Source organism: Ramlibacter aurantiacus (assembly GCF_016722895.1).
Classification (GTDB): domain Bacteria; phylum Pseudomonadota; class Gammaproteobacteria; order Burkholderiales; family Burkholderiaceae_C; genus Ramlibacter; species Ramlibacter aurantiacus.
Genome location: NZ_JAEQNA010000002.1, coordinates 379865 through 433039, shown reverse-complemented (window position 1 = coordinate 433039; position 53175 = coordinate 379865). Strand labels below are relative to the sequence as shown.

Sequence of the window (53175 nt, the reverse complement as noted above, 5' to 3'; positions counted from 1 at the left end):
GTGGCGAGCCACTCACCGGGCACGAGATGGCCGCCGCCTTCAGGGCACTCGGCCAGGAGGTCCGCTACAACGCCCCGTGAAGGTCCGGGCGCGGCGGCCCCGTCCATCGGCTGCGCCGCGCGGATTTGCGAGGCCTTTTTCGAGCCCGCGCATGCCGTATCGACCGAAGCCCGGGCGAGCCTGCTCGTCTATCCTCGCCCGATGCCGAGTCTTTCCGTCCTCCACCAGGTGCTCTGGTTGCTCGGCCTCACCGTGGCCGTGATCCTGGTCTTCCAGCGCTTCCAGCTGCCCACCAGCCTGGGCTACCTGCTGGTCGGCGTGCTGCTGGCGCCGACGACCTTCGGTCCCACCATCCACGCCGACCAGGTGCGGCCTATCGCCGAGTTCGGCATCGTGTTCCTGCTCTTCACCATCGGCCTGAACTTCTCGCTGCCGCAGATCCTGGCCTTGCGGCACCTGGTCCTCGGCCTGGGCACGGCCCAGGTGGCGCTCACCACCGCCGGGGTGGGCCTGCTGGCCTGGCTGGCCGGCACGCCGCCGGCCGCCGCCTTCGTGGTGGGTGCGGTGTTCGCCCAGTCGTCCACCACCATCATCAGCAAGCAACTGGCCGATCAAGGCGAAGAGGACGAGCGGCATTCGCGGCTGGGCGTGGCCATGTCGGTGTTCCAGGACGTCACCGCCGTGCCCTTCGTGGTGGTCATCCCGGTGCTCGCCAGCGCCGCCGGCCTGTCCGCCCTGGGCACCGAACTGGGCTGGGCCCTGGCCAAGGCGGCGCTGGCACTGGGCCTGGTGTTCGGCCTCGGCCGCTGGGTCCTGCGCCCCCTGTTCGCCGCCGTCGGCAAACGCCGCTCGGCCGAACTCTTCACGCTGGCCGTGCTGTTCGTGTCGATCCTGGCGGGCTGGGTCACGAACTACCTGGGCCTGTCGATGGCTTTCGGCGCCTTCCTGGCCGGCATGGTGCTGGGCGAGACCGAGTTCCGGCACCAGGTCGAGGCCACCATCCGGCCCTTCCGCGATGTGCTGCTGGGGCTGTTCTTCGTGGGCATCGGCCTGCTGGTGGACCTGCGCGAACTGGCGCAGGTCTGGCAGTGGGGCCTGCTGGGCGCGGCCGTGCTGATGGCGGCCAAGACCTTGATCGTGGCCGGCATCGTGCGCGCGGCGGGCATCGACACCGAGACCAGCTGGCGCACCGGCCTGCTGCTGTCGGTCGGCGGCGAGTTCGGCTTCGCCCTGCTGGCCCTGGCGCTGCAGAACCAGCTGGCCAGCCCCTGGCTCGGCCAGGTGATGCTCGCATCCGTGCTGTTCTCGATGATCGCCGCGCCGCTGCTGATCCGGCACAACGGGCGCATCGCCCGCCTGCTCTCACCGAGCCAGCCGCGTCGCGATGATGCCGAGCTGCGCGCCCCGGGAGACGTCGCGCAGCAGTTGAAGGGGCATGTGCTGGTCTGCGGTTATGGCCGCATCGGACAGGGGCTGGGGCATTTCCTCCACGAGGAGAAGATTCCATTCGTCGCCCTCGACCTCGACCCCGAGCGGGTGCGCGATGCCCGGGCCGCCGGCGAGCCGGTGTATTTCGGCGATGCGGGCAGCCTCGATGTGCTCGATGGGCTGGGCCTGGGCAGCGCCCGGCTGGTGGTCATCAGCCACGACGACACCGGCGCGGCCTTGCGCACGCTGCAGCAGTTGCGCCAGCAACATCCCCAGGTGCCGGTGCTCGTGCGCACCCGCGACCTCTCGACCGTGGAGGAACTGCAGGCCGCCGGCGCCACCGCGGTGATTCCCGAGACGCTGGAGGCCGGCCTGATGATCGCGTCGCACGCGCTGATGCATACCGGCGTCCCCGTCACGCGCATCGAAGACCTGGTGCGGCTTCAGCGACAGCAGCACTACCTGCAGCAGCGCGCGCTGTTCGGGGGCCGCGAGCCGGGTGGTCTTGCAGAAGACGATGGCCAGGGCCTGCTGCGGCTCAAGCCCATGCGGGTGCCCGGCAGCAGCCCCGTCATCGGGCAGCGGGTCAGCGAGGTGGTGACCGGCGCGACTTTCAACGCGCTGGTTCGCCGCGGCGAGCGGCTGCGCACCCTGGAACCCGAGATGGCGCTGCAGGCCGACGACGTGGTGGTGGTGTCCGGCACCCGGGCCGAACTGCTGGCGGTGGAGGCGCGCCTGCAGGGGTGGCGTGCGCCGCCCTCCCCGCGCACCTCGCCAGGCTGAGGCGCTCGCCCGTCACTGCCTTTTGACCGTCGGGCGCTCGGTCGACACCAGCGTCCACAACCCGCCGGGCTGCACCGTGCCACCCAACCTGGACACGATGCGATGGACCGCCGCGTGGCTGGAGTCGCTCACCACGGCCCGGTACCCCATGGCACGCGCGGCCTCGATCTGCCCCTCTTTCAAGGCCGAGCCGACACCCTGGTTCTGCCAGTCGATGGCCACCACGGTGCGGGCCACGCACACCTCGGAACGCTCCACACCGCACCTTTCCAGAAAGCCCGCATCGATCGGCGCCTCCATCTCGTGCACATCGGGGTCGAGCTGGGCGACGCCCACCACCTTGGCGTCGACCATCGCGACCAGGGCATCGTGTCGGGCGGACTTGGCGTTCCAGACGTAGTCGTCGGCAGCAGCCTCCGCATGCCCGGGGCCGGCCATCGCGTCGAACATCGTGATCGGGCGGCGGGCAAACGCCACCAGCGCGGCCCGGTGGTCCTCGGTCGGCCGCAGGACCTCCACGGACCTGCCATTCTTCAGGGCACGAACGACAGACATCGGCGGCTTGGCGGACGTGGACAGTGCGCGCACCGAGGCGGTGCCGAAACGATGGACCGATTGCATGGCAGCTCCCCGGCTTGGTGCGAAGCGCCGCAGGTTAGTGCTTTAGCAGCACGCAGACATCGGGCGATCGCCTCTTGTGCGCCGCCTGAGTGCGCTGTAGGACAAGGCCTCGAGCGCCTGCGGGCGATCTGCTCACAGCTTCTGTGAATAACTCTGTGAGAAACCGCTGGGGCTGCCGGCGGCGAGGCCCGTTGCATAAGGGCGTCCGCCTTGCTGCTTATTCGGTGAGCAGTTCCCAGCGACCGACTTCCTCGTACGCGGCGCGCGGCACCAGCGGCGGCAGCCGCGACCCCACCAGCGAGAAGGCCGCAGCAGCGGTGCGGACTGGCGGGTTCCCAGTCCGTCCTGACCGCTGAATCCCTAGGAATTCTTTCCTTTCGGCTGGGTGTCGGTGGGCACGAGCGTCCATCCCCCGAACTCACCCGCCTGCATGGTGCCACCCACCCTGGGCGCGATCTGTTGGACCCCGCCGCAGGTGGCCACGGCGCGGTAGCCGAGGTTTCGGGCGGCCTCGGCCTGGCCCAGCTTCAGGACCGAGCCCACGCCCAGATTCCGCCACGTCGGGCTGACGAGGGTTTGGGCCACACACACCTCGGACGGTTGCATTCCACACGCCTGCAGGAAGCTCTCATCTTTGGGCGGTTCCATCTCGTGCACATCAGGGTCGATCTCCGTGACACCGACCACGTCGGACCCGACGACCGCCACCAGGGCATCGTGCTTCGGCGACCTGGCATTCCACAGGTAGTCGTCGGCAACGGCGTGGGCTTCCTCCGGCCGCTTCATCGTGTCGGCCATCGTGCCCGGCCGCTTGGCGAAGGACACCAGGGCCTGCCGGTGGGTCTCGTTCGGACGCACGACTTCGACCCTGGTGCCGTTCTTCAACATGCCGATCACCGCCACCGGCGGCTTGGTGAAGGTGGACATGGCACGCACGGCGACCGCGCCGAAACGATGGGCTGTTTGCATGGGGGCTCCCTTGTTGATAAAGCCGGCATGTTGATACTTTGGACCTCATATCGCCATCCGGCATTCGCCCCTTGCGCACTCCAGAGGTGTCGTGTAGGACAACGCCCCGTTCTGGTGCGGGGCATCAGTTCACTACTTCTGTGCATCACTCGATGCACAAGGGCCCCGCCTTGCTGCTTATCCGGTGAGCAGTTCCCAGCGACCGATTTCCTCGTACGCGGCGCGCGGCACCAGCGGCGGCAGCCGCGACCACACCAGCGAAAACGCCGACACCGGCCAGGACAAGGCCAGCGGCTCCACGGGCGGTTGTGCGCCAATGGCGCGCCGGGCCAGGGTGAGGTGCGGCTTCCAGGACTCGCCCGCGCCGGGATCCAGGCCGGCGCGCTCCACCGCCTGCCGCACCTGCCGGTGCAGCTCGTCCAGCCGGCGATCCGGATCGGGGCGCACCACGGCCAGCCCACGGGGCCAGACCTGCGGCCGCCCCAGCCGCAGCACAAAGGGTTCGCTCCGCACGCCGGCCAGCGCCTGCCGCAGGGAATCGACCGACGCCTCGGGCGTGTCGCCCAGGAAGGCAAGCGTGAGGTGCAGGTGCGCCGGCGCCGACAGCGATGGCCGCCGCGGCCACTGCCAGCGGCTGCGCCAGGCCAGCACGGGCTCGCGGACCACGGGGTCCGCCATCAGGCCAATGAACAGGCGACGGGTGGATTCGGTGGACATCGGCCGATCATGGCCGCTGACGCGGCCCGGCGAGCCCCGGTGAACCGCCAGGAACCCGGCGGCTCGAACCCCTGGACCCGACTCCAACCCCACCGGGCGCTCGGAAACTCGCTGACAGCTTGATTACGGGCCCGACGTACGTAAAATGAGCGGCGTTTCATTTCCGAAACCGCGTTTTGTATATGAAACGTGCTCGGAGAAGACCTCACGCCGCAAACGCAAGGAAAGACCATGAGTGTTCTGGGTATCGACGAGGTGACGTTCGGCGCCACCGACCTGCCGAAGTGCCGGCAGTTCTTCCTCGACTGGGGGCTGCAACTGGTGGACGAACAGTCGGACCAGCTGGTCTTCGAATCCCTCAACGGCTGCCGCGTGCTGGTGGCGGCGTCCGACAAGCCGGGCCTGCCCGCCGGGCTGGAGCCGGATCCCACGCTGCGCGAGGTGGTCTGGGGCGTGCAGGACGAATCGGACCTGCAGACCTATCGCAGCCGAATCGAGTCCGAACCGGGCTTCGTGCAGGCCGATGGCCGCATCGGCTGCACCGACCCCAATGGCCTGGCCGTGCGGCTGCAGGTCACCCGCAAGCGCGCCGTGGACCTGGAGTGCGCCGCCCTCAACACCTGGGGCAGCCGCAAGCGCGTGGACCAGCCCAGCCCCGCCTACGAGCGCGCCACGCCCATCGAAGTGGGCCACGTGGTGCTGTTCGTGACCGACCTGAAATCCACCACCGACTTCTACATCCAGAAACTGGGCTTCGTGCTGTCCGACCAGTACCCCGAGCGTGGCAGCTTCCTGCGCTGCTCGCCCGAGGGCGGCCACCACGACCTGTTCCTGCTGCAGCCGCCGCAGTCGCGCAAGGGCCTCAACCACGTGGCCTTCGCCGTGCGCGACATCCATGAAGTCTTCGGCGGCGGCATGAACATGTCGCGCCTGGGCTGGGAAACCGAACTCGGCCCGGGCCGCCACCCGATCTCCTCGGCCATCTTCTGGTACTTCGTCTCGCCCGCTGGTGGCCTGGTGGAGTACTACACCGACGAGGACGAACTCACCGCCAGCTGGAAGCCGCGCGACATCACCCCCGGTCCCACCGTGTTCGCCGAATGGGCGATCAAGGGCGGCATCGACGGCAACACCCGCCGCCAGAAGCAGGCCGAGGCGCCCACCGGCCAGTTCATGACCGACCGTCCCAAATCCTGAAACCATCCGTCCCCTCCACCGGCCCCAGGAGATACCGCCCATGCGCACCCCCGACCTCTACAACGACACCCACCAGACCCGCAGCGCCCCGCCCACGGCTTTCGAGAGCCTGCTGGGCGACGCCATCGAGCGCGCGTACGCGCAGGGCATCCATGACCTCGACGGCCTGGTCGCCTACCTGAACCGCTCGGGCCCCTCGGCGCCCAACGGGCAGGACTGGACGCCCGAGAACTACCAGGAACTCATGGCCCGCCTGGGCGCCTGAGCGCACGCTTTCCGGAGAACACCATGCAAAACACCAACGCCATGATCCAGGACCCCGTCGACGCGGTGCTCGAAGTCGGCCTGAAGGACCTGTGGTACCCCGTGTGCCCTTCCAGCTTCGTGAAGGAAAAGCCGATTTCCCTGCGCCGCCTGGGCTACAAGATGGTGCTCTGGCGCGATGCGGTCAGCGGCAAGGTCAACGCCCTCGAGGACCACTGCCCGCACCGCGGCGCGCCGCTGTCGCTGGGCGTGAACCTGGGTGACCGCATCGCCTGCCCGTACCACGGGGTCGAGGTGCGCCAGGACGGCACCGTCACCCGCGTGCCCGGCAGCCCCGGCTGCAAGCTCGAAGGCTCCAAGGCGGCGCGCAGCTTCCACGTGGCCGAAAGCAACGACGCGGTGTTCGTCTTCAACGCCACCGACCCGCACCTCGCGTCGCCGCCGCCGCTGCGCCTGCCCGAGCAGCTGACCTCGCCCGAATGGTCCTCGTTCCTCTGCTACACCGAGTGGGGCTGCGACTACCGCTATGTGGTCGACAACGTGATCGACCCCATGCACGGCGCCTTCCTGCACAAGCAGTCGCACTCCATGGCCGAAGGCGAGATCAGCGCCGACTTCCAGCTGCGCGAGACGCCGACCGGCTTCTTCTTCGAGAAGAAGGGCCAGCGCGACGTGAACTTCGACTGGACCGAGTGGATGGACCTGGGCATCCACCTGATGCGCCTGGAGATCCCCTACCCCAAGACCGGCGGCCCCGGCGGCAACTTCACCATCATCGGCAGCTACACGCCCATCACCAACCGCACGGCAGGGGTCTTCCACTGGCGCGCACGCAAGGTCAGCGGCTGGCAGCGCGACACCTGGCGCTTCCTCTACAAGAACCGACTGGAAGAGCGTCACTGGAACGTGCTGGAGCAGGACCGCCTGGCCATCGAGAACATGGAGCCCGACGCCAACAAGCGCGAACACCTGTACCAGCACGACATGGGCGTGGTGCGCCTGCGCCGGGTTCTCAAGACCTTGGCCAGCAAGCAGCTCGAATCCGCCAAGAAATGAGCTCCCTGCAAGCGCGGGTGCGCACGCTCCGATGGGAGGCCGACGGCGTCGTCGGCATCGAACTCGTGCCGCTGGCCGGCGCGCACTTCCCGGCCTTCGATGCGGGCTCGCACGTCGACCTGCACCTGGGCAACGGGATGGTGCGCAGCTACTCGCTGTGCAACGACCCAGCCGAGCGGGATCGCTACGTGCTGGGCGTGCTGAACGACCGCGCCAGCCGCGGCGGCTCGCGCTGGGTGCACGAGCAGTTGCGCGTGGGCGCCGTGATCGACATCGGTGCGCCGCGCAACAACTTCGTGCTCGACGAGACGGCGGCGCACTCGGTGCTGCTCGCCGGAGGCATCGGCATCACGCCCATCCTGTGCATGGCCCGCCGACTCAAGGCACTGGGCCGCTCGTACGAAGTGATCTGCCTGGCGCGATCACGCGCGCAAGCGGCCTTCCGCGAGGATCTGCAGGCCCTGGGTGCCGACGTCACCTGGCACTTCGACGACGAACGCGGCGGCCCGCCCGACCTGCACGCCCTGCTCGCGGCACGCCCCGCGGGCCACGCCACGCACTACTACGCCTGCGGTCCCGCGCCCATGCTCGATGCTTTCGAGCGCCAGTGCGCGGCGCTGGGCTACGCCAACGTGCACATCGAGCGCTTCGCCGCGGTCGAGGTCGCCGCAGCGGCCGACGCGCGCACCACCTACCTGCTGGAGCTGCGCCAATCGGGCAAGCGGATCGAGGTCACGTCCGGCATGAGCCTGCTGCAGGCCGTGCGCGCCGCCGGCGTGTCGCCGCTCACCAGCTGCGAAGACGGCATCTGCGGCGCCTGCGAGACGCGGGTGCTCGAAGGCTTGCCGGATCATCGAGACAGCGTGCTCAGCCCCGCCGAACACGAAACCGGTCACACCATGATGATTTGCGTGGGCGGCTGCCGCAGCGAACGCCTGGTGCTGGACCTGTAGCCGGCGCTGCTGGCACGCCCATTGCACTCCGCATCCGGTTCAACAAGAACTTGAACGAGCCCTTTTTCTTCCACCTTCCATTAGAGGTATCACCATGCGATTGACCCGTCGTCACCTCCTGTGCGCCGCGCTCGCCGCCGCACCCCTGGCCACCTTGAGCACGCCCGCGGCGGCGCAAGACAAGTGGCCCAGCAAGCAGATCAACATCGTGGTGGCCTACCCGGCCGGCGGCGACACCGACCTGGTCGGCCGCGCCATCGCCGAGAAGCTGTCCCAGCGCCTGAAGGTGCCGGTGATCGTCGACAACAAGCCCGGCGCCGCCGGCACCATCGGCAATTCCTTCGTCTCGCGCGCCGCGCCCGACGGCTACACCCTGCTGCTCACCCCCAAGACCTTCACCACCTCGCAGCAGGTGCTCAAGGTCGCCCCCAGCAGCAGCTACGACGTGCTCAACGGCTTCGAGCCCATCGTGCTCACCACCAACCAGCCGCTGATCCTGGTGGCGCACCCCAGCACCGGCTTCAAGTCGGTGGGCGACATGATCAAGGCCGCCAAGTCCGGCAAGCCCGTGACCTACGCCACGCCCGGCAGCGGCTCGCCCATGCACATCATCGGCGAGTGGCTGGCCAAGGAAGCGGGCGTGAAGCTCACGCACGTGCCCTACAAGGGCATCGCCCCCTCGGTCACCGACGTCGTCGCCGGCCACGTGAACACCGCCTGGCTCACCCCCGGCGTGGTGTCGCAGTACCTGGCCGAAGGCAAGCTGGTGCCGCTGGCCGTGGCCGACCCCAAGCGCTCGTCGCTGGTGCCCAACGTGCCCACGCTGGTGGAAGCCGGCTACAAGGACATCATCAACCCGTCGTGGATGGGCCTGTACGCACCCAAGGGCACGCCGGCCAACGTGATCCGCACGCTCAACACCCAGGTCAACGAGATCCTGAAGATGCCCGATGTGCTCGAGAAGGTCACCGGCGTCGGCTCCACCCCGGGCGGCGGCTCGCCCGACGTGCTGGCCAAGGCCACGGCCGAGGACTTCCACAAGATGGGCAAGATCATCAAGGACCTGGGGATCACGGCGGACTGAGTCACGCAAGCGGCTCGCGCGTCTGGCGCACGCAGGGCAGGCGGCCTCGGGGCCCCTGCCCTTTTTCGTTTACACACCGATACCGCGGCACGCTGCCGATGAGCGCGCCCCCGGAGCAGGTGAGCACAATCGACGCCCTGGACGTACGTTTGACGAGGAGGAAGCCATGAAGCTGCTCCCAACCAGCGCGCTCTGCCGGGCCGCACTCATGGTCGTCTGTACCGCCTCCGCGAGCGCGGCTTTCGCGGGTCCCGACCGCCCGTTCAAGGGCTCCCTGCAGGTCGAGGAACGCATCGGCCGCCTCGGGCGCTGCCCCGGGCCCCAGGGCCAACCGAGCCTTGGAGGAACGTTCACGGGGACCGGCCACGCGACCCACCTCGGCGCGGTGCAGATCTCCGGGTCACATTGCATCACCAGCGAACCGGGCACCCCGCCACCGGCCTTCAGCCTTGCCGAAGGCCACATGACGATGCACTCGGCCAGCGGCGACGAGGTGCTGGCCGACTATGCCGGCGTCTTCACGCTGGTCACCACCGGCACCTATACCTTCGCTGGCCAGTACGTCATCACCGGTGGCACCGGACGCTTTTCGGACGCCACCGGCGGGGGTGCCCTCACCGGCACCCTCACGGGCGACGTGCCGTCCTTCCAGCAATCCGTGTCCCTGGACGCGCTCGGCGATATCCGGTACTGAAGTCCACCGAGCGACCGGGGACACGCGAGGGCCGGTGCTGGCACCGGCCGGTCAGCCCTTGGCCGGCGCCTGGTAGTTCGTGCCCTGCGCCTTCTGCTGCGCCTGCAGGAACTCCTGCGGGGACAGCAGGCGCGTGGTCCTGTAGCTCCTGAGGTGTCCCGGGGCGTTGACGGCCAGCGCCAGGGCTGCGGCGGTCACGTCGTCGGGCGCCTGGAAGATCCCGACCACGTCGTACTCGCCGAGGCAGAAATCGAGGCTCTCGAACTTGCCCTCGAGCTTCTCCACCAGCGACTTGACCCCGGCGACCCTGTCCTGCGGCTTGGCGATGAACGCGGCGGCAGCGGAAGGTGCGTAGGACGCCTGGATGAGGTAGCGGGGCATGACGTGCTCCTTGAGGGCAAAGCAGCAGCGATGACGATCGGGCAGCGGCATGCACGTGAAGGTCGTACAAGGCGCGGCCGGGAGGGCGACCCGCTGAATGGCACGCCCCCGCAACGCATTAGGCGCGTTTGGCATCCGCTGGTAAACCACAGCCGTCGGTGACGACGCCAGCCCCCGCGCGCGGGCTACAGCGCCGTGCGGAACCCCGCGAACACGTCCTGCCGATGCGGCAGGAAGAAGTTGCGAAAGCACGGATCGTGCAGGCGGGGGTGGGTTGCAAACGCCCCCCCGCGCAGTTCGCGGTGGTCACCGAACCACGGCGCGGAGTAGTCGCGGTAAGGCCCGGTCTCGAAGCGCGGATACGGCTCGAAATCGCTGGCGGTCCATTCCCACACGCCGTCGCCCCACTCGAAACCAGGGAGCGTGCGCGCGGCATGCTCCCACTCGGCCGCGCTCGGCAGGCGGCGACCGGCCCAGAGCGCATAGGCCTGCGCCTCCCAGGCGCTCAGGTGGATGACCGGCTGCTGCACATCCAGCGGCAGCCAGCGGTCGAACCAACGCATCTCCCAACCAGCCGAAGCGCGACGCCAGCGGACCGGGTGGCTGCAGGCCTGCATCGCACGCCAGCGGCCCGCTTCGCCCGGCCACCAACTCGCCTGCTCGTAACCGCCCGCCTCCACGAAGGACTGGAAGGCTCCGGCGGACACGGGGGTGGCGTCGATCTCGTACGCGGCCAGCTCGGCCCGATGCGCCTGCAGCTCGTTGTCGAACGAGAAACCAGGCGCTTGCGCGGCGCGCCCGATACACGCCTGACCGGCCTCGACGGCCATGGGCGCACGCTCCGGCAGGCGACGCAATGTCAGCCCAGCCGGCACCGGATAGCCGAGCGTGGCGCGGGTCCAGGCAAAGGCCTCCGCATGCATGTCCTCGTGGAACAGCACCAGCCGGTGGGGGTACAACGCTTCATCGCTGCCGTCCGCCGACGCCAGGTCGGCCAGCATGGCCTCGAGTTGCGCGTCGAGTTGCCCGTCGAGTTCGGTTCGCGAGGGCAAGGCCGCCGACCAGCGTGCCGCGTGCGCCAGTCGCGCGGAGTCGCACAGCGTGTCCGGCCCGCTGATGCGCGGCGGCCGGCTCGCATGCACCAGGCCGCCCGCATCCACCGTGTGCGGCCCGCGCAAGACCCAGAACTCGCCGAACCAGACGATGTGCGCCAGCTCCCACGCCGGCAGGTTCACCCCCGGCTGCCGCGGCACCCGCCACTGCGCTTCGCTGAGGTCGAAGGTCCAGGCGCGGGTGCGGCCGCGCGCTTCGCGCAGGGCCTGGCCGATCGCGTCACCGGACAGGGTTCGCGCGTCGACTGCCGGCTTCATGTGGCTAGAACACGCCCGGAAAGGACCCGCCATCGAGCAACACGTTCTGCCCGTTGATGTACCCCGCGTGCACGCTGCACAGGAAGGCGCAGGTGTTGCCCAGTTCCTCGGGCCGGCCGAGGCGCCGGGCCGGGTGCTTGGCCACGCGGCGGGCTCGCACCTCTTCGACTGGAATGCCTTCGCGCGCGGCCTGCGCCGCGAAGTTGCCGGCCAGGCGGCTGGTGTCGAAGGTGCCGGGCAGCAGGTTGTTGATGGTCACCCCGCGCGCCACCACGCTGCGCGCCAGCCCGGCGACAAAGCCGGTGAGGCCGGAGCGCGCCCCATTGGACAGGCCCAGCATGTCCAGCGGCGACTTCACCGCGCTGGAGGTGATGTTGACGATGCGGCCGAAGCCCCGGTCCATCATGCCGTCCACCGTGGCCTTGATCAGCTCGATGGGCGCGAGCATGTTGGCGTCGAGCGCGGCGATCCAGTCCTCGCGCGACCAATTGCGAAAGTCCCCCGGGGGCGGACCGCCCGCGTTGGTGACCACGATGTCGAACTGCGGATGCGCCTGCAGGATGCGCGCGCGCCCTTCGGCGGTGGTGACGTCGGCCGCCACCCATTCCACCGGGGCCGTGCCCATCTTCTGCAGCTCCTGCGCCGCCTGGCGCAGGGGGCCCTCGGTGCGGGCCACGATCACCGTGTGCACGCCCTCGCGCACCAGCGCCTGCGCGCACGCGAAACCCAGGCCGGCGCTGGCCCCGCAGACCAGCGCCTTGCGGCCGGCAATTCCCAGATCCATGTCGCTTGCTCCGAAGATGAAAATCAGCCTGCGAGCACCGTGGCCTGGCGCAGGTCCACATCCAGCCGCACCCAGGCGTCGATCTCGACCCGCAGCTCGGGGAAGACCAGCCCGCTCACGGCCACCAGCGTGGAGCACGGATAGTGCCCGCCGAAGAACTCCTTGCGGGCGCGGCCCACTTCGTCCTTGTCGCCGATGTCGGTGACGTAGACCACCGTCTTGACGATGTTGTGCCGGTGCCCGCCAGCAGCCTTGACCAGCGCCTCCAGCTTGCCCAGCACGACCAGCGCCTGGTCGTAGGCGCCCAGGGGTTCGCCACGCGTGGCGGCCTCGCGCGTCGCCGGGTGGGCCGTGGCGCCCGAAACCACCACTTCATGGCCGATGCGCCAGGCGTTGGTCCACGACGAGGTGGGCAGGTCCGGCACGGCCGGGCACTGGATCTTTTCGACGGGGGTGCTCATCGCCTCTCCTTCAGTGGCCGCTCATTGGCCGCCATTTCGCACGCGTTCCTTGATGCGCTCGCGCACCGGAACGAAGTCGTAGGAGGGATACACCTCGGTCTTGAACACGCCCCAGGCCGAGCGCTCCAGCTCCACGTTCACCTGGCCCAGCAGGTGCGGCGGCACCTCCAGCGTCACCACCTGGCCCAGCCCCATGGCCACGGTCCACGAGACCACGCGGGTGCCGGCAATGGGAAAGCGGTCCCACCAGTCGCTGGCCTTCAGGCGCGACTGGATGTCGTCCAGCACGAGTCCGTCATGGTGCTTGAGGATGATGGTGAGCAGCACGTGGGGGTCGGGCGTGTCGGCCATGTGCTTACTCCGCCTTGATGTTGCGCGAGCGGATCACGCCCGCCCAGGTGGCGGTCTCGGCCTTGATGTGGGCGGCGTATTCGGCTGGTGTCATGCGCACGGTCTGCAAGCCCTGGGACTTGAGCTGCTCCTGCACCTGCGGCGGCGACAGGATTTCCTGCGCATCGCGGGCCAGGCGGGCCGCCAGCTCCGGCGGCGTGCCGGCGGGGGCCATGAGGCCGTACCACGAGGTAACCACCACGCCGGGCACGCCCTGCTCCATCAGGGTGGGGATCTCGGGCGCCACCGGGGTACGCACCTTGTCGGTGATGCCCAGCGCCAGCAGCTTTCCACTGCGGATGTGCCCCAGCGTGGCCGGCAGGTTGCTGAACATCAGGGGCACGTTGCCACCCAGCACGTCGTTGAGGGCCGGGCCCGTGCCCTTGTACGGAACGTGCAGCAGGTCCACGCCGGCCTGCTGCTTGAACAGCTCGCCCGCCAGGTGCAGGCCGCTGCCCACCCCGGGCGAGGCGAAGGAGAAGGCGCCTGGGCGGGCCTTGGCCTGGGCCAGCAGGTCCTTCAGGTCCTTCAGGTCCTTGACCTTGGCGCCCGGTCCCGCCACCAGCACGTTGGGCGCGGTGGCCAGCATGGTCACGGCGGTGAAGTCGCGCTCGATGTCGAACGGGAAGTTCGTCATCAGCGTGGGATTGATGGTGAGGTTGCCCGCGGGAATCACCAGCAGCGTCTGGCCATCGGGCCGCGCGCGCTTGACGCGCTCGATGCCGATGTTGCCGGCGCCACCGGGCACGTTCTCCACCAGGGCGGGCTTGTTCGCGCGCCTGGACAGGCCATCGGCCAGCAGGCGGGCCAGCGTGTCCACCGGACCGCCCGGGGGAAACGGGGCCACCACGGTGATGCGGTCCTGCGCCACCTGGGCCCAGGTGGCCGCGGGCACGCAGGCCAGGGCGCCTGCGCCGAGGACCAGGGCGCGGCGGGCGCCATCGATGCGATCAGTCAATCTCTTCTCCTTCTTCTTACGTCTGTGGTTCAGTTCGCAGCCCAGGGCAGCGGGGCATCGTTCAGGCCCCAGTAGAAGCTCTTCTGCGCGGTGTATTCCAGGATGCCCAGGCGGCCCTTCTCGCGCCCGGTGCCACTGAGCTTGACGCCGCCGAAGGGCGTGCTCACCGAGAAGATCTTGTAGGTGTTGACCCAGACGGTGCCGGTCTGCAGGGCCGAGCCGATGCGCCAGGCCGTGCGGTAGTCGCGCGTCCAGATCCCCGAGGCCAGGCCGAACATGTTGTCGTTGCACTGGGCCAGCAGGTCGGCTTCGTCGTGCCAGGGCAGCAGCGCCAGCACGGGGCCGAAGATTTCCTCCTGGCACATGCGGGCCTGGTTGGGCAGGCCTTCGATGACGGTGGGCAGGTAGTAGCTGCCGGCCTCGAAGCCCGCGCCCTGCGGCCGCTTGCCGCCGGCGAGCAGTCGGCCGCCCTCCTCCAGGCCCAGGCTCACGTAGCGCTCCACGGTATCGCGGTGGCCCTTGTTCACCAGCGGGCCCATCTGCGTCGCTTCGTCCGACGGATCGCCCACGCGCAGCCTGGCCACGCCGGCGAGCAGGCGGGACTTGAATTCCTCGTACACGCTGGCGTGCACGAAGGCCCGCGAGCCGGCGATGCACGATTCGCCCGAGGAGCTGAAGATGCCGTACAGCACGCCGGCCACCGCATGGTCGAGGTCGGCGTCGGCGCAGACGATGGTGGGCGACTTGCCGCCCAGCTCCAGCGAGGTGGGCATGAGCTTTTCGGCCGCCAGGCGCTGGATGCCCAGGCCGACGGTGGTGCCGCCGGTGAAGGCGATGCGCTTGATCAGCGGGTGCTTGACCAGCGCGTCGCCCACGATGGAACCCTTGCCCGGCAGCACGCTGATGATGCCGGGGGGCACGCCGGCTTCCTCGGCGATGCGGGCCAGCTCGATGGCCATGCGGGGGGTGATCTCGGCCGGCTTGAACACCACGGCGCAGCCGGCGGCCAGCGCGGGCGCGAGCTTCTGCGCCTCGCTGGCGATGGGCGAGTTCCAGGGCGTGATGGCGCCCACCACGCCCAGCGGCTCGTGCACGCTCATGGTCAGGTAGTCGCCGCGCGCGGGCGTGAGCTGGTCTTCCCAGGTCTCGCAGGCGGCCGCGAAGAACTGGAAGGTGCCGGCGGCGCTGGCGACCAGGGCCCGCGTTTCCTTGATGGGCTTGCCGTTGTCCAGTCGCTGCAGCTGCGCCAGCTCCTCGGCGCGCGAGCGGATGCGCGCGGCGATGCCGTGAAGGATGGTGGCGCGCTCATGGCGCTTGAGGCCGGCCCACGAAGGCTGCTGGCGCGCCTTCTCGGCGGCCTGCACGGCTTCATCCACGTCGGCGGCGGTGGCCGCGTGCAGGCTGGCCACGCGGCTGCCGTCATGCGGGTACTCGGTGGTGTATTCGGGGCCGGTGGCATCGCGCCAGCGACCGGCGATCAGGGTCTGCAGTTTTTCGGTCATGGCAGGTCCTTCATCAAAGCGTGACGTTGGCGCTGCGGTTGGCCAGGAAGCGCAGGGCCGACAGCACGGTGAGCGCCGAGGTCTTGGGGTTGTCGGCCAGCGGCTTGCCGCGCATGGTGATCTCCATCTCGCCGAAGGCGCCGCGCACCTTGATCTCGTGGATGTTCTCGGTGACATGAGGGTCCGCCAGCAGCCGCACGCGGGTGTTGTCCAGGCCCAGGCCCGACAGGGCGATGGTGGCCGCGACGTTGGCGTTCTTGGGGTACAGGCGAGCGGCCTCGCGGGCGCTGGCTTCCAGGATCACCGTGGGCTCGCGCAGGCTGTCCAGGTCGAAGGCCTGTTCGGCCGGCGTGCCGCGCCAGCTGCCCGGTGGCTTGCGGCCGGTGTAGGTGACCTCCTCCAGGCCGGCCAGGCGGGCCGCGGCGATCGCGTCCACGCCGCCGATCGCGCCGGAGAGCAGGTGCACCTGGGTGTCGCCCTCGGCGGCGGCCGCCTCCAGTTGTTCCAGCATGCCCGGCTCGGACACCGCGCCCACCGACAGCACGGCGCACTCGACGCCGCGCCTGAGGGCCGGCACCACGTGCTCGACCAAGGCCGCGTGGCCGGCGCACTCGAGCACCAGCCCGGCATCGGCCGGCACGCGCTCGCACACCTGCACCGATCCGGGTGCGGCGGCGCGGGCCTCCGCCAGGTGGGCCTCGGGCACCACCACGTGGGTGACGCACAGGCCCTCGAGCGCGGCGCTGCGCTGCAGGAGCGATCGGCCGATGGCGCCGAAGCCGATCAAAGTCACGCGTTGCTGCGGCATGGCGTCAGTCCTTCTTGAGGATGGGGCCGGCGAACTTCGCCTGGAACGGACCCCAGGCGTTCATGTCCACCTCGACGACGACCGGGCCGCGCAGGCCGGCGGCCTGCTGCAGCACCGCCGCGGTGTCGGCAGGCTTTTCCAGCAACAGGTGCTTCACGCCCAGGCTGGCGCAGAAGGCGGCGAAGTCCGGCGTGTGCAGGTCCACGTAGGCGTGGCGGCTGCCGTAGATGTCGTCCTGGATGTTGCGGATGACGCCGTAGCGGCGGTCGTTCATCAGGATCAGGGTGAAGTCGGCCTTCTCCTGCACCGCGCAGGCCAGCTCGCCCACGTTCAGCATGAAGCCGCCGTCGCCGCTCAGGACCACCGTGCGGCGGCCGAGTTCGTGCTCGGCGTTGGCCACGGCGGTGCCGATGCCCATGGCCAGGCCCTGGCCGATGCCGCCGCCCAGCGCGTGCACGCCGGCGCGCGGATGGTCGAGCACCGGGGCGCGGTTGCCCCACATGCTGTTGGACAAGGTGATGTCTCGCACCCACCAGATGGCCTTGCCCAGTTGCGCACCCACCTCGTTCTTGAGGGTGGCGTACGCGCCCAGCGCGTCCTCCAGGCTGGCCGCAGCCTGGGCCCGGGCCTTCTGCACGTCTTCCACCAAGGCGGTGTCCACGTTCATCCTGCCTTCCAGCAGGTCGGCCAGCGCGTTGAGCGTGGCCTCGGCGTCGCCCTGCACGAAGTAGTCGCTGGTGTAGCCGCGGTTGTGCGCCAGCGGGTTGGCGTCGATGCGGTACAGCGGCTGCGGCAGCTTGAGCTTGTAGCTCAGGGTTTCGTTGCTGCGCAGGCGCGAGCCCACCACCAGCATGGCGTCGCAGGTCTGGTACAGCTTTTCCGACGGCGGCTGCAGGTTGTACGAGCCCAGGCAGGCCGGATGGTCCTCGGGCACGATGCCCCGGCCCTGCACGGTGGTGACCACGCCCCAGCCCATCTTCACGAAGCGCTCCACCGCGCCGCGGGCGCCGCGCGCGCCGCCGCCCAGCCAGAGCATGGGGCGCTTGGCCTTGGCCAGCCGATCGGCCAGCGCCTGCACGCCACCCGGCTCGGGCTGCACGGGGCGCACCGGCAGCGGATGCAGGTCCTCGGGCAGGTCCATCAGCTGCTTCTGGATGTCGATGGGGATCTCGATGCTCACCGGGCCGCAAGGCGCGGTGAAGGCCAGGCGGTGCGCCTCGCGCAGGGTGGCCAGCGCGGTCTCGGCGTTGCGGATGCGAAAGGCCGCCTTGCCCACCGACTGCAGCATGGCCAGCTGCGCCGGGTGCTCGTGGATGTAGCCCAGGTCACGGTCGAGGAAGGGTGATTCGATCTGTCCCGTGAGATGCAGCAGCGGCGTGCCGGCGGTGAGTGCCTCCACCATCGCACCGGCCGCGTTGCCCGCGCCGGTGCCGGTGCTGGTGACGAAGGCGCCCAGCGTGCCGGTGACGCGGGCGTAGGCGTCGGCCATGTTGCAGGCGCCGGCCTCGCCGCGCGAGGAGACGAAGCGGATCTTCTGGCGCCGGTGGAAGGCGTCCAGGATCGGCATGTTGTGGATCGAGATCACGCCGAAGGCGGCGCGCACGCCGCAGCTTTCGAGGAAACGGGCGGCCAGTTCGCCCACGGTGATGCGGTTCTCGGCAGGGTTGGTCATACGTTCTCTTTCCGGGGAGCGGCCGAGCCGCTGACGTGGGGAATGTGGCTGAGCAGCTGGCTCAGGTTGGCGGCGGCCTGCATGACCTGGGGCACCAGGATGGCTGTCCGCTCGGCGGGGATCTGTTGCGCCGGCACGGTGATGCTGATGGCCGCGACGACCTCGTGGCGATCGTTGAACACGGGCGCTGCCACGGTGGTGATGCCGGTCTCGTAGCCGCCCTGGCTGATGGCGTATCCGCGCTCGCGGTCGGCATCGATCAAGGACTTGAGCTCGGCCAGCGTGGTCGGCGTGCGCGGCGTGTACTGGGCCAGGGGTTCTTCAGGGTACAGCGTGGCCAGCTCGGCCATGCTCAGGCCCGACAGCAGCAGCCGGCCCAGCACGGTGGCATGCGCCGGCAGGCGTGCGCCCACCTGGATCGAATGGAACTGCGCGTTGGCGCCCGCGGCCTTGGACACGAAGACCACGTGCTGGCCATCGCGCACCACCAGGTGCGCGGAGTAGCCGGTGTCGGTGCGCAGCTGCTCGATGATGGGCCGGCCCATCTCGGTCAGCTCCATCGAGGCCAGGTACTCGAAGCCCAGCCGCAGCACGCCGATGGCCAGCCGGTAGCTGGCGCTGTCGGGCACGCGCTCGACATAACCCGTCTGTTCAAGCGTCTGGAGCAGTCGGAACACCGAGGCGCGCGGCAGGTCGAGCCGGCGGGCCAGTTCCGCGCCGGTCAGCTGCGGCTCGTTGCGGCTGAAGCAGGTGAGCAACTGCAGCCCGCGCGCCAGGCCGGGCACGAGGTAGCGGTTCTCTTCGCTCATGAGTTTTCCCGGATCAGCGGCACCAGGGCGTCGGCCGCTTCCAGCGCGCAGGAATGCCCCACCTCGCCCAGCGGCACGTAGGGCACGCCGGCCCGCTCGGCCAGCGAGCGGCAGCCTGCCGCGGGGGTGATGCCGTCGGCGCTGCCGCTGGCCACCGTGATGGGCGCGCGCACCTGCGGCAGCAGTTCGGCCAGGTCGGATTCGGCCAGCATGTGCGTGGCCTGCCGGTAGCCCTCGGGATGCACCTGCGCCATGACGGATCGGACGTAGGCCACGGTCTCGGCCGGTGCCTGCGGCGAGAGCATGGCCGCGCCGCGCTTCTCGGCCATGCCGGCCGGGCCCAGTGTGTCGAGGTTGCGCAGGCGGTCGTCGCGCTTCTGCGCACGCACGGCCTCGTCGGCCTTGCCATAGCCCTGCGCGGGCGCCAGCAGCAGCAGGCGCTTGACGCGTTCGGGCTGCTGCACGGCGGCGGCCGAAGCCATCAGCGCGCCCAGCGAATGGCCCACCAGCGTCACCGGGGTGTCCAGCTCGAGCGCATCCAGCCACTGCCAGACGCGGCGGCCGTAGTCGTGCGGCGTGGGCCGCGGCATCGGCAGCGGCTCGCTGTCGCCATAGCCCGGCGCGTCCCAGGCCAGCACGCGGTGGCTGGCCCCCAGCGCGTCGAGCTGGCGCACCCAGGAGCCCGAGGCGGAGCCGATGCCGTGCAGCAGCACCAGCACGCCGGCCTCACCGGCGGCAGGGCGCGCCTCCCGCAAGGAGATGCGTCCGCCCGCGGTGGACACGCTGCGCGGTGGGAAACGCTGTGACAGTTGGGTCAGGTTCATGGCCGGGCGCCGTGCGGTTCAGCGCTTGTCGCGCTTGATCTTGGCCAGCGGCGAATCGGGCGGGTACACCGGCGTGACCGGCGTGGGCGAGCCCAGCATCACGCACATCAGCGCGTCTTCGTCGCCGACGTTGTGCTCTTCACGGTAGACGCCCGGGGGCACGGAGATCAGGTCGCGCTCGCCGATGACGGCTTCCCAGCGCTGGCCGTCCTTCTCGCAGACGACCTTCATGGTGCCGCGCATGACGAAGAAGATTTCTTCCACGTCCCAGTGGATATGCGACGGGCCGATGTTGCCGGCCGGGATCACCATGGTGGAGAAGGTGAAGTGGCCCGCGGGCACGGTGTTGCTGTCGGTGGAGACGCCGGTGCCGCCGGTGCCCACGTAGCGCATCTGCGCACGGCGGTACTTGGGGTCGTAGTCGGCCTGGAACTTCAGCGCGTCCCAGTCGTAGCGGCGGGTGGACTTGCGGGCCACGCGGCTTTCCATCCACTCGGCGAAGCTCTGGCCGGGCTGGGCCAGCATGCCGGCCTGGATTTGCGGCTCGGGCGGGATGCGCGGATCGAGCAGTCCTAGTTCGTTGAATTGCGGTTCGTTGGCGGCTTGGTTCATCGCGTTGGCCTCTCGGTTTGGCTAAGGGTGTGACAGGAAACGGATCACTTCACGACAGATGCATGAGCGCAGACCCTGCGTGGTCTTTCACTTCATGACGAAGCCGCCGTTGACCGGCAGCACTTGGCCGGTCACGTAACCGGCCGCATCGGACAACAGGAACAGCACCGGGCCGACCACGTCCTCGGGCACCTGGGCGCGGCTGATGGCGCGGCCACTGCGGTAGTACTCGTGGCGTGCCTGGGGCACGTATTCGGTGGCCTCCACCAGCGTGAGGCCGGGGGCGATGGCGTTGACGACGATGGCGTCCTCGCCCAGTTCGCGGGCCATCGCGTGCGTCATGGCCATCACCGCGCCCTTGCTGGCCACATAGGCCATGAGCCGGGGCGCGCCCCAGATGGCGGTGTCGGAGGCCAGGTTGACCACCCGGCCACGACCCGAGGCCTTGAGCCAGGGCCGCGCGGCCACGGTGGCCAGCCAGGTGCCGCGCACGTTGACGTCCATCACGCGGTCCCAGACGCCGACGTCGATCTCTTCCATGGGCTTGCCGCCCGAATTGGTGATGGCGCCGTTGTTCACCAGCCCGTCCAGCCCGCCCAAGGCGCCGGCCGCCTGCTTGACGCCCTGCGCCACCGAGTCGGGATCGGCCAGGTCCATGGGCAGGTAGAAGGCCGAATCCGCCCGGACGGCGTTGAGGTCTTGCGCCACCTGGGCGCCGGCCTCGTGCAGGATGTCCGTGAGCGCCACACGGGCGCCGGCCGCCACGCAGGCCTGCGCCATCGCGGCGCCGAGGCCGCGCGCACCACCGGTGATGAGGATGCGGCGACCCGACAGGTCGACTGGAACTGGATCTGCGTTCATGTTTTGTCTGTGAAACAGCGATTCATTACAGTAACGGCCTGAATTCTTGCACGATTTGTCGTCGGCACCTCGTTCCTGACTTGCAGAAGGGGGGATTCCACGCGCATCCGGGCTCCTCGGCAGCCCCGAGGGAAACGGATTCACACACCAGAATCCTTCGCATGGACCCCACCACCCTTGCCGCCTACGACCACCGCAGCGCCCACTACGCCACGCAGTGGCACGAGCAGCCGCCGCCTTGCGACCTGCACGACCTGCTTCGCACCCACTTCAGCCCCGGTCCCACGATCGACGTGGGTTGCGGCAGCGGCCGCGATGTCGCGTGGCTGCATGCGCAAGGCTTCACGCCCGTGCTGGGCATCGACGGCTCCGAAGGCCTGCTGGCGCAGGCTCGCGCGCGGCACCCCACCCTTGCATTTCGCCAGGCCTTGCTGCCGCAGCTCGACGGCCTCGAAGGTTCCAGCTTCCAGAACGTGCTGTGCGAGACCGTGCTGATGCACCTCCCGCTCGAATCCGTGGCGCCCGCGACGGCCGCCCTGATCGACCTGCTGCGCCCCGGGGGCACGCTGGTGCTGACCTGGCGGGTGTCCGGGCACAGCCTGCGGGACGACCACGGACGCCTGTACACCGCCTTCGACGCCGCCCTGGTGCGCGAGGCTGCCGCGCCGGCCGGCGACATCCTGCTGGACGACGAGGTGGTGAGCGCGTCCTCGGGCCGGCGCATCCACCGGCTGGTGCTGCGCCGCGGCTGATCCGCCAGCCGCCCTGTTCCAGCGGATGCCGCGGCGGCTTGCCACAATCGCCGGTCGCCGCCGTTCACCATGTCCTTCTACCGACTCATCGGGCGCTTCGTCCTGCGCCATCGATCCGCCTACGCCTGGTCCGCGTTGATGCTCGTCGGCATCGCCGCGCTGATGGTGTGGATCCCGCGCCAGATCGGGCACGTGGTCGACGGCCTGGTCGCCAGCCGGCTCACCCAGGCCGACCTGATGCGCGAACTCGGCTGGCTCATCGGCGCCGGCGCCGGTGTCTACCTGTTGCGCGTGGGTTGGCGACTGAAGCTCTACACGGCCGCGTATCGCCTGGGCGTGGAGTTGCGCGGCCATCTCTACACGCGGCTGTCACTGCAGGGCGCGTCCTTCTTCCAGGACCGGCGCACCGGCAACCTGATGGCGCTGGCCACCAACGACGTCGACGCGGTCGAGATGGCCGCCGGCGAGGCCATGCTCGCCGGCTTCGACGGCTCGCTCACGCTGGTGCTGGTGCTGGCGATGATGGCGCTCGGGGTCGATTGGCGGCTGGCGGCCTTCGCGGTGCTGCCCTTCCCGCTGATGGGCCTGGCTTTCTGGCGGATTTCACGCCAGGTGCACCAGGCCTCACGACGGTCGCTGGAGCGCTTCGGCGCGCTCAACGACCATGTGCAGGAAACACTCTCGGGCGTGCGCACCGTCCGCGCGCTGGGGCTGCAGGCCCGCAGCGAAGCGCAGTTCAACGCCCTGGCCGGCGGCGCGGCGGCCGCGAGCTTCGACGCCCAGAAGTGGGAGGCCGCCTACGAGCCGGCGGTCGGCATCAGCTTCGCCACCGCCACCGCGCTGGTGCTGGGGGTCGGCGGCTGGCTGGTCTGGCACGGCGAGCTCACCGTGGGCCAGCTCACCAGTTTCACGCTCTACCTGGGCCAGCTGATCTGGCCGATGTTTGCCGCGGGCTGGGTGCTGTCGCTGATCGAGCGCGGCAAGGCGGCCTGGAGCCGCCTGGAGCCGGTGCTGGACGTGCCGCTGAGCGTCGAGGACCGCGGACGGGTGGCGACGGTGACGCCCGGCGCCGTCGAGGTCGAGAACGTGCGCTTCGCCTACGGCGCCGAGGCCCGGCCGGCGCTCGATGGCGTCTCGCTGCGGCTGGAGCCCGGGCGCACGCTGGGCCTGGTCGGCCCCACCGGCGCGGGCAAGTCCACCCTGCTGCGACTGCTGTTGCGCCAGCAGGCCCCCGACCGGGGCCAGGTGCGCTGGAACGGGATCGACCTGCGCGAGTACACGCTGGAGGCGCTGCGCGGGGGGATCGCCTGGGTGCCGCAGGAGGCCTTCCTGTTCTCGGCCACGGTAGCCGAGAACATCGCGCTGGCCCGGCCCGACGCGCCGCGCGAGGCCATCGAGCGCGCGGCCCGGCTGGCGGCCGTGCACGAGGACATCCAGCGCTTGCCGCAGGGCTACGACACCCCCGTGGGCGAGCGCGGCGTCACCTTGTCGGGCGGCCAGCGCCAGCGGGTGGCGATCGCCCGCGCGCTGCTGGCCGATGCCCCGCTGCTGCTGCTGGACGACGCGCTGTCGGCCGTGGACACCGACACCGAATCGCGCATCCTGGCCCACCTGCGCGAGGCCCGCGTGGGCCGCACGGTGATCATCGTGAGCCACCGGCTCAGCGCGGTGGCGGATGCCGACCACACGATCGTCCTGCGCGAGGGCCGGATCACCGAACAAGGCCGCCATGCCGAGCTGCTGCAGGCTGGTGGCTGGTATGCGCGCCAGTGGCGCTATCAACAACTGCAGGCCAGCCTCGATGCCAGCTGAATCCGCCCCCGCCCGCCCCCTGGCGCCCCCGACCGTCGAGCGGCATCGGCCGCCCGGACGGGATGCGGCCGCGCTGCTGCTGCGTGCCGCGCGACCCGAGCGGCGCCAGGTGCTGCGGGGCATTGCCTGGCTCATGCTGGCGGCCGGCCTGGAGGCGCTGGGACCCATCGCCGGCAAGCTGTTCATCGACAACTACCTGCTGCCGCGCCAGGCCGAGCTGCCGCAGATCGCGGGCCTGCTGCTGGGAGCATTGATCGCCGGCACGGTGGCGAGCTGGCTGCGCTACCGGCAGCTGGTGCGCCTGTCGGGCGTGGCCATGCGATCGGTGCAGCGCATCCGCGAGACGGTGTACCGGCACGTGCTGCGGCTGCCCATGGCCTTCTTCGACCGCGCCATCACCGGCCAGCTGGTCAGCCGCGTCACCAACGACACCGAGGCCGTGAAGATGCTCTACGTGCAGGTGCTGTTCGTGATGCTGGACAGCCTGATCATCCTCGGCGGCGCCATGGTGGCCATGCTCTGGCTCGACTGGCGGCTGATGCTGATCGTGCTGGCGCTGGTGCCGGCGGTGGCCCTGATCGTGTTCCTGTACCAGCGCTTGTCGGGGCCGGCGGTCACCCGCACGCGCGAGCTGCGCAGCGAGCTGAATGCGCAGGTGGCCGAGTCGATCGCCGGCATGCCGGTGCTGCAGGCGGCCAATGCCACCACGCGCTTCCGCCAGCGCTTCGCGGGTTTGAGCGAAGCGCACTATGGCTCGAGGCTTCGGGAGCTGCGGGCCAACGCCTGGCTGCTGCGGCCCGTGCTCGATTTCCTCAACGTGCTGCTGCTGGCCACCGTGCTGTGGGTCTTCGGCCTGCGCGCGGTGGGCGGCGCGCTCAGCGCGCTCGAGGTGGGCATCCTCTATGCGTTCATCAGCTACATCTCGCGGGTGGTGGAGCCGCTGATCCAGATCACCATGCAGTTCTCGCAACTGCAGCAGGCACTGGTGGGCGCGTCCCGGGTGCAGGCCCTGCTGGTCGAGGCCGAGGCGCCGGTGGCGGCCGATCGCGGCCGCATCACGGCCGGCGAGATCGCCATCGAGGGGCTCAGCTTCGGCTACCAGCCGGGCCGGCCGGTGCTGCACGAGCTGAGCCTGCGCATTCCCGCGGGCGGCTTCTACGGCATCGTCGGGCACACGGGCAGCGGCAAGACCACCGTGCTGTCGCTGCTGCTGCGCTTCTACGCGGCCGATCCCGGCCGCATCCGCATCGATGGCGTGCCGCTGGAGGCGATCGCCGAGGAGGCGTTCCGCGCCAGCGTGGGCCTGGTGCCGCAAGAGCCTTTCCTGCTGGCCGCGACGGTGCGGGAGAACATCGCCATGGGGCGGCCGCTCACCGATGCGCAGGTGGAGGCGGCGGCGCGGGCCGCGCATGCGCACGAGTTCGTCATGCAACTGGAGCGCGGCTACGACACGCCCTTGGGCGAAGGCGGGGCCCGGCTGTCGGTGGGCCAGAAACAGCTGCTGGCGATCGCCCGCGCCCTGGCCGGCGAGCCGAGCATCCTGTTCCTGGACGAGGCCACGGCCCACATCGACTCCGAGACCGAGCAGCTCGTGCAGCACGCACTGACCCGCTTGCGCGGCCGGGTGACCGTGGTGGCCATTGCCCACCGCTTGTCGACCGTGCGCGAGGCCGACCGCATCGTGGTCCTGAATCATGGTCGCCTGGCCGAACTGGGAACGCATGCCGAGTTGATGGGCATCGACGGCGGGCTGTACCAGCGGCTTTATCAATTGCAGCAGCTCGAGGACAACGGCGCGTCCACGGATGACTCATCGGACATCGTCGGCGAATTGCGGCGCGAGCCCCCCTCGAGATGAAAACCGACGCAATTCACGTCAATCGAGAATCGTTCCGGCTTTCGTAGCGCAATTGACCCCGGACCGGAGAATTGGCCGTTGCCATGCCTGAACCAGCGTGTTACACCGTTGGCTCCGCAATTAACGAAGCGGCAGAGATGGCAGTCCTCACCAAGGTGTCGTGTCCCATGTGCGGCGAGCCCGAGGGCATTCGCCTGCTGTGGGGTTTCCCCAGTCTCGATGAACTGGAAGCCTATGGTCGCGCCGGTGGCGTGGTCATCGGCGGCTACGAGAGCCCCACGGACGCCGCCGATGGTCCGCCCGCCGACACCGAATGCCGGCATTGCGGCCATCGCTGGTTCTCGGGAGAGTGGCCCAGTTGAACCACGCGCCGGCTTGCATCCGTGGCCGTTGCACCACAAGACGCATCTGAATAGGCGTCGTCCTACGTCTCTCCTTTGCACGCAAGACCATATTGGACCAGCTGAGCTTGCAATCTCAGCAGGAGTCAACCGATGGGTCCATTGCCAATTGACCAGGAAAGCATGTTCGGCAGCCCGCTCGAACGCGCCGAAGGCCTGTTGACCGCATTCCGCTGGGCCGACACGCCGCAGGGGCACGACTTCTGGGAACAGCGCTTCTTCCAATTGATGAAAGCCAAGCTGCGCAAGCGGCAGGCGGACGAACGCGCAGGCCCCGAGTCGACACCGCCGGACAAGCCGCTCGCCTGACCCGTCCCCGCCGTGCGGGCCAGTTGACGCGGGGCGCACGCCGGACCAGATTCCGCTCCATGGTCCACTCGTTCCGTGTCTGGCTGATCGGGGCCTCGCTGCTGTTGTCTGCCTGCGGTGGCGGCTTCGTCTACTACAGCGACTTCGATTTCGACGACCCTGGCGAGGCCCACGCGTTTTTCGTTTTCCGGCTGCGCGGGCACGGGCCCGAACAGGAGTTCCGCGTACTGGCCCGCTCGGCGGAGTTCGTCCGGGGCGCGCGCGCCGAGCTGCGCCTGCCGCCGTCGGAACGGCGCTCCACGGTCGAAGGCCAGGTGGTTCCCGGCAGCGCCGGATTCAACGCCCCGTGGAGCTGGCACCTCGAGGACGTACGCCTCATCCATCCCCTGCCGCAGGCCTTCTGCGACGGGCTACCCACCGAGGTCCAGGCGCGGCTGACCGAGTGGGTCGAGCGCATCCAGCGCTTCTGCCCGTCGGCCGCGTTCGTCTGGTCCGAGGGGTGAACTGCCGCCGGGGCGGGAAAGCGCGAGCCCATGTCGCGCGTTCGTTGATCTACGCTTGCCGCCCGACCTTCCACTAGGAGACTTCGATGCGCCGTGCCCTTCCCTGGTTGATCGCAGCCGGCGGTGCCGCCGTGCTCACCGCCTGCGCCACCGGCTCGTCGCCGCCCGCCAACCCGATGAGCTACTTCATCACCAGCGCCAACCCGGGCAAGGGCGGCGACCTGGGCGGGCTTGCCGGGGCCGACCAGCACTGCCAGAAGCTGGCCACGGCGGCCGGCGCCGGCGGCAAGACCTGGCGCGCCTACCTGAGTGCGCCGGGCACCGGCGGCAGCCCGGCCGTGAACGCGCGCGACCGCATCGGCAAGGGTCCCTGGACCAACGCCCGGGGCGTGGTCGTCGCCCGCAATGTCGATGAGCTGCACGGCAACAACAACATCAATCGCGAGACGGCGCTGGATGAAAAAGGCGTGCGCATCCGCATGCGGCCCGACACACCCAACCAGCACGACATCCTCACCGGCTCGAACGCCGACGGCACGCTCTCGACGCAGGCGGCCGACACCACCTGCCGCGGCTGGACCAGCGGCACCGAGGGTTCTGCGATCGTCGGCCATGTGGACCGCACGGGCACCAACCCGGACCCGGTCCGCAACGTGTCGTGGAACTCCTCCCACGGCACGCCGGGCTGCAGCCCCGAGGCGCTGGCGCGGGTGGGCGGCGGCGGCCTGTTCTATTGCTTCGCGGCCAACTGACGGTTCAGCCCTGCACCTCGATGTGATAGAGCCCCCACGGACACAGCGCGAAGCGCTGGTCCACCGGCTTGGCCGCGTAGTCGGGAAACCGGTCCGCATCGAACACGGCCCATAGCGGGCCCAGCCCGCCCAGCGCCATGGGCTTGCCGTCGAGGTGCGTGGCGACGATGAAGCGGTACCTGTCGGCGTCGGCCAGGCTCAGCGATGGCGAGTAGCCGTCGATCGCGCGCAGCGTCAGTTGCTTGCCGGTGGCGCCGGCCGCCTGCAGCACGCGGGTCAACAGCGGCCCCTTGAGCGCGTGCCGCTTGCGGTCGTACTCCAGCGTGGGGCGGATGGTGATCGCCGGCAGCGTCATCAGGCTGCCGAAGTCGAAGGCCCGGGCCTTCTCGAAACTCAACTTCTGCTTGCCCATCATCTGGCCCAGCACCGGATCGAAGGGGCCACGGTTGGTGCGGGTGATGCCTCCCGTCACCGTCAGCAGCACGGGTCCCGCGCTGGAGGTGGCGGCCTGGGCCGACGCGGGCCAGGGCACGGCGGCGGCGGTGGCGAGCGCACCCAGAAAATGTCGTTTCTTCACGAAGGACTCCTGCTGCTGCGGATCGAGCGCCCATCATAGGCAGCAGGTCCTGCGTCCTCCATCGCCAACGTGGCCGGTCGCGGGCTGGGCGACCTCCAGGATGGCACCATCACGGGTCCGCCATCGACCCGGAGAGACCATGCCCACCACCCTCGACTCTTTGGCCCGTGACTGCCGCCAGGCCCTGGGTCGCGACGCCACGCCCACCGGTCGCCAGCAGGTCGTCGCCCACTTGCGAGCCGCCCTGCGCGATCCCGCTTTCGTGGCCGCGCAATTCGGCCCCGGCGCTCCCGAACGCCGCGTGCTGTACGAAGACGCCGAACTGGGCTTTTGCATCGTGGCCCACGCCTACACCGACGCCAAAGAGGGCGCGCCGCACGACCACGGCCCCTCGTGGGCGATCTATGGCCAGGCCCAGGGCGAGACCCTGATGACCGACTTCGCCGCCGTGGAACCCGCCACGCCCGAGCGTTGCGGCAAGGCCCGCCCCACCCGCAGCTATGCGCTGCGGCCCGGCGACGCCCACCTGTACAACGAGGGCGACCTGCATGCCCCCACGCGCCAGCAGCCGACCCGGCTGATCCGCATCGAAGGGGTGAACATGGACCGCGTGCGGCGGCTGAAATGGGAGGTGGCCGAGGCCTGATGCGCGAATAAGCAAATAGGCGTTAGCAGAGAACGAAACAATCGTTCCTGCCGAGGCTGGGTGACTGGAAGATCCGCGAACTGCGAACCTTCAGACACCAGCCACCATGCAACACCCGATCTCCCGACGCGCCGCCCTGGCCGGCACCGCCGCCCTGGCCTTGTCCGCGTCCGGCCTTACTCGGGCGCAGGCACCGTCGCCGCGACCGGTGACGCTGCTCAACGTCTCGTACGACCCGACGCGTGAGTTCTACGTCGAATTCAACCAGGCCTTCGCCCGCCACTGGAAGGCCAGGGCCGGCCAGGACGTGCAGGTGAAGCAGTCGCACGGCGGCTCGGGCAAGCAGGCGCGCAGCATCATCGACGGCCTCGACGCCGACGTCGCCACCCTGGCCCTGGCCTGGGATACCGACGCCCTGCACGCGCAGGCCCGGCTCATTCCCAGGGACTGGCAGAAGCGCCTGCCACACAACGCGTCGCCCTACACCTCCACCATCGTGCTGGTGGTGCGCCAGGGCAATCCCAAGGGCATCAAAAACTGGGACGACCTGGTGCGCCCCGGCATCAAGGTGATCACGCCCAATCCCAAGACTTCGGGCGGTGCGCGCTGGAACTACCTGGCCGCCTGGGAGTGGGCGCGCCGCAAGTACGGCAACACCGACAAGGCGCGCGAGTTCGTCGCCCGCCTGTACGACAACGTGCCCGTACTGGACACCGGTGCCCGCGGATCGTCGGTGAGCTTCGCACAGCGCAACATGGGTGACGTGTTGATCTCCTGGGAGAACGAGGCCTGGCTGCTGGAAAGAGAGTTCGGCGGCAAGGTCGACCTGGTGTACCCGAGCCTGAGCATCCTGGCCGAACCCGCGGTGACGCTGGTCGATCGCAACGTGGACCGCAGGGGCACCCGCGCCGTCGCCCAGGCCTATCTCGACTACCTCTATTCGGACGAAGGCCAGGACCTCGCCGGCAGGCACTTCTTCCGCCCCGTCTCGGCCAAGGCGCAAGCGGCGTACGCGCAGCGCTTTCCCAGGCTGAACCTGTTCACCATCGAGCAGGCCTTCGGCAGCTGGCAGCAGGCCGCGAAGGACCACTTCGCAGACGGCGCCAGCTTCGACCAGATCTACACGCGCAAGTAAGGGGGCCATGGGCATGCACTTCAATGAACAGTCGCCGACGCTTCACCCCGCCACCGACATTCGGCTGCAAGGCGCCATCGACCGACTGACGCTGGTGCTGCACTGTGCCGCTGGCGTGCTGGCGCTGCTCGTGGCCTGGGCGATGGGCTAACCCGGATCGTTCGCCCGCAGCGGTTGGCCGCCCCCTGCACCGCGGCCACGCCTGAGGTGGCGGTGCGCCTCCAACGGGCCGACTGCAACGAAGCATCCGGCGGCAGCCTCGACGGCCGAGTCACGCGCCGGCCATGCGGCGGCGGTTCAATGCAGCCGCAGCCCCGGAGAAATTGCCATGGATGTCAACCCTCTCGCCGTGATCCTTTTCAGTGGCCTGGTCGTCGGAGGCCTCGCGGCCGAGCTGGCCCTGTGGTGGAAGGACCGCTCGCCATCCGGGCCGCCGGCCCACGAACAGCCGGGCCGCCATCCTGCCCCCGGCCTGCCTCTCGAACGACACGGCGACGCGGCGTTTTCGCCCGCGAAGGCGAACGGTTGACGCCCTGCGGCAAGCGCCTTCCTCCGACGGTCGCGGCCGCGCAGCGGCACCCACAATGGGAGCTCAGGGGACCGTCCCCGTTTCCGAGAGGACCATGCGCACACTCGTTTCTGCCTATCCGGAATCCGTTTACACCTCGGTCGCCAAGCTCGCCCGCAGCGTCATCGACGCACCCGCGGGCCCGGAAGGGGTGCCCTGCGTGTATGCCGAGATCGAGCACGTCGATGGCCGGGCCGCCCTCGTGGCCAGGACCTGCGACGAGTCGCAGACCACGCTGCTGCTGCTGCCCGAGACCGACCCGCAGCGGCTGCAGGCGGCGCTGGACTACCTGACCGAGCGGCTCACGGCCATCGGGCTCACGGTGGTGAAGGACGAACGGGAGCTGGAGCCGCAAGACCTCGTGCATTGACCGTCCACCGGCAGCCCAGCCATCGCGAGGTGGGGCCAGCGCGATCGCCGGTCGAGTTGGCCGCGGTTTCGGTGGGGGCGCCACCGGCGTTGCACCGCCCCACGCGCCGCGGGGGCTGAAGTAGAGTGCCCCATGCGCCATCCGATTGACCGCTGCCCACGGCGGCCGCCGGGACGATGATCGTCGCGACGGCCGGCCACATCGACCACGGCAAGACGCTGCTGGTGCGCACCATCACCGGCGTCGACACCGATCGCCTGCCCGAGGAAAAGGCCCGCGGCATCTCGATCGACCTCGGCTTCGCCTATGGCTCGCCCGGGGGCGGCCCGCTCATCGGATTCGTCGACGTCCCCGGGCACGAACGCTTCGTGCGCAACATGGTGGCGGGCGTCTGCGGCATCGACTTCGCGCTCGTCGTGGTCGCCGCCGACGACGGCGTGATGCCGCAGACGGTGGAGCACGTGCAGATCCTCGACCTGCTGCAGGTCCGCGCCGGCCTGGTGGTCATGACCAAGATCGACCGTGCCGATGCCGCACGACGCGCGCAGGTGCGCGGGCAGATCGATGCGCTCCTCGCCGGCACCACGCTGGCGGGCCTGCGCACGGTGGAAGCGTCGCCGCTCACCGGGGAAGGCATGGACGCGGTCGTTTCCGCCCTGTGCGCCGCGGCCGGGGCGACGCCCGAACGCTGGCAGCCGGGGCACCACTTCCGCTTCGCCGTCGATCGCGCCTTCACCATCGACGGCAGCGGCACGGTCGTGACCGGCACCGTCTTCAGCGGCGAGGCTGCCATCGGCGACCGCCTGCTGGCCTCGCCCGGCGGCCTGGCCGCGCGCGTGCGCCGGCTGCGCGTGCATGCCCAGGAGGTGGAGCGGGTGCGGGCGGGCGATCGCTGTGCCATCAACCTCGCCGGCATGTCGCTGGAGGACGTGTCGCGCGGCGACTGGATCGTGACGGCTGCGGTCCACCGGCCCAGTTCGCGGCTGGATGTCGCCCTCCGGCTGCTCCCCGGGGCGCAGCTGCCGGGGCCGGCGGCGCGGGTGCACCTGCACCACGGCTGCCGGCACGTCATGGCCCGGGTGGTGCCGATCGCCGCCGCGCCGGCGTCGGGCCCGGGTGGCCCTGGACTGGCCCGACTCATCGTCGACGAACCCTTGCCGGCCTTGCACGGCGACCGCTTCATCGTGCGCGACCCCACGGCCCAGCGCACGCTCGGCGGGGGCGTGGTGCTGGATCCGTTCACACGGGTCCGCGGGGGGCGCGCACAGCGGCTGGCTACGCTCGAGGCGCTGGCACGACCCGGCGTCGGGCAGGCGCTGGCGGGCCTGCTGGAAAGCCCGGCCGGCGTCGATCTCGACCGGTTCGAGCTGATGTTCAACCTCGCGCCGCCGGCCACGCAGGCGCTGCTGGACGCGCTGGGCGTGGTGGTGATCGGCCGCCAGCCGCGCATCGGCATCACGCGCGAGCGCCATGCGTTGTGGGAACGGGCGACGCATGCGTGCCTGGAGGCGTTCCATGCGCAGCACCCCGCCGTCACCGGCATGCGCATCAAGGAACTGCGCGACCGCGTCGAGCCGTCGCTCGCCCTGCCGGCTTTCGAAGCCTTGCTGCATGCGGGCTCGCTGTCGCGCCGTGTCGCCATGCGCAACGGCGTCGCCCGCCTGGCCGAGCACGACGTGGCGGCGAACCCCGCCGACCGCGCCCTGTGGGAGGCCGTCTACCCGCTGCTGCGCGGCGCCGGCGGCTCCATCGCGAGCGCACTGCCTCGCACGCAGGAACTCGCGCAGGCGGCCCGCGTGGATCCGCGCGCGCTGGCCGAGATGCTGTATCGCCGGCGCGCCGCGGGGATGGTGCACCGGGTGGGCGCCGACCGCTTCTGCCTGCGCACCACGCTGTCGGCCCTGGCGACGACCGCCGGGGCGGTGGCCCGTTCATCTCCGGACGGCAGCTTCACGGTGGCGCAGTTCCGCGATGCGATCGGCACCGGCCGCGGACTCGCCATCGAGATCCTCGAGTGCCTGGATGGCGTCGGCGCCACACGCCGCGTGGGCGAGGTGCGCCGCATGCGAGATGAACACCTGCACCTGCTCGAAGACCCGCCGGCCGCCGCACCCGCGTGCGCCCGGTGACAGAAGTTGCACAAAGCAAGCGTGGCCCACGGAAGCCGCGATTGCCCCTAGCATGGATCGTCGGTCCGGCCTCCACGGGACCGCACCACCCCAGGAGCGACAGATGGGCATCACACGACGCGACTTCGGCAGGCTGCTCGCCAGCGGCGGCACGGCCGTGAGCGCCCTGGCGGGCGCCGGCCTGACCCTGGCGCCGGCGACCGCGCGCGCGCAGCAACTTCGCATCCGCCATGCCAAGGCCACGCCGAGCATCTGCCCGTTCTGCGCGGTGGGTTGCGCCACGCTGATCCACACGGTCGATGGCCAGGTGGTCAACATCGAAGGCGATTCACGCAGCCCGCACAGCGAAGGCACGCTGTGCCCCAAGGGAGCGGCCATTTTCCAGCTGCACGTCAACCCGAACCGGCCCACGCAGGTGCTGCACCGGGCGCCGGGCGCGGCCGAGTGGGAGGTGTGGGACCTGGAGCGGGCGATGGGCCGCGTGGCCGAGCTGACGAAGAAAACGCGCGACGAGACCTTCATCGAACGGCTCGGCGACGGCAAGCAGGTCAACTGCACCACCTCGATCTTTTCGCTCGGCGGCGCCACGCTGGACAACGAGTGGAACCATATCCAGCAGAAGCTGATGCGCGGCCTGGGCATCGTGCCCATCGAAAACCAGGCGCGAATATGACATAGCGCAAGTGTCCCCGGTCTGGGGACCAGGCTCGGCCGCGGTGCGGCCACCATGTATCCGCGATCGATGGAGGACTCGGACTGCGTGCTGGTCATGGGCTCCAACATGGCGGAGAACCATCCGGTGGCCTTCCGCTGGCCCATGAAGGCGAAGGTCGAGCATGGCGCCAAGCTGATCCACGTCGATCCGCGGTTCACGCGAACGAGCGCCATGGCCGACATCTACGCGCCCTTGCGCGCGGGCTCGGACATCGCCTTCCTCGGCGGGCTGGTCAACTTCGTGCTGAACAGCCCGCGCTGGAACCAGGACCCGTTCTTCCGCACCTTCGTGGCCACCTACACCAACGCCGCCACCCTCATCACCCGCGACTTCCGCGACACCGAGGCCCTGGAGGGCGTCTTCTCGGGACTGATGGCCTACACCGGTGACGCGAAGGAGTGGCCGTTCAACGGCTTTGTCGGCGAGTACGAATCGTCTTCGTGGCGCTACGACCGGCCCGGGGGCGCGTCGGGCGGTGCCGCCCCCGACCGCCAGCGCGGCGGGCCGCGTGAATCGGCGCGTGAGGACGGCGGCGGCCCCGAGGAACCACGCAGCTTGAAGGCCGAGTCCCTCGCGGCCAAGGGGCCGCCCTACGACGACATGGTGCAGGCCCTGGTGCCGCCGCCTGCGCTGCGGGACGAGACGCTGGCCGACCCGCGTTGCGTGCTGCAGGTCGTGCGCCGCCACTTCGCGCGCTACACGCCGGAGATGGTCGAGCAGGTGACCGGCTGCCCGCGCGACACCTTCGTGCGCGTGGCCCAGACCCTGCTCGACAACTCGGGCGCCGAGCGGACCACCTCGATCGCCTACGCCGTGGCCTGGACGCAGCACACCTACGGGGTGCAGATCATCAGCTGCGCGGCGCTGCTGCAGCTGCTGCTGGGCAACGTGGGGCGTCCCGGCGCCGGCATCGTGGCCCTGCGCGGCCACGCGTCGATCCAGGGCTCCACCGACATCCCGACGCTGTACCACTCGATCCACGGCTACATGTCCCACCCCTCGGCCCTGGAGCCCCACGCCACGCTGGGCGACTGGCTGGCCAAGGAGACCAAGCCCACCGGCTACTGGGCCAACACGCCCAAGTTCATGGTGTCGTACCTGAAGTCGATGTACGGCGCGGCGGCCACGCGCGAGAACGACTTCGGCTACGCCTGGCACCCCAAGATCATCGGCGACCACTCGCACATGCCCATGTTCGTGGCGATGAACGAGGGCCGGGTCAAGGGCATGTTCTGCATCGGCCAGAACCCCGCGACCTCGCTCAACGCCAAGCTCGAGCGTTCCGGCCTGCGCAAGCTGGAGTGGCTGGTCGTGAAGGACAACTGGCTGCACGAGACCGCGATGTTCTGGAAGACGGCGCCCGAGGTGCGTGCCGGGGAAATCGCCACCGCCGACATCGCCACCGAGGTCTTCTTCTTCCCGTCGGCGCAGGTGGCCGAATACGACGGCAGCTTCACCAACACCCAGCGCATGCTGCAGTGGCACTACAAGGCCGCCGAGCCGCCGGGGGACTGCCGCTCGGACATGTACTTCACCTACGAGCTGGGCAAGCGGCTGAAGAAGCTCTATGCCGACTCGAAGCTGCCGCGCGACGAGGGATTCCAGCACCTGGTGTGGGCGTACGAATCGGACGATCCACGCGCCCGCCAGCGCGGCGAGCCCTCGTCCGAGAAGATCCTCAAGGAGATCAACGGCTACTTCAGCGCCGACCCCGGGCGCCACCTCAGCGGCCCGGAAGACCTGGCCGACGACGGCTCGACCAGCTGCGCCTCGTGGATCTACTGCGGCGTGTTCCCGTCGCCGGGCGAGAACCGCTCGGCCAACCGCGAGGCCGACAAGCCCGGCGTGCCCGGCGCGCAGCTGGGCTGGGGCTTCGCCTGGCCCTCGAACCGGCGCATCCTGTACAACCGCGCCTCCGCGGACCCGCAGGGGCGGCCCTGGAGCGAGCGCAAGAAGTACGTCTGGTGGGACGAGGCGCAGGGCAAGTGGGTCGGCCTGGACGTGCCGGACTTCCCGACCGACAAGCCACCCACCGCCAAGGCCAAGCCGGGCGCGACCGGCATGGACGCGCTGTCGGGCACCGATGCCTTCATCCTCAAGCCCGACGGGGTGGGCTGGCTGTACGTGCCCGAGGGGCTGGTGGACGGCCCCCTGCCCACGCACTACGAGCCGGCCGAATCGGCCGTGCGCAACCCGCTGTACAAGCAGCAGTCCAGCCCGGTGCTCAAGTACTGGAAGGTCGACGGCAACCCGCTGGCCGAGGTCGCCGACCCACGCTTTCCGCACGTGATCACCACCTACCGGCTGACCGAGCACTACCTGTCGGGCGCGATGAGCCGATGGAACCCGTGGCTCACCGAGTTGCAGCCCGAACTGTTCGTCGAGCTGTCGCCGGAGCTGGCGCGCGAGAAGGGCATCGGCAACCTGGACCGCGTGCGCATCACCAGCCCACGCGCCACCGTGCATGCCAAGGCGCTGGTGACGCGGCGCATGCGGCCGCTGACGATCGCCGGTCGCACCGTGCACCAGGTCGGCCTGCCCTTCCACTGGGGCTGGGAAGGCCTGAGCACCGGCGACGCGGCCAACGAGATGAGCGCGCTGGTGGGTGATCCGAACGTCACCATCCACGAAGGCAAGGCCTTCGTGTGCAACATCCAGAAGGCGTGAAGCAGGAGCAGCGACGATGGCCGAACCCATGGGTTTTTTCACCGACCCCACGGTCTGCATCGGCTGCAAGGCCTGCGAGGTCGCGTGCAAGCAATGGAACCAGCTGCCCGCGCTGGACGACGAGCGCACCACGCTGTCGGGCGACAGCTACGACAACACGCGAAAGCTCGACGGCACGCACTGGCGGCACGTGAAGTTCGTCGAGCAGTTCGAGGAAGACCGGCGCGACGGCCGCTGGACCATGCTCAGCGACGTCTGCAAGCACTGCGTGCAGGCCGCCTGCCTGGAGGTGTGCCCGACCAACGCGATCATCCGCACCGAATTCGACACCGTCGTCATCCAGTCGGACACCTGCAACGGCTGCAAGGCCTGCATCGGCGCCTGCCCGTTCGGCGTCATCGACATCAACCCGGTGTCCAACACCGCACAGAAATGCACGCTGTGCTACGACCGGCTGCAGGCCGGCATGGAGCCGGCGTGTTCGCAGGCCTGCCCCACCGATTCGATCGTATTCGGGCCGGTGCGCGAGCTGCGCGAGCGTGCGGCCCGCCGCGTGGACCAGCTGCACGCGGCCGGCGAACAGCGCGCGGTGCTGTACGGCGCCGACGAGCAGATGCTGGGCGGGCTGAACGCGTTCTTCCTGCTGGTGGACAAGCCCGAGGTGTACGGCCTGCCGCCCGACCCGAAGATGCCCAGCCGCAACCTCGCCCCCGGCGCGTGGGCCACGGTGCTGGGCGCGCTGGTCGTCGGCCTGGTCAGCCTGTTCAACTTCCGCGAGCGTCGCGGCGATGACGAGGGAGCCTGACCATGGTCGGCGCACCCAGCAGCACCTGGTTCACCGCCTCGCCGCACTGGCACTGGCTGATCGTCCTGTACTTCATCCTGGGCGCGCTGGCCGGTGGCACCTATTTCCTCTCGGCCATGATCGACCTGACGCGGCGCGAAGCCGACCGGCGCCTGGCGCGGCTGGGCTACTACATCACCCTGCCCCTGCTGCTGGTCATCGGTGTCGTGCTCATCGTCGACCTGGCGCGGCCGGACCGGTTCTGGCACCTGCTGGTCGCCAACCACACGCTGCGGCCGATGTTCAAGTGGTGGGTGCCGATGTCGACCGGTTCATGGGCCGTTCCGCTGCTGGGGTTTTTCTCGCTGCTGTCCTTCGTCGCGTCGTTCGCCGAGCACCGCCGCCCGGACTGGCGCACCGCGCGGCGCCTGCGGCCGCCCGGCTGGCTCGGTGTCCTGGTGGCCGTGCCGGGCGCGCTTGTCGCGCTGTACGTCACCGGCTACACGGGCGTGATGCTGTCGGTGCTGAACCGGCCCGTGTGGTCCGACACGCCCCTGTTCGGGCTGCTGTTCGTCGTGTCCGCCGTCACCATGTCCGCTGCGCTGCTGACCCTGGGCGCTCGCTGGCTGCGTTGGCAGAGTCCTGCCGTGGCGGCGCTGCACCGCATCTGGGTGTGGCTGCTGGTCGTGCAGGTCGCGGTGCTGGTTGCGCTGTTCGTCTCGCTCGGGCCGGCGGCCCGCGGCTGGCTGAACGTCTGGGGCGTGGTGCTGGCCCTGGGCATCGCCATCGGGATCGTGCTGCCGCTGCTGGCTGCGATGCGCCGCCGCGGATCGCGCGCCGAAGCGGGCCTGCCCCTGGCCGCGGCCCTGGTGCTGGCGGGCGGCTTCATGGTCCGCGCGGCCGTCGTGTTCGTGCCCGAGGCGAATACGCCATGAGGGCGCTGCTGGTCATCGCGTTCGTGGCGCTGCTGTCCGCGTGCGAGAGTCCGGAGGCCACGCGTACCCGCGGCGGCGGGCCGGGCGGCGACATCGGCAACCGGCCAGAGAGCACGGTGCGCATGCACGAGGGCTCGCGCCCCTACTACCACACCCCCCGGCTGGTGCCGACCGAGCCGCCCTCGCTGGATCCGGCCAGGCACGCGCGTGGGGTCGGCCCGCCATGAGCGCGGCGCAGCGGCTGGACGCGCTGGCCCAGGCGCACCCCGAATGGTCGGGATGGCTGCGCGTGGTGCGCGAACTCGCCCCCGGGCTGAGCGATCCGGCTTGGGACGCCGACCCGCCGCACGCCGGGCGGCCGTCCGATGCCGCGCCGATGCTGGCGGGGGCGACGCTGCAGCCCGATGGGCGCGCCCTTGCGCGGCTGCTGGATCGGTTGGCCGGCGTCGCGCAGGCGCAAGGCCTGCAGGCGCTGGCCGGCACGGCTCGGCCGGGGCGAACCACCTCACCCGACGAGGCGCTGGCGGTGTTCCTGGCGGCGCTCGACGACGACCCCCAGGAGCTGGGGCGGTGGGCGTCGCGCACGGGTGCCACGCCGGAGGGCGCGCGCGCCCTGGCCCAGCTGCTGCCCATGCCCTATCTGCACGGCTGCGCGCGGGCCTGGTCGTCCACTGCCCGGGGCGCCGCCTGGTCGCACGGTCACTGCCCGGTGTGCGGCGCGTGGCCGGCATTCGCCGAGGTGCGCGGCATCGAGCGCACGCGCCACCTGCGCTGCGGGCGCTGCGGCGCCGGCTGGCCGATGCCGGCCCTGGCGTGCACCTACTGCGGCATGAGGGACCACGAGAGGCTCGGCACCCTGTCGGTCGACGACAAGGCGGCGAGGTTCGCGCTCGAGGTGTGCCATGCCTGCATGGGCTATCTCAAGTCCTGCACGACGCTGCAGCCCACGCCATCGGACGAAGTGATCGTGACCGACCTCGCGAGCGTGGAGTTCGACATCGCGGCGGTGGAGCGAGGCTTCCTGCGCCCGCCCGGGCACGGCGCCTCGCTGCGCGCCTCGCTGGGCACCGCCGCGAAGGCGCCTGCGCCGGCACCCGCGCGACGCGGGTGGTCGTGACTTCATGACGCAGGCCACGCCGCGCCCGGCCCATGTGTGCGCTGCCCTGCTGGCCGCGCTCGAGGCGTCCGAGGGGCGCAGCCGCGCCCGCAAGCGCGACCAGACCGCGGATGCGATCGGGCTGTCTGTCCGGCGCGGGCTGCTCGAGCGGGCCGTGCGCGACGACCCCGAGCCGGACGCCTTCGAGCCCTGGCTCCTCGAGCACGTGGAGGCGAGCGAGGACGCCGGTGCCGCGCTCGCGATGGCCCGCGCGATCCTGGACGAATGGCGGCTGGCGCACCGGGTGCGGGCCTTCGCCGACTGGCTGGAGCAGGGGGCGCCCAGCGCCGATGCGCCGCGCCGCGGTTGACCCCGCTCCCGGCGGCCGTCGGCCGGCGCGGCCGCTGCGCGGGGACCAGCCGCTGGCAACGTGCGCCGGCGACGTCATCGCGCACAATGCCCGGTCGATGCAACGACGGCAGTTCCTCCTGGCATGGGTCGCGATCGTGCCGGCCGCCTGCCTGCACGCGCAGGACGATTCCCCGCGTCCTCGCCTGCGCGTGTCCGCGCAGCGCCTGCACGCCATGCTGTCCCAGCGCTTCCCGGTGGGAGCCGGCGTGCCCGGCCTGCTGCAGGTGCGGGTGAGTGCACCGCGCCTGCTGCTGCGGCCGGTCACCAACCAGATCGGCGCCTCGCTGGTGGCGCAAGCGCTGGGGCCGGCGATCGGACAGCTTCCTCCCGGCGAGGTCGACCTGCTGTTCAGCCTTCGCTACGAACGGCGTGACAAGACCTTGCGCGCGCACCAGCCCGAGGTGATCGAACTGCGTTGGCCGGGCCTGCCACCCGAGATCGGCATGGCCCTGCGGCAGGCGCTGCCCGCCATCGCGAGAGAGGCTGTGGGCGAGCTCGTGCTGCACTCGTTCACCGATCAAGAGCTGGCGCTCGCCGAAACGATGGGCTTCGAGCCGGAGACGTTCACGGTGCAGGGCGACGGGCTGATGGTGAACTTCGGTCTGAAGCCGCTGCGGTAGGCGCTCGGGGCGTGTGGAACGCCCCGGTGCGTTCATCCAACGTTCATGTCTTCGGGCGAGCATCTGCACATGCACAAGCCTGTCAGACCATTGGCACCGGTGGACCGCCCGAGCCGGGCTGTGAACGACCTGCAGTACTGGAGTGAGCTGCTGCGGGTCGATGCCGAGCATCTGCGTCGCTCCCGAGCCCCCGGGCCACAAGAGGCCGCACCTGCCCCCCCGGCCCAGCCGACCGGGCAGGACGGCGGGTAGCTAGGACGGGGCGGCCAGCCGGCCGGCGACCTGGAAGTCGCCTCCGGCTTGCGGGCTCAACACCACCATCTCGCCCTGGTCGGGGAGAACGCCGGTCAGGGCCGAGATGGTCGATCCGTGCGTCACCATGAAGACATTGCCGCCACCTGCGCCGGTGATCAGCCGGCGAAGTTCCGCCACCTGCCCGCTGACCCGCTCGGGGCGGCCGAAGACGTTACCCAGCGCAGGCTCGACCACAGGCTCGCGACCGAAGGCAAGCCGCGCGGTCTCCAGGCAGCGGCACCAGGGGCTGGACAGCACGCGCTCCATCGGAATGCCACGGGCACGCAGCAGTTGCCCGAGCCGCCGTGCGTCTCGCCGACCTTCATCGCTCAGGTTGCGTTGCGTGCGGCACTCGCCCAACACGAAGCCCGGTGGATCGCCCGCACCCGGCGGGGTCGCTGCGTGCCGCAACAACACCACCTGGCCGCCACCTTGCAGCAGCCGCCACAGCGACGCCTCATCGGCGCGCGCGGCGCCGAGCACCGGCAAGCCCGGGCACAAGAGCAGATGGCGCAGCACCGCGCGACGGTCCATGAACGTTCTCCTTGGGCGAGTCGATCGCCAGCGCCAAAGCATGCCCCAAGCGACCCGGATCCGGCCGCTTCCCGTCCTTGAATGAAAGGGCTGCGCGCGCAGCCCTTTCATTCAAGCCGGCGTGCCCGCGCAAACGAAGAATCGGCAGCCTCCCTTCACCGATTCGAGGTTCCACATGTCTTCCTTCTCTCGTCGCATCCGGCCGCATGTGCAGGCCGAGCTCGATGCCGCCACCGCTGCAGAAGCCCGCGGCGAACCCGGCACCGCGTTCCGCCACCTGGAGCGCGCGCACGTGCTGGGACAGGCCGCCACGGGCCTTCACCTGCGCGTGCACCTGCGCATGCTCGGGCTTGCCTGGAGGCAACGCCGGCCTGCCGAAGCCTGGGCCCAGGCCTGGCGCTCGATCGCGGCCCTGGTGTTCACGCCCGTGGGCCTGCTGCCGACGGGCAACACCGGCGGTGCCGGCGTGAGCGCCTTGCGCCCCTTGCCCGTGGACCCCGAGCTGGGCCGGCTGATCGACGCGGCCCGCCGCTGAGCCGAAGGAGACCGGCATGACCCGAGTGCTTTCCCCCCTCGCCACCCTCGCCACCAGCGCGCTCATCGCCGCCTGCGGCACACCGCCCGCCAACCTCGACCTCTCCCTGGACAAGGCCAGTGCCGCCGGCACCTATCGCGTCGCGCTCCAGGCTCCGGGCAAGCCGCCCGCCATCAACCAACTCCATGCCTGGACCGTGAAGCTGGCCGCGGCCGACGGACACCCCGTGCCCCAGGCGCGGTTCCGGGTGGACGGCGGCATGCCGCAGCACGGGCACGGGCTGCCGACGCAGCCGCGCGTCACCCGCGAACTCGAGCCCGGCACCTACCTGATCGAAGGCATGAAGTTCAACATGCCCGGCTGGTGGGAGATCAAGCTCGCCGTCGACGCGGCACCCGGCTCCGACCAGGTCACCTTCAACACCGTGGTGGCCACCGGAGGGCGGCCGTGAGCCGCGCGCTCCGCGGGCTGGCCGCCCTGGCGGTCGCCTCGGCCGCCGCCTTGGGCGCGCTCTCGGGGGCAGCGGGCCAGGAACCCCTGCGTGATCGCTGGTCGGCCGCCGAGGCCGAGGTGCTGGCCGGGATGCAACTGCAATCGGCCGGCCCGCCCCGGCCCGACCCATCCAACGCCTACGAGCAGCGCGCCGAAGCGGCGGCCCTGGGCCGCTCCCTCTTCAACGACACGCGCCTGAGCCGCAACGGCCGCGTGTCCTGCGCCAGCTGCCATGCGGCCGACCGCCAGTTCCAGGACGGCCTGGCCGTGGCCGAGGGCCTGGGCACCGGCAAGCGCCGCACCATGCCGGTGATGGGCGCGGCGCAGGCGCCCTTCCTGTTCTGGGACGGCCGCAAGGACAGCCTCTGGTCACAGGCGCTCGGGCCGCTGGAGGACCCGGCCGAGCACGGCGACAACCGGGTGCGGCTGGTGCAAGTGCTCAAGGCGCACTACGCGAACGAGTACGCCGGCGCATTCGGCCCCATGCCGGTGCTGGAGTCGCTTCCGCCGCATGCCTCGCCGCTGGGCGACGCGGCCGAACGGGCGGCCTGGGAGGCCCTGCCCGAGCCCACCCGCGAGGCCGTGAACCGGGTCTTCGCCCACATGGGCAAGGCCCTGGCCGCCTACCAGCGGCAGGTGCGCTGGGGCGAAGCACGCTTCGACCGGTACGTGCGTGCCACCCTGGACGGCGACGGCCGCGGCCAGCAGGAACTGTCGCCGCAGGAGGTGCGCGGCCTGCGGCTGTTCCTGGGCAAGGCCCAGTGCGTCACCTGCCACAACGGGCCGCTGCTCACGGACCAGTCCTTCCACAACACCGGCGTGCCGCCGCTGCGGCCGGATACCCCGGACCGGGGCCGGGCCGATGGCGTGCACCGGCTGTTGCGCGACGAGTTCAACTGCCTGGGCCGCTACAGCGACGCCGCACCCGCGGCCTGCGGCGAGCTGCGTTTCGTCCCGGTGGACGACCCGGCGCAGCTGGGCGCCTTCCGCACGCCCGGACTGCGCAACGTGGCCGAGCGGGCGCCCTACATGCACGCCGGCCAGTTCGCCAGCCTGCAGGAGGTGGTCTCGCACTATGTGAAAGCGCCCGGGGCGGCGGTCGGCCACAGCGAGCTCGCGCGGCCGGGCGAGCGGCATCCGCATCGGCAGGCGATCCGACTGTCGGCCGTGGAGATCCAGGAAGTGGCGGCCTTCCTGCGGACGCTGACCGGTCCGGTGGATCAGCCGCGGTGAGGGCGTCCCGCCCGCCGGCTGGCCTTCAATGGCCCGCTCATCTGCATGGCCGACGGCGGCAACCCGAACATGGTGCGTGCGGTGCGCGACAGGTGCGCCGAATCCGCGAACCCCGCCGCGTGCGCGGCGCCGGCCAGCGTCTCGCCGTCCATGACCTCTTCCCAGACCTGCAGCAGCCGGCGCCAGAGCAGGTAGGTGCGCAGCGGCATGCCGGTCTGGTCGACGAACAGGTGGCGAAAGCGGCTGGGCGAGAGATGGACCTGCGCCGCCACCTCGTCCAGCGACACGGGCCCGCCGAGCCGCGTGCGCAGGAACTCGATCGCCTGCAGCACGCGCGGATCGGACACGTCGCGCGGCGCGGTCTGCGCCAGCTCGGTGATGAAGCCGGTGCACACCGCGCGAACCGCGTCGGCATCTCGTTCCACGCGCCACGCCCGCGCGAGACTCTCGCCGAAGCGGCGGACGGTTTCGGCCGGCAACGGCTCCGCGCTGCGCTGCAGGCGTGCCGCCAGCGCCCGGCCCTGCGCGGTCTCGGGCTCGATGAAGACCACGGCCGTCCATTCGCAGGCGCTCACGTCGATGGTGTGGGTCGCCCGCGAGGGCACCAGCGCACCGGCCACCTCCTGCCATCCGGCGTGGCGGCCGAACTGCACGCGCAAGCCGCCGGGCGCGCCCACCACGAGCTGGATGGCGTAGTGCGCGTGCGGCTCGATCGGCGCGGCGCCGCTGCCGATCAACAGCGCGCCGCCGTCCCATCCCAGGAAGTCACCCTGGTAGCGCGCGGGGGCTGCACTGGCGCCGGCCATGTTCAGCGCCCGCGGGCCACCCGGTGCGCATCGACCGCGTACGCCCAGGCCACCAGCAGCCACTGAGCCTGCCCCACCCAGGCCACGGCATCGACCGACGGCGGCGGTGGACCGAACTGGTTGACCAGGTGGATGACGACCAGCAAGGCCAGCAATCCCCACAAGGCCAGACGACCGGTCGCATCGCGGGCTTGCGTGGACCGCAGGTACAGCGCCGCGCCGACGGCGAACACGGCCCCCTCCAGCGCCAGTGCTGCCAGCGGCAGTTGCCACAAGCCCAGTCCCACCGGCGGCGCAGCGCCAGGCGCCAGCGGCAGGTCGGGCACATGAACGATCAGGTCCAGCAGCCAATGGCTCACCACCAGGCCCGCAACGACCACCGCGGCCCGAACGCTGCGGCGAGCCGTGAAGTGCAGCGCACCCAGCAGCACGGCCCATCCGATCACTGCCAGCAGGCTATGGGAGATGGGATAGTGCTCGAACACCAGCGGGATCGTGGCCCCCGCAGGCGCGATGCGCACCGACTCCAGCCCGAGCAGCAGCAACGTCGGCCAGAGCAGGTCCACGAACTGGGTGGCGAGAAACAGGGTGCCCAGCGACACGCGCGGTGCCAGCGGCTTGGCGGCAAAGCCCAAGGCGAAGTGGCTGAGGAACATGGGCGCAGGATAGCAGCGGCCCTGATGGGCTTGCGCGTAACGGCTGCTTTCAGCCGGCCCCGCAAGCCGCGGTGCGCCCGTACCCTCCCCGTCTGAGAGCATTCATCGCGGACGGAGAACCCCATGACTGAAAACCATCCAGGCGTTGCGGACGATGCGCCCGCGGCCACGCGCGGCTTCACCCTGAACCACACCATGCTGCGCGTGAAGGATCCCCGGGTGGCCCTGGACTTCTACACGCGCGTGCTGGGCATGCGCGTGCTGCGCAAGCTGGACTTTCCCGAGATGAAGTTCTCGCTGTACTTCCTGGCGCGCCTTGCCGATGAAAGTGCCGTGCCCGACGACACCGGCGAGCGCACGGCCTGGACCTTTCGCCAGCAGGGCATCCTGGAGCTGACCCACAACTGGGGCACCGAAGACGACCCCGGCTTTCGCTACCACGACGGGAACGCGCAACCCCAGGGCTTCGGCCACATCTGCTTTTCGGTGCCGGACCTGGCTGCCGCGGTGCGCTGGTTCGACGAGAACGAGGTGCCGTTCGTCAAGCGGCCCGAGCAGGGAAAGATGAAGGACGTGGCCTTCATCCGCGACCCGGACGGCTACTGGATCGAAATCGTCCAGGCCGACCTGCTGACGGGCCTGGGACGCGTGCCCGCCAGCGCCAGCACCTGAAGCGCCGCCTCAGCGGTGGCGTCGGCCGGCCACCAGTCCGTAGAGGAACAGCAGCACGATGGCACCCACGATGGACGCGATCCAGCCCGCCGGCTCGCCCTGGGTGTACCAGCCCATCGCGACGCCGATGTACCTCGCGAGGAAGGCGCCGGCGATGCCCAGCAGCGTGGTCATGATCAGGCCCATGCGGTCGTTGCCGGGCTTGAGCGCGCGGGCCAGCAGCCCGACGATGAAGCCGATGATGACGGTGGTGATGATGCCCATCCCAAGACTCCCGTGATTCGTTTGGATGGGGCGGATGCTAGGCAGCGGCTGCTGCCCGAGCTGTAGTCGGGGCGGCGCAGGTGATGTGAGAACAGGACCACCTGGACCGTCCGCGCGGTTCCCGGTCAGTTCGGCCGCATGAAGCCGGCGAAGAAGCGGGCCAGCTCCTGGTGCGCATCGAGCGGCAGCACGTGCGCGACGTACTGGTCCGGACGCACGACCACCAGGGCGCCACGGCCGCGGTCGATGCCGCGCAGATCGAAGACGTCGGGGCCGTTCTTCAATTGCGCGCTGAACACCTTCTCGTAATCGCGCAGGCCGTACCGCCCCTTGCGCGGGAACAGCAGCGCCGGCATGGCGTCCACGGACAGTTCGCGGTGGCCTTCCTGGAAGATCGCCCGCAGGTCGAACACCGAGTCCACGTCCTGGCCCGGCCGCGTGAAGCGGGTGAGCGGCGAGTCGGGCGAGTCGGACAGGAAGCGACACAGCGCCCGAACGCCACGCTGCTCGTCGTGCAGGTCCTTGGCACCGGCGAAGGCGTAGAGCCGCCAGCGGCCGTCGGCGCCGTGCACATGCCCCAGGTGCATCGGCTTGGCGTCGGTGATGCGCAGCACCGGCGCCGAATGGAAGCGCGTGCCGATCACGAAGCCGGTGGCCAGTGGCTGGTGCGTGTCTTCGCCGCGGATGATCGACGGCTGGTAGTGCGTGCCCATGCCCGCGGTGAAGCGGCCGTGCTGCTCGAAGTAGCGCTGGAATTCCTTGGGGTCGACACCGCCGCCCTCCCCGTCCGCGCCGGCCTTGGGCTTGTCGCTGAACATCTTGGCCCACTCGCGGTCGAAGTCGATCAGCTGCTGCGCGGCCGGCTGGCGCTCCTCGGAATACGTGTCCAGCAGCGCGGGATCGCACTGGCCGCGCAGCACCGCGGCCAGCTTCCAGCCCAGGTTGAAGGTGTCCTGCATGGAGAAGTTCATGCCCTGCCCGGCCTTGGGGCTATGGGTGTGGCAGGCGTCGCCGGCGATGAACACACGCGGGTCCACGCGGCCCACCTGGCCATCGGGCACGTCGTCGTACTTGTCGCAGATTCGCTGCCCGATCTCGTAGACCGACCACCAGGGCACCTCTTTCACGTCGAGCTTGTAGGGGTGCAGGATGCGCTGCGCGGTGGCGATGAGCTGCTCGATGGTGATGTTGCGGTTGGTGACGCGCTCTTCTTCGCCGAGCTTGTCCATCTCCACGTAAAGGCGGAACAGGTAGCCGCCCTCGCGCGGAATGACCAGCAGGTTGCCGCCGTTGGCCGATTGCACGGCGACCTTGTAGCGGATGTCGGGAAAGTCGGTGACCGCGAGCACGTCCATCACGCCCCAGGCCTGGTTGGCCGAGTCGCCCACCAGCTGACGGCCGATGGACCGGCGCACGTTGCTGCGGGCGCCGTCGCAGCCGACCACGTAGCGCGCCTTCACGGTTTCCACCTGGCCCGCGTGGCCTTCGCCGGTGCGCTCCAGGCGCACGGTGACGGGGTAGTCGTCGGCCGTGCGATCGACCGACACCTCGAGCACGCGGCGCGAGTAGTGCGGCTCGAGCCGGCTGGGCGAGTGGCGCATGACATCGAGGTAGAAGTCATGCACCCGCGCCTGGTTCAGCACCACATGCGGGAACTCGGACAGGCCATCCTCGGTGTCCTGCACCCGGCCGTGGCGCACGATGTTCTCGGGCTGCTTCTCGTCGGGCTTCCAGAACGTGACCTCGTTGATCCAGCAGGCTTCCTTGAGCACGCGCTCGCTGAAGTTGAACGCCTCGAACATCTCCATGGTGCGGCAGGCGATCCCGTCGGCCTGGCCCAGTTCCATGGGGCCGTCCTTCTGCTCGACCACGCAGGTGTGGATGTCGGGGAACGCGGCAAGCTGCGCCGCCAGCGTGAGGCCCGCCGGGCCGCCGCCGACGATGAACACGTCGACCTGCGCCGGCAGTGCGCCGGTGTGCGGCACGGCCTGCGTCGCCACCGGGGCGACATGCGGGTCGCCGGGCCTGAAACCGTTGAGATGGAATTGCATGTCTCTACCTTTGCCTTGGATGGGCCGGCCACTGCCGGCTTGGTGATCGGCGCCCAGGAAGCGCGCAGCGCATGGTCACTTGCGGCCTTGATCCCGCGCGGCGCGAGGATTATGCTTGATAGTAAGTGAACATATCGTCAGCATACGTTCTATACGGACCCGACCGATCCGGGAAAACCCTGAAAACACGCATGAGCCAGCCGCCCGACCCCATGGACCTCGACTCGCTGCCCGGCCACTACGCCCGTCGGCTGCAGCAGCTTGCCGTGGCCTTGTTCGTCGAGGAAGTCGGCGACCTGAACCTCACGCCGGTCCAGTATTCCTCGCTGCAGACCATCTGCGCAAACCCGGGCATCGACCAGAAGACGTTGGCGAAAACGATCGCCTACGACACCTCGACCATCGCCGGCGTGATCGACCGGCTGGAAGCGCGCGGCCTGGTGGTGCGGCAGGTCGCGCCGAACGACCGAAGGGCGCGGCAGATCCGCCCGACGCGGCAAGGCCTGGACCTGCTGCACGCCGTGACGCCGCGCATGCTGAGCGCCCAGGAGCGCCTGGTCGCGCCGCTCTCGCCCGCGGAGCGCACGGAGTTCATGAGGCTGATGCGGGTGATGCTCGAGGCCAACGAAGACCTCAGCAACCTGCCAACGAACGAGTAGTCCCAGGCCGCCGCGCAGCGGCAGGCCGGTCGCGGGCCACCGCGGAACCGGCTTCGCCGGGCCGCTGGTGGCGCCCCCCTGGGGGCGGCCGTCCGGCCGCTTCGGGGGACCTACTCCACCCGGTCGGCGCCCTGGCGCAGGGCGGCCAGTTTCATCCAGGTCACGGCCGGGTCGATCTTCCCGTAGTTGGCGAAAGTGCCGAAGCCGCAGTCGGTGCTGGCGACCACGCGCTCGGCGCCTCGGAACGATACGAAGCGTTCGAGGCGCTGGCGGATCAGCTCGGGGTGCTCGACGTAGTTGGAGCAGCTGTCGATCAGGCCGGGCGCCAGGATCTTGTCCTCGGGCAGCGGGGCGTTCTTCCAGACCTCCCACTCGTGCTCGTGGCGCGGGTTGGCGGCCTCGAACAGGATGGTCGAAGGGCGGGCCGCCAGGACGACGTCGAGTACCTTCTCCAGCGCGATGTCGCAGTGGTGCGGACCCTCGTAGTTGCCCCAGCAGATGTGCATGCGCAGCTTCTCGCGCGGGATGTTCTTGGTCGCCTCGTTCAGCGCCTCCACGTGCTGCCAGCTGCGCTCGACGAACTCGGCTTCGCTCAGGTGCTGGAAGCCCGTGTGCGCGGCCATCGCCAGGTCGGGGCAGTCCAGCTGCAGGTCGAAGCCGGCCGCCACGATCGCCTCGTACTCGGGCCGCATGGCATCGACCAGGGCGGCCAGGTAGGCCTCGTGCGTGGGGTAGTGCTGGTTCGGCTGGAACGCCGTCACCAGGCCCGGCGAGGCCGCGTTCATGAAGCCGCGGGCACCCTTGCCGTGGCGCTCCATGGCGGTCTTGAAGCGGCGGATGTCGGCATGGCAGGGCTCCATGGTGCGCAGCTTGACCGGTCCCACGCAGGCCGCGCGGACGAACTCCTGGCTGCCCATGATGGCGGTGAGCTTCTTGCGCAGCTCGGGGAAGTCGGCCAGGTCCTTGGCGGGCGTGCGATCGACGTGGCCGCCGAAGCCTTCGAGCCGCTCGGTGATGTAGGTGGCGTAGCCGACCTTGCCGAGCTCGCCGTCGCTCATGATGTCCACGCCGGCCTCGGCCTGCTTGCGCACGGCGTCGTCGATGGCGGCCTGCACGACCTGCTCGAACAGCGCGTCGTCGACGGGCTTGCCGTGGTCCTTGTCCAGGAGCAGCCGGGCCAGCTCGTCGCCGCGGGGCAGGCTGCCGACATGGGTGGTGAGAATGCGCATGGGAGTCCTCTGTACTGCTGGGGCTGTGTCGCGCCGGGGCATTTGCGAAGCGGCCCCGGCAGCGGGCGAACCTACCATAGCCGCCATGAAGTACCTGCCATGTCGGGCATGAAGGGATGCGCGGTGCGGAGCGTCCGCGCGCCCTTCGACAAGCTCAGGACGAACGGATGGGACGAGCTCAGGGCGAACGGATGGGACGAGCTCAGGGCGAACGGATGGCTCACCACCCGTTCGCTCGATGACCGCTACTTAGCGACCTGCGCCGCGATCTCGTACGAACGCAGGCGCGCCGCCGAGTCGAAGATCTGCCCCGTGACCATCAGCTCGTCGGCCTGCGTCCTCTCGACGAAGGCCCGCATCTCGCGTGCCACCGTCCCGGGCGAGCCGATCGCGGTGCACGACAGCACGCTGGCAAGCAGCGCGCGCTCGGCCTGGCCCAGCGCCTCGACGTAGCCCGGCTTCGGCGGCGGCAGCTTGCCGGGACGCCCGGTGCGCAGGTTGACGAAGGCCTGCTGCAGGGACGTGGCGAGCAGCGCCGCCTGCTCGTCGGTGTCCGCCGCGATCACGTTGTATCCCAGCATGACATGAGGCCGCTCGAGCTGCGCCGAGGGGCGGAAGCTCGAGCGGTAGATGTCGATCGCCTGCATCAGCAGGGACGGCGCGAAGTGCGAGGCGAAGGCATACGGCAGGCCCAGCATGGCCGCGAGCTGCGCGCCGAACAGGCTGGAGCCCAGGATCCAGACCGGCACCCGGCTGCCCGCGCCGGGCACGGCGCGAACCGCCTGCCGAGGCTCGTCGGAGAGGAAGTCCATCAGCTCCACGACATCGCGCGGGAACTGATCGGGGTCGCTGTCGAGGTTGCGGCGCAGCGCCCGCGAAGTGGCGGCGTCCGAGCCCGGCGCCCGGCCCAGCCCGAGGTCGATGCGGCCGGGGTACAGCGCGGCCAGGGTGCCGAACTGCTCGGCGATGACCATGGGCGAGTGGTTGGGCAGCATGATGCCGCCCGCCCCCACGCGGATGCGCTGCGTGGCGCCCGCCACGTGGCCGATCAGGACGGCGGTGGCCGCGCTGGCGATGCCGGGCATGCCATGGTGTTCGGCCAGCCAGAAACGCTGGTAGCCCAGGCGCTCGGCATGCTGTGCCAGGGCCACGCTGCGGCGGAAGGCTTGGGCGGCGTCACCGCCTTCGGTGATGGGGGCGAGGTCGAGGACCGACAGGGGAATCATCTGGCGTGCAAACTGGGTACGGCGGAGGGGCCAATGTAGCGGCCTCGCTCACGCGGCGCCCCGACGGACAATGCAAGGCCCCATGGCCAGGAGTCCCCCATGAAGCACCTTGTTTCGATCGCCGTCGGTGCCGCCGTGGCGCTGGCCGTGCTGGGCGCGGGTTGGCGCCTGCAGGACATCGGCCGGCCGTCGGGGCAACAGGTGCAGCAGCTCGACCCCGCGCGCATCGAGCTGATTCGCACGCCAGGCGGATTCCTGCAGGTCAGCGAGATGGACAAGGTCGAGGAGTTCGGCTGGAAGACGTCCTGGAGTTGCCCCGTGCTGGACTGCGGCAAGCTGCCCCACACGATCTCGCGCGTCCGCGTGAAGGCGCGCTATGTTTACGGCGTGCCACTCGCGGCCGAGTGGCGGCTGGAGCCACGCGGCGACCATTACCGCCTGAAGGTGCCGCCCCTGCAGCTGCAGCAGGGCCCCGTGGCCTTCGACACCCGCGGCATGGAGATCGCAACCACCGAGAAAAGCGTGTTCTCGCCGGCGGCCGCGCCGAACCGCGAGCAGGCCTTGCGGCACCTCGGGCCCGAGCTGGCCCGGCGCGGCAGCAGCGCACCCTATCTCGAGGCCCAGCAGCGGCAGGCCGAGCAGACCATCGTCGAATTCGCGCGCAAATGGATGCTGGAGCAGGGCCGCGGACAGGCGGCCGACCGGCCGATCCGCGTGGTGTTCGACGGCCCTGCCCCGGGCTGAGGCGCGCCGTCAGGAGCGTCGTCCTACAAATGGCCGGGCATCGGAGGCGGCACAGTGCGGCGCATGGGATGGGCATGCGTCATGTCCGCCCACGCTGGAGAGCACCCGATGAGACTGATTTCCTTCCTGGCCGGTGTCGGAGCCGGCCTGCTGATGGCCCCTTACGTCAGCCGCGCCAGCGGCACGGATCGTGCGCAGGGCCTGCGGCGGGTCGCGAACACGGGTCGATCCAGCGCAAGCGCCGGCACCAGCTCCAGCCTCGACGGACGGGCCACCGAGCGCGACTACCCCACCCACTCGCCACCGCGCTCCGACGACGAACTGCGCGAGCGCATCTGCTCGCGCCTGGGCCGCACGATCCACGATCCCGAGGCGATCGAGGTCGACGTGCGCGACGGCAGCGTCACGCTTCGAGGCCGGGTGCAGGCGCGCGACACCATCCTGCTGATGGCCGAGATCGAGAACACCGCGGGCGTGAAGTCGGTGCGCAACGAGATGGAGATCCTCGGCTCCCTCGAGGACGTGGCACCGTCCATGACGCGTCACCGCCCCGCCGCTCGCGCCGGCGAACCGGCCACCCCGCGGCTGTCCCGGCGCGGCGCGAGCTAGCCGAGCAGCGCGCCGGCCAGGCGCCTGGCCAGCCGGTCGGTCGCGCCCTTGCCGGTGATCGCCAGGGCCGGCTGCAGCCGCCCCATGCGCTCGAACACCTCGCGCACCTCGTCGCCGGTGACGGCCTCCACCATCGCGACGCGCTCGCCGGTGGTGCTCACCGTGCCGCGTGCGAAGAGCTCCTCCACCGCACGCTCCAGCGTCGCGTAGCTGCGCTCGGCCGCGCGCACGCGCGAGACGATCAACTGGTTGCGGGCGCGCTCCAGGTGCACCGGGTCGATGGCGCCGGCCTGCTCGCGCAGCAGGCGGCCGGTGGCCTGCACCAAGGGCTCGAGCTTGTCGGGCGTGGTGACCGCGTGGACGATGAAGTTGGACCAGGCATCGCCGCTGTCGGTGCTGGCTTCGGCCGTGTAGGCCAGGCCCAAGCGCTCTCGCACCGTGTCGGTCAGCGGGGCGGACATGCCGCCGCCGAACAGGATGGCGGCCACGGACGCGGCCGTGCGCCAGCGCTGCTGCGGCAGGTCTTCCACGCGCTGGGGCGCCAGCGGGTAGCCGATCTGCAGGAACACCTGCGACACCTGGCTGAAGCGCCGGCCCAGGGCGCTGCCTACGTAGGGAGGCGGCGCGACCGGATCGTGGGAGCCAGGCCCTTGCCCGCGCGGCATGTCCTCGAACAGCCGGGCCGCCCGCTCGAAGAAGGCCGCCACGTCCACCCGGCCGGCCGCGGCGACCACCGTGTGGCCCGCCAGGTAGTGCGAGCGCACGTGGGCCAGCAGGTCGTCGCGCGAGAAGCGCTCGATGTTCTCGACGGTGCCGATCACCGGCATGCCCATGGGGTGCCCGCCCCAGATCGCGCGATCGAGCAGCTCGCCGGCGCTGTCGGACGGATCCTCGTCGTACTCGATGGCCTCCTGCCGGATCACCTCGAGCTCG

General features: G+C 70.2%; 60 protein-coding genes (1 of these 60 running past the window's edge). 35 read left to right on the top strand and 25 right to left on the bottom strand.

Features of this window, described 5'->3' with window-relative positions; translation table 11 throughout:
• Positions 1-201: 201 nt before the first annotated feature.
• Positions 202-2211 carry a monovalent cation:proton antiporter family protein gene (locus tag JI739_RS09900; protein WP_201683718.1) on the top strand — a complete coding sequence of 670 codons (2010 nt, stop codon included), beginning with the start codon at positions 202-204 and terminating at the stop codon, positions 2209-2211.
• A 12-nt stretch (positions 2212-2223) separates the two neighbouring features.
• Here JI739_RS09900 and JI739_RS09895 read toward each other — a convergent pair whose 3' ends face one another.
• The 3 genes from JI739_RS09895 to thpR all read right to left on the bottom strand — a co-directional run bounded on the left by JI739_RS09895 (position 2224) and on the right by thpR (position 4518).
• Complete coding sequence (locus tag JI739_RS09895) at positions 2224-2832, bottom strand: GNAT family N-acetyltransferase (RefSeq protein ID WP_201683717.1); 609 nt, start codon at positions 2830-2832, stop codon at positions 2224-2226.
• Between the two features lie 360 nt (positions 2833-3192).
• Positions 3193-3801, bottom strand: a complete 609-nt coding sequence (locus tag JI739_RS09890; protein ID WP_201683716.1) for a GNAT family N-acetyltransferase — start codon at positions 3799-3801, stop codon at positions 3193-3195.
• Between the two features lie 177 nt (positions 3802-3978).
• Entirely contained in the window at positions 3979-4518 is a 540-nt protein-coding gene (gene thpR, locus JI739_RS09885; RefSeq protein WP_201683715.1) for an RNA 2',3'-cyclic phosphodiesterase, read from the bottom strand.
• Positions 4519-4749: 231 nt separating this feature from the next.
• Between thpR and JI739_RS09880 the strand changes: the two genes are divergently transcribed.
• From JI739_RS09880 to JI739_RS09855, 6 genes are all read left to right on the top strand, one after another.
• Positions 4750-5715, top strand: coding sequence for a VOC family protein (locus JI739_RS09880; protein ID WP_201683714.1), 966 nt, complete (start codon positions 4750-4752; stop codon positions 5713-5715).
• Between the two features lie 40 nt (positions 5716-5755).
• Positions 5756-5980 carry a recombinase-like helix-turn-helix domain-containing protein gene (locus tag JI739_RS09875; protein WP_201683713.1) on the top strand — a complete coding sequence of 75 codons (225 nt, stop codon included), beginning with the start codon at positions 5756-5758 and terminating at the stop codon, positions 5978-5980.
• A 23-nt stretch (positions 5981-6003) separates the two neighbouring features.
• Complete coding sequence (locus JI739_RS09870) at positions 6004-7035, top strand: Rieske 2Fe-2S domain-containing protein (protein WP_201683712.1); 1032 nt, start codon at positions 6004-6006, stop codon at positions 7033-7035.
• A complete protein-coding gene (locus JI739_RS09865) occupies positions 7032-7988 on the top strand; it encodes a PDR/VanB family oxidoreductase (protein ID WP_201683711.1) in 957 nt (318 codons plus the stop codon). Before JI739_RS09870 ends, JI739_RS09865 begins: the two co-directional genes overlap by 4 nt.
• Positions 7989-8082: 94 nt before the next feature.
• On the top strand, positions 8083-9072 hold the full coding sequence (locus JI739_RS09860) for a Bug family tripartite tricarboxylate transporter substrate binding protein (RefSeq protein WP_201683710.1): 990 nt from the start codon (positions 8083-8085) through the stop codon (positions 9070-9072).
• Positions 9073-9238: 166 nt separating this feature from the next.
• On the top strand, positions 9239-9766 hold the full coding sequence (locus JI739_RS09855) for a hypothetical protein (protein ID WP_201683709.1): 528 nt from the start codon (positions 9239-9241) through the stop codon (positions 9764-9766).
• Positions 9767-9817: 51 nt separating this feature from the next.
• On the opposite strand, the gene JI739_RS09850 is transcribed toward JI739_RS09855, so the two are convergent.
• The 13 genes from JI739_RS09850 to JI739_RS09790 all read right to left on the bottom strand — a co-directional run bounded on the left by JI739_RS09850 (position 9818) and on the right by JI739_RS09790 (position 21198).
• Complete coding sequence (locus tag JI739_RS09850; RefSeq protein ID WP_201683708.1) at positions 9818-10147, bottom strand: GYD domain-containing protein; 330 nt, start codon at positions 10145-10147, stop codon at positions 9818-9820.
• Positions 10148-10332: 185 nt separating this feature from the next.
• Complete coding sequence (gene senA / locus JI739_RS09845) at positions 10333-11517, bottom strand: selenoneine synthase SenA (RefSeq protein WP_201683707.1); 1185 nt, start codon at positions 11515-11517, stop codon at positions 10333-10335.
• 4 nt (positions 11518-11521) lie between these two features.
• Complete coding sequence (locus tag JI739_RS09840) at positions 11522-12301, bottom strand: SDR family oxidoreductase (RefSeq protein ID WP_201683706.1); 780 nt, start codon at positions 12299-12301, stop codon at positions 11522-11524.
• A gap of 23 nt (positions 12302-12324) precedes the next feature.
• The gene (locus tag JI739_RS09835) at positions 12325-12762 is read right to left on the bottom strand and encodes a RidA family protein (RefSeq protein WP_201683705.1); all 438 of its coding nucleotides are present in this window, start codon (positions 12760-12762) and stop codon (positions 12325-12327) included.
• 21 nt (positions 12763-12783) lie between these two features.
• Positions 12784-13113 (bottom strand): hypothetical protein, encoded by a 330-nt coding sequence (locus tag JI739_RS09830; protein WP_201683704.1) that lies wholly within the window; start codon positions 13111-13113, stop codon positions 12784-12786.
• Positions 13114-13117: 4 nt separating this feature from the next.
• Entirely contained in the window at positions 13118-14077 is a 960-nt protein-coding gene (locus tag JI739_RS09825) for a Bug family tripartite tricarboxylate transporter substrate binding protein (RefSeq protein WP_435531599.1), read from the bottom strand.
• A 62-nt stretch (positions 14078-14139) separates the two neighbouring features.
• A complete protein-coding gene (locus tag JI739_RS09820; protein WP_201683702.1) occupies positions 14140-15612 on the bottom strand; it encodes an aldehyde dehydrogenase in 1473 nt (490 codons plus the stop codon).
• A gap of 13 nt (positions 15613-15625) precedes the next feature.
• Entirely contained in the window at positions 15626-16420 is a 795-nt protein-coding gene (locus JI739_RS09815) for an aspartate dehydrogenase (RefSeq protein WP_201683701.1), read from the bottom strand.
• A gap of 4 nt (positions 16421-16424) precedes the next feature.
• Complete coding sequence (locus JI739_RS09810; protein ID WP_201683700.1) at positions 16425-18092, bottom strand: thiamine pyrophosphate-binding protein; 1668 nt, start codon at positions 18090-18092, stop codon at positions 16425-16427.
• Entirely contained in the window at positions 18089-18901 is an 813-nt protein-coding gene (locus tag JI739_RS09805) for an IclR family transcriptional regulator (RefSeq protein ID WP_201683699.1), read from the bottom strand. Before JI739_RS09805 ends, JI739_RS09810 begins: the two co-directional genes overlap by 4 nt.
• On the bottom strand, positions 18898-19725 hold the full coding sequence (locus tag JI739_RS09800; protein WP_201683698.1) for an alpha/beta fold hydrolase: 828 nt from the start codon (positions 19723-19725) through the stop codon (positions 18898-18900). Before JI739_RS09800 ends, JI739_RS09805 begins: the two co-directional genes overlap by 4 nt.
• 18 nt (positions 19726-19743) lie before the next feature.
• Positions 19744-20250, bottom strand: coding sequence for a cupin domain-containing protein (locus JI739_RS09795; protein ID WP_201683753.1), 507 nt, complete (start codon positions 20248-20250; stop codon positions 19744-19746).
• 174 nt (positions 20251-20424) lie between these two features.
• Positions 20425-21198 carry an SDR family oxidoreductase gene (locus JI739_RS09790; protein ID WP_201683697.1) on the bottom strand — a complete coding sequence of 258 codons (774 nt, stop codon included), beginning with the start codon at positions 21196-21198 and terminating at the stop codon, positions 20425-20427.
• A 161-nt stretch (positions 21199-21359) separates the two neighbouring features.
• On the opposite strand from JI739_RS09790, the gene JI739_RS09785 reads away from it, so the two are divergent.
• The 7 genes from JI739_RS09785 to JI739_RS09755 all read left to right on the top strand — a co-directional run bounded on the left by JI739_RS09785 (position 21360) and on the right by JI739_RS09755 (position 27585).
• The gene (locus JI739_RS09785; RefSeq protein WP_201683696.1) at positions 21360-21950 is read left to right on the top strand and encodes a class I SAM-dependent methyltransferase; all 591 of its coding nucleotides are present in this window, start codon (positions 21360-21362) and stop codon (positions 21948-21950) included.
• 69 nt (positions 21951-22019) lie between these two features.
• A complete protein-coding gene (locus JI739_RS09780) occupies positions 22020-23762 on the top strand; it encodes an ABC transporter ATP-binding protein (RefSeq protein WP_201683695.1) in 1743 nt (580 codons plus the stop codon).
• Positions 23752-25620 carry an ABC transporter ATP-binding protein gene (locus JI739_RS09775; protein WP_201683694.1) on the top strand — a complete coding sequence of 623 codons (1869 nt, stop codon included), beginning with the start codon at positions 23752-23754 and terminating at the stop codon, positions 25618-25620. The genes JI739_RS09780 and JI739_RS09775 overlap by 11 nt, the downstream gene beginning before the upstream one ends.
• 137 nt (positions 25621-25757) lie before the next feature.
• A complete protein-coding gene (locus JI739_RS09770) occupies positions 25758-25982 on the top strand; it encodes a hypothetical protein (RefSeq protein WP_201683693.1) in 225 nt (74 codons plus the stop codon).
• A gap of 132 nt (positions 25983-26114) precedes the next feature.
• Positions 26115-26330 carry a hypothetical protein gene (locus JI739_RS09765; RefSeq protein ID WP_201683692.1) on the top strand — a complete coding sequence of 72 codons (216 nt, stop codon included), beginning with the start codon at positions 26115-26117 and terminating at the stop codon, positions 26328-26330.
• 59 nt (positions 26331-26389) lie between these two features.
• Entirely contained in the window at positions 26390-26833 is a 444-nt protein-coding gene (locus JI739_RS09760; protein ID WP_201683691.1) for a BP74-related protein, read from the top strand.
• 86 nt (positions 26834-26919) lie between these two features.
• The gene (locus tag JI739_RS09755) at positions 26920-27585 is read left to right on the top strand and encodes a hypothetical protein (RefSeq protein WP_201683690.1); all 666 of its coding nucleotides are present in this window, start codon (positions 26920-26922) and stop codon (positions 27583-27585) included.
• 4 nt (positions 27586-27589) lie between these two features.
• Here JI739_RS09755 and JI739_RS09750 read toward each other — a convergent pair whose 3' ends face one another.
• Positions 27590-28162, bottom strand: a complete 573-nt coding sequence (locus JI739_RS09750) for a putative pterin-binding protein (RefSeq protein WP_201683689.1) — start codon at positions 28160-28162, stop codon at positions 27590-27592.
• A 139-nt stretch (positions 28163-28301) separates the two neighbouring features.
• Between JI739_RS09750 and JI739_RS09745 the strand changes: the two genes are divergently transcribed.
• The 14 genes from JI739_RS09745 to JI739_RS09680 all read left to right on the top strand — a co-directional run bounded on the left by JI739_RS09745 (position 28302) and on the right by JI739_RS09680 (position 40238).
• Positions 28302-28808: a cupin domain-containing protein gene (locus JI739_RS09745; RefSeq protein WP_201683688.1), complete on the top strand. Its 507-nt coding sequence runs from the start codon at positions 28302-28304 to the stop codon at positions 28806-28808.
• A gap of 106 nt (positions 28809-28914) precedes the next feature.
• Positions 28915-29943, top strand: coding sequence for a sulfate ABC transporter substrate-binding protein (locus JI739_RS09740; protein WP_201683687.1), 1029 nt, complete (start codon positions 28915-28917; stop codon positions 29941-29943).
• A 13-nt stretch (positions 29944-29956) separates the two neighbouring features.
• Positions 29957-30094 (top strand): hypothetical protein, encoded by a 138-nt coding sequence (locus tag JI739_RS09735; RefSeq protein WP_201683686.1) that lies wholly within the window; start codon positions 29957-29959, stop codon positions 30092-30094.
• 177 nt (positions 30095-30271) lie between these two features.
• A complete protein-coding gene (locus JI739_RS09730; protein WP_201683685.1) occupies positions 30272-30472 on the top strand; it encodes a hypothetical protein in 201 nt (66 codons plus the stop codon).
• Positions 30473-30566: 94 nt separating this feature from the next.
• On the top strand, positions 30567-30881 hold the full coding sequence (locus JI739_RS09725) for a hypothetical protein (protein WP_201683684.1): 315 nt from the start codon (positions 30567-30569) through the stop codon (positions 30879-30881).
• A gap of 176 nt (positions 30882-31057) precedes the next feature.
• The gene (selB, locus tag JI739_RS09720; RefSeq protein WP_201683683.1) at positions 31058-33010 is read left to right on the top strand and encodes a selenocysteine-specific translation elongation factor; all 1953 of its coding nucleotides are present in this window, start codon (positions 31058-31060) and stop codon (positions 33008-33010) included.
• A gap of 103 nt (positions 33011-33113) precedes the next feature.
• On the top strand, positions 33114-33683 hold the full coding sequence (locus JI739_RS24960) for a molybdopterin-binding domain-containing protein (protein WP_201683682.1): 570 nt from the start codon (positions 33114-33116) through the stop codon (positions 33681-33683).
• A 54-nt stretch (positions 33684-33737) separates the two neighbouring features.
• Entirely contained in the window at positions 33738-36392 is a 2655-nt protein-coding gene (locus JI739_RS09710) for a molybdopterin-dependent oxidoreductase (RefSeq protein ID WP_201683681.1), read from the top strand.
• A 16-nt stretch (positions 36393-36408) separates the two neighbouring features.
• On the top strand, positions 36409-37197 hold the full coding sequence (locus JI739_RS09705) for a 4Fe-4S dicluster domain-containing protein (RefSeq protein WP_201683680.1): 789 nt from the start codon (positions 36409-36411) through the stop codon (positions 37195-37197).
• 2 nt (positions 37198-37199) lie between these two features.
• Positions 37200-38111: an NrfD/PsrC family molybdoenzyme membrane anchor subunit gene (nrfD, locus tag JI739_RS09700; RefSeq protein ID WP_201683679.1), complete on the top strand. Its 912-nt coding sequence runs from the start codon at positions 37200-37202 to the stop codon at positions 38109-38111.
• Positions 38108-38338, top strand: a complete 231-nt coding sequence (locus JI739_RS09695) for a hypothetical protein (protein WP_201683678.1) — start codon at positions 38108-38110, stop codon at positions 38336-38338. The genes nrfD and JI739_RS09695 overlap by 4 nt, the downstream gene beginning before the upstream one ends.
• The gene (locus JI739_RS09690; RefSeq protein WP_201683677.1) at positions 38335-39228 is read left to right on the top strand and encodes a formate dehydrogenase accessory protein FdhE; all 894 of its coding nucleotides are present in this window, start codon (positions 38335-38337) and stop codon (positions 39226-39228) included. The genes JI739_RS09695 and JI739_RS09690 overlap by 4 nt, the downstream gene beginning before the upstream one ends.
• Before the next feature lie 4 nt (positions 39229-39232).
• Positions 39233-39577: a hypothetical protein gene (locus JI739_RS09685; protein WP_201683676.1), complete on the top strand. Its 345-nt coding sequence runs from the start codon at positions 39233-39235 to the stop codon at positions 39575-39577.
• A 97-nt stretch (positions 39578-39674) separates the two neighbouring features.
• Positions 39675-40238, top strand: a complete 564-nt coding sequence (locus JI739_RS09680; protein WP_201683675.1) for a DUF1439 domain-containing protein — start codon at positions 39675-39677, stop codon at positions 40236-40238.
• 252 nt (positions 40239-40490) lie between these two features.
• On the opposite strand, the gene JI739_RS09675 is transcribed toward JI739_RS09680, so the two are convergent.
• Positions 40491-41066, bottom strand: coding sequence for a histidine phosphatase family protein (locus tag JI739_RS09675; RefSeq protein WP_201683674.1), 576 nt, complete (start codon positions 41064-41066; stop codon positions 40491-40493).
• A 175-nt stretch (positions 41067-41241) separates the two neighbouring features.
• Between JI739_RS09675 and JI739_RS09670 the strand changes: the two genes are divergently transcribed.
• Genes JI739_RS09670 through JI739_RS09660 form a run of 3 tightly spaced genes read left to right on the top strand, consistent with a single transcriptional unit; the run spans position 41242 to position 43326 of the window.
• A complete protein-coding gene (locus JI739_RS09670; protein WP_201683673.1) occupies positions 41242-41601 on the top strand; it encodes a DUF3703 domain-containing protein in 360 nt (119 codons plus the stop codon).
• Between the two features lie 16 nt (positions 41602-41617).
• Positions 41618-42052: a FixH family protein gene (locus tag JI739_RS09665; protein ID WP_201683672.1), complete on the top strand. Its 435-nt coding sequence runs from the start codon at positions 41618-41620 to the stop codon at positions 42050-42052.
• Positions 42049-43326, top strand: coding sequence for a cytochrome-c peroxidase (locus JI739_RS09660; RefSeq protein WP_354003702.1), 1278 nt, complete (start codon positions 42049-42051; stop codon positions 43324-43326). Before JI739_RS09665 ends, JI739_RS09660 begins: the two co-directional genes overlap by 4 nt.
• Here the strand turns inward: JI739_RS09660 and JI739_RS09655 are convergent.
• Both JI739_RS09655 and JI739_RS09650 read right to left on the bottom strand, forming a co-directional pair.
• The gene (locus JI739_RS09655) at positions 43314-44132 is read right to left on the bottom strand and encodes a helix-turn-helix domain-containing protein (RefSeq protein WP_201683671.1); all 819 of its coding nucleotides are present in this window, start codon (positions 44130-44132) and stop codon (positions 43314-43316) included. The genes JI739_RS09660 and JI739_RS09655 overlap by 13 nt on opposite strands.
• A 2-nt stretch (positions 44133-44134) precedes the next feature.
• On the bottom strand, positions 44135-44788 hold the full coding sequence (locus tag JI739_RS09650; protein WP_201683670.1) for a hypothetical protein: 654 nt from the start codon (positions 44786-44788) through the stop codon (positions 44135-44137).
• A gap of 123 nt (positions 44789-44911) precedes the next feature.
• Here JI739_RS09650 and gloA point away from each other — a divergent pair, with 123 nt between their 5' ends.
• Entirely contained in the window at positions 44912-45460 is a 549-nt protein-coding gene (gene gloA, locus JI739_RS09645) for a lactoylglutathione lyase (RefSeq protein ID WP_201683669.1), read from the top strand.
• 9 nt (positions 45461-45469) lie between these two features.
• Here the strand turns inward: gloA and JI739_RS09640 are convergent, their stop codons facing one another.
• Both JI739_RS09640 and JI739_RS09635 read right to left on the bottom strand, forming a co-directional pair.
• Positions 45470-45724 (bottom strand): GlsB/YeaQ/YmgE family stress response membrane protein, encoded by a 255-nt coding sequence (locus JI739_RS09640; RefSeq protein ID WP_201683668.1) that lies wholly within the window; start codon positions 45722-45724, stop codon positions 45470-45472.
• Positions 45725-45849: 125 nt separating this feature from the next.
• On the bottom strand, positions 45850-47775 hold the full coding sequence (locus JI739_RS09635; protein WP_201683667.1) for an FAD-binding monooxygenase: 1926 nt from the start codon (positions 47773-47775) through the stop codon (positions 45850-45852).
• A gap of 191 nt (positions 47776-47966) precedes the next feature.
• Here JI739_RS09635 and JI739_RS09630 point away from each other — a divergent pair, with 191 nt between their 5' ends.
• Positions 47967-48434: a MarR family winged helix-turn-helix transcriptional regulator gene (locus JI739_RS09630; RefSeq protein WP_201683666.1), complete on the top strand. Its 468-nt coding sequence runs from the start codon at positions 47967-47969 to the stop codon at positions 48432-48434.
• 110 nt (positions 48435-48544) lie between these two features.
• Here the strand turns inward: JI739_RS09630 and JI739_RS09625 are convergent, their stop codons facing one another.
• Complete coding sequence (locus tag JI739_RS09625; protein ID WP_201683665.1) at positions 48545-49663, bottom strand: cobalamin-independent methionine synthase II family protein; 1119 nt, start codon at positions 49661-49663, stop codon at positions 48545-48547.
• Between the two features lie 245 nt (positions 49664-49908).
• A complete protein-coding gene (locus tag JI739_RS09620) occupies positions 49909-50889 on the bottom strand; it encodes an LLM class flavin-dependent oxidoreductase (RefSeq protein WP_201683664.1) in 981 nt (326 codons plus the stop codon).
• Between the two features lie 99 nt (positions 50890-50988).
• Here JI739_RS09620 and JI739_RS09615 point away from each other — a divergent pair, with 99 nt between their 5' ends.
• Both JI739_RS09615 and JI739_RS09610 read left to right on the top strand, forming a co-directional pair.
• Positions 50989-51633 carry a hypothetical protein gene (locus JI739_RS09615; RefSeq protein ID WP_201683663.1) on the top strand — a complete coding sequence of 215 codons (645 nt, stop codon included), beginning with the start codon at positions 50989-50991 and terminating at the stop codon, positions 51631-51633.
• A 108-nt stretch (positions 51634-51741) separates the two neighbouring features.
• The gene (locus tag JI739_RS09610; RefSeq protein WP_201683662.1) at positions 51742-52242 is read left to right on the top strand and encodes a BON domain-containing protein; all 501 of its coding nucleotides are present in this window, start codon (positions 51742-51744) and stop codon (positions 52240-52242) included.
• On the opposite strand, the gene JI739_RS09605 is transcribed toward JI739_RS09610, so the two are convergent.
• On the bottom strand, positions 52239-53175 hold the 3' portion of the coding sequence (locus JI739_RS09605; RefSeq protein ID WP_236589436.1) for a M16 family metallopeptidase. 392 nt of this gene lie beyond the right edge of the window; the window shows 937 of its 1329 coding nt (coding positions 393-1329); the start codon falls outside the window, past its right edge; the stop codon is at positions 52239-52241. The genes JI739_RS09610 and JI739_RS09605 overlap by 4 nt on opposite strands.

Bases quoted from the DNA above. Each gene is read 5' to 3' on its own strand.
- JI739_RS09900 (WP_201683718.1), top strand. From the start codon at position 202: ATGCCGAGTCTTTCCGTCCTCCACCAGGTGCTCTGGTTGCTCGGCCTC.
- JI739_RS09895 (WP_201683717.1), bottom strand. From the start codon at position 2,832: ATGCAATCGGTCCATCGTTTCGGCACCGCCTCGGTGCGCGCACTGTCC.
- JI739_RS09890 (WP_201683716.1), bottom strand. From the start codon at position 3,801: ATGCAAACAGCCCATCGTTTCGGCGCGGTCGCCGTGCGTGCCATGTCC.
- thpR (WP_201683715.1), bottom strand. From the start codon at position 4,518: ATGTCCACCGAATCCACCCGTCGCCTGTTCATTGGCCTGATGGCGGAC.
- JI739_RS09880 (WP_201683714.1), top strand. From the start codon at position 4,750: ATGAGTGTTCTGGGTATCGACGAGGTGACGTTCGGCGCCACCGACCTG.
- JI739_RS09875 (WP_201683713.1), top strand. From the start codon at position 5,756: ATGCGCACCCCCGACCTCTACAACGACACCCACCAGACCCGCAGCGCC.
- JI739_RS09870 (WP_201683712.1), top strand. From the start codon at position 6,004: ATGCAAAACACCAACGCCATGATCCAGGACCCCGTCGACGCGGTGCTC.
- JI739_RS09865 (WP_201683711.1), top strand. From the start codon at position 7,032: ATGAGCTCCCTGCAAGCGCGGGTGCGCACGCTCCGATGGGAGGCCGAC.
- JI739_RS09860 (WP_201683710.1), top strand. From the start codon at position 8,083: ATGCGATTGACCCGTCGTCACCTCCTGTGCGCCGCGCTCGCCGCCGCA.
- JI739_RS09855 (WP_201683709.1), top strand. From the start codon at position 9,239: ATGAAGCTGCTCCCAACCAGCGCGCTCTGCCGGGCCGCACTCATGGTC.
- JI739_RS09850 (WP_201683708.1), bottom strand. From the start codon at position 10,147: ATGCCCCGCTACCTCATCCAGGCGTCCTACGCACCTTCCGCTGCCGCC.
- senA (WP_201683707.1), bottom strand. From the start codon at position 11,517: ATGAAGCCGGCAGTCGACGCGCGAACCCTGTCCGGTGACGCGATCGGC.
- JI739_RS09840 (WP_201683706.1), bottom strand. From the start codon at position 12,301: ATGGATCTGGGAATTGCCGGCCGCAAGGCGCTGGTCTGCGGGGCCAGC.
- JI739_RS09835 (WP_201683705.1), bottom strand. From the start codon at position 12,762: ATGAGCACCCCCGTCGAAAAGATCCAGTGCCCGGCCGTGCCGGACCTG.
- JI739_RS09830 (WP_201683704.1), bottom strand. From the start codon at position 13,113: ATGGCCGACACGCCCGACCCCCACGTGCTGCTCACCATCATCCTCAAG.
- JI739_RS09820 (WP_201683702.1), bottom strand. From the start codon at position 15,612: ATGACCGAAAAACTGCAGACCCTGATCGCCGGTCGCTGGCGCGATGCC.
- JI739_RS09815 (WP_201683701.1), bottom strand. From the start codon at position 16,420: ATGCCGCAGCAACGCGTGACTTTGATCGGCTTCGGCGCCATCGGCCGA.
- JI739_RS09810 (WP_201683700.1), bottom strand. From the start codon at position 18,092: ATGACCAACCCTGCCGAGAACCGCATCACCGTGGGCGAACTGGCCGCC.
- JI739_RS09805 (WP_201683699.1), bottom strand. From the start codon at position 18,901: ATGAGCGAAGAGAACCGCTACCTCGTGCCCGGCCTGGCGCGCGGGCTG.
- JI739_RS09800 (WP_201683698.1), bottom strand. From the start codon at position 19,725: ATGAACCTGACCCAACTGTCACAGCGTTTCCCACCGCGCAGCGTGTCC.
- JI739_RS09795 (WP_201683753.1), bottom strand. From the start codon at position 20,250: ATGCTGGCCCAGCCCGGCCAGAGCTTCGCCGAGTGGATGGAAAGCCGC.
- JI739_RS09790 (WP_201683697.1), bottom strand. From the start codon at position 21,198: ATGAACGCAGATCCAGTTCCAGTCGACCTGTCGGGTCGCCGCATCCTC.
- JI739_RS09785 (WP_201683696.1), top strand. From the start codon at position 21,360: ATGGACCCCACCACCCTTGCCGCCTACGACCACCGCAGCGCCCACTAC.
- JI739_RS09780 (WP_201683695.1), top strand. From the start codon at position 22,020: ATGTCCTTCTACCGACTCATCGGGCGCTTCGTCCTGCGCCATCGATCC.
- JI739_RS09775 (WP_201683694.1), top strand. From the start codon at position 23,752: ATGCCAGCTGAATCCGCCCCCGCCCGCCCCCTGGCGCCCCCGACCGTC.
- JI739_RS09770 (WP_201683693.1), top strand. From the start codon at position 25,758: ATGGCAGTCCTCACCAAGGTGTCGTGTCCCATGTGCGGCGAGCCCGAG.
- JI739_RS09765 (WP_201683692.1), top strand. From the start codon at position 26,115: ATGGGTCCATTGCCAATTGACCAGGAAAGCATGTTCGGCAGCCCGCTC.
- JI739_RS09760 (WP_201683691.1), top strand. From the start codon at position 26,390: ATGGTCCACTCGTTCCGTGTCTGGCTGATCGGGGCCTCGCTGCTGTTG.
- JI739_RS09755 (WP_201683690.1), top strand. From the start codon at position 26,920: ATGCGCCGTGCCCTTCCCTGGTTGATCGCAGCCGGCGGTGCCGCCGTG.
- JI739_RS09745 (WP_201683688.1), top strand. From the start codon at position 28,302: ATGCCCACCACCCTCGACTCTTTGGCCCGTGACTGCCGCCAGGCCCTG.
- JI739_RS09740 (WP_201683687.1), top strand. From the start codon at position 28,915: ATGCAACACCCGATCTCCCGACGCGCCGCCCTGGCCGGCACCGCCGCC.
- JI739_RS09735 (WP_201683686.1), top strand. From the start codon at position 29,957: ATGCACTTCAATGAACAGTCGCCGACGCTTCACCCCGCCACCGACATT.
- JI739_RS09730 (WP_201683685.1), top strand. From the start codon at position 30,272: ATGGATGTCAACCCTCTCGCCGTGATCCTTTTCAGTGGCCTGGTCGTC.
- JI739_RS09725 (WP_201683684.1), top strand. From the start codon at position 30,567: ATGCGCACACTCGTTTCTGCCTATCCGGAATCCGTTTACACCTCGGTC.
- selB (WP_201683683.1), top strand. From the start codon at position 31,058: ATGATCGTCGCGACGGCCGGCCACATCGACCACGGCAAGACGCTGCTG.
- JI739_RS24960 (WP_201683682.1), top strand. From the start codon at position 33,114: ATGGGCATCACACGACGCGACTTCGGCAGGCTGCTCGCCAGCGGCGGC.
- JI739_RS09710 (WP_201683681.1), top strand. From the start codon at position 33,738: ATGTATCCGCGATCGATGGAGGACTCGGACTGCGTGCTGGTCATGGGC.
- JI739_RS09705 (WP_201683680.1), top strand. From the start codon at position 36,409: ATGGCCGAACCCATGGGTTTTTTCACCGACCCCACGGTCTGCATCGGC.
- nrfD (WP_201683679.1), top strand. From the start codon at position 37,200: ATGGTCGGCGCACCCAGCAGCACCTGGTTCACCGCCTCGCCGCACTGG.
- JI739_RS09695 (WP_201683678.1), top strand. From the start codon at position 38,108: ATGAGGGCGCTGCTGGTCATCGCGTTCGTGGCGCTGCTGTCCGCGTGC.
- JI739_RS09690 (WP_201683677.1), top strand. From the start codon at position 38,335: ATGAGCGCGGCGCAGCGGCTGGACGCGCTGGCCCAGGCGCACCCCGAA.
- JI739_RS09685 (WP_201683676.1), top strand. From the start codon at position 39,233: ATGACGCAGGCCACGCCGCGCCCGGCCCATGTGTGCGCTGCCCTGCTG.
- JI739_RS09680 (WP_201683675.1), top strand. From the start codon at position 39,675: ATGCAACGACGGCAGTTCCTCCTGGCATGGGTCGCGATCGTGCCGGCC.
- JI739_RS09675 (WP_201683674.1), bottom strand. From the start codon at position 41,066: ATGGACCGTCGCGCGGTGCTGCGCCATCTGCTCTTGTGCCCGGGCTTG.
- JI739_RS09670 (WP_201683673.1), top strand. From the start codon at position 41,242: ATGTCTTCCTTCTCTCGTCGCATCCGGCCGCATGTGCAGGCCGAGCTC.
- JI739_RS09665 (WP_201683672.1), top strand. From the start codon at position 41,618: ATGACCCGAGTGCTTTCCCCCCTCGCCACCCTCGCCACCAGCGCGCTC.
- JI739_RS09655 (WP_201683671.1), bottom strand. From the start codon at position 44,132: ATGGCCGGCGCCAGTGCAGCCCCCGCGCGCTACCAGGGTGACTTCCTG.
- JI739_RS09650 (WP_201683670.1), bottom strand. From the start codon at position 44,788: ATGTTCCTCAGCCACTTCGCCTTGGGCTTTGCCGCCAAGCCGCTGGCA.
- gloA (WP_201683669.1), top strand. From the start codon at position 44,912: ATGACTGAAAACCATCCAGGCGTTGCGGACGATGCGCCCGCGGCCACG.
- JI739_RS09640 (WP_201683668.1), bottom strand. From the start codon at position 45,724: ATGGGCATCATCACCACCGTCATCATCGGCTTCATCGTCGGGCTGCTG.
- JI739_RS09635 (WP_201683667.1), bottom strand. From the start codon at position 47,775: ATGCAATTCCATCTCAACGGTTTCAGGCCCGGCGACCCGCATGTCGCC.
- JI739_RS09630 (WP_201683666.1), top strand. From the start codon at position 47,967: ATGAGCCAGCCGCCCGACCCCATGGACCTCGACTCGCTGCCCGGCCAC.
- JI739_RS09625 (WP_201683665.1), bottom strand. From the start codon at position 49,663: ATGCGCATTCTCACCACCCATGTCGGCAGCCTGCCCCGCGGCGACGAG.
- JI739_RS09620 (WP_201683664.1), bottom strand. From the start codon at position 50,889: ATGATTCCCCTGTCGGTCCTCGACCTCGCCCCCATCACCGAAGGCGGT.
- JI739_RS09615 (WP_201683663.1), top strand. From the start codon at position 50,989: ATGAAGCACCTTGTTTCGATCGCCGTCGGTGCCGCCGTGGCGCTGGCC.
- JI739_RS09610 (WP_201683662.1), top strand. From the start codon at position 51,742: ATGAGACTGATTTCCTTCCTGGCCGGTGTCGGAGCCGGCCTGCTGATG.